Origin of the sequence: Eubacterium xylanophilum ATCC 35991, assembly GCF_000518685.1 — a bacterium.
Lineage (GTDB): Bacteria > Bacillota > Clostridia > Lachnospirales > Lachnospiraceae > Eubacterium_F > Eubacterium_F xylanophilum.
On sequence record NZ_JAEB01000001.1, the window covers coordinates 1 to 57,671 of the forward strand.

Annotated in this window: 61 protein-coding genes (1 of these 61 running past the window's edge); 49 read left to right on the top strand and 12 right to left on the bottom strand. The window is 41.3% G+C overall.

The window, feature by feature from the left end:
• The 5 genes from L877_RS14175 to fliS form a co-directional block, all read left to right on the top strand.
• The coding region (locus L877_RS14175) for a hypothetical protein (protein ID WP_034784693.1) at nt 1–680 on the top strand (680 nt) is incomplete at its 5' end.
• The gene (locus L877_RS0100010) at nt 677–1,954 is read left to right on the top strand and encodes a leucine-rich repeat domain-containing protein (RefSeq protein WP_026834327.1); all 1,278 of its coding nucleotides are present in this window, start codon (nt 677–679) and stop codon (nt 1,952–1,954) included. The genes L877_RS14175 and L877_RS0100010, both read left to right, overlap by 4 nt.
• Before the next feature lie 137 nt (nt 1,955–2,091).
• The gene (locus L877_RS0100015) at nt 2,092–4,824 is read left to right on the top strand and encodes a DUF6240 domain-containing protein (protein ID WP_026834328.1); all 2,733 of its coding nucleotides are present in this window, start codon (nt 2,092–2,094) and stop codon (nt 4,822–4,824) included.
• A 27-nt stretch (nt 4,825–4,851) separates the two neighbouring features.
• Nucleotides 4,852–6,267, top strand: coding sequence for a flagellin N-terminal helical domain-containing protein (locus tag L877_RS14445; RefSeq protein WP_026834329.1), 1,416 nt, complete (start codon nt 4,852–4,854; stop codon nt 6,265–6,267).
• A gap of 77 nt (nt 6,268–6,344) precedes the next feature.
• Nucleotides 6,345–6,824, top strand: a complete 480-nt coding sequence (fliS, locus tag L877_RS0100025; RefSeq protein WP_026834330.1) for a flagellar export chaperone FliS — start codon at nt 6,345–6,347, stop codon at nt 6,822–6,824.
• 67 nt (nt 6,825–6,891) lie between these two features.
• Here fliS and L877_RS0100030 read toward each other — a convergent pair whose 3' ends face one another.
• Nucleotides 6,892–7,659, bottom strand: a complete 768-nt coding sequence (locus L877_RS0100030) for a class II glutamine amidotransferase (RefSeq protein WP_026834331.1) — start codon at nt 7,657–7,659, stop codon at nt 6,892–6,894.
• Nucleotides 7,652–8,875, bottom strand: a complete 1,224-nt coding sequence (locus L877_RS0100035) for a glutamate-cysteine ligase family protein (protein WP_026834332.1) — start codon at nt 8,873–8,875, stop codon at nt 7,652–7,654. Before L877_RS0100035 ends, L877_RS0100030 begins: the two co-directional genes overlap by 8 nt.
• 325 nt (nt 8,876–9,200) lie before the next feature.
• Here L877_RS0100035 and L877_RS0100040 point away from each other — a divergent pair, with 325 nt between their 5' ends.
• The 12 genes from L877_RS0100040 (at nt 9,201) to L877_RS0100095 (ending at nt 18,825) form a co-directional block, all read left to right on the top strand.
• Nucleotides 9,201–9,737 (top strand): A24 family peptidase, encoded by a 537-nt coding sequence (locus L877_RS0100040; RefSeq protein ID WP_026834333.1) that lies wholly within the window; start codon nt 9,201–9,203, stop codon nt 9,735–9,737.
• A 28-nt stretch (nt 9,738–9,765) separates the two neighbouring features.
• Entirely contained in the window at nt 9,766–10,797 is a 1,032-nt protein-coding gene (locus L877_RS0100045; RefSeq protein ID WP_026834334.1) for a hypothetical protein, read from the top strand.
• Nucleotides 10,712–11,944: a TadA family conjugal transfer-associated ATPase gene (locus tag L877_RS0100050; RefSeq protein WP_479723592.1), complete on the top strand. Its 1,233-nt coding sequence runs from the start codon at nt 10,712–10,714 to the stop codon at nt 11,942–11,944. Before L877_RS0100045 ends, L877_RS0100050 begins: the two co-directional genes overlap by 86 nt.
• A 109-nt stretch (nt 11,945–12,053) precedes the next feature.
• Nucleotides 12,054–12,680: a type II secretion system F family protein gene (locus L877_RS0100055; RefSeq protein WP_207637203.1), complete on the top strand. Its 627-nt coding sequence runs from the start codon at nt 12,054–12,056 to the stop codon at nt 12,678–12,680.
• A gap of 18 nt (nt 12,681–12,698) precedes the next feature.
• On the top strand, nt 12,699–13,781 hold the full coding sequence (locus tag L877_RS13215; RefSeq protein WP_026834337.1) for a type II secretion system F family protein: 1,083 nt from the start codon (nt 12,699–12,701) through the stop codon (nt 13,779–13,781).
• Between the two features lie 53 nt (nt 13,782–13,834).
• Entirely contained in the window at nt 13,835–14,017 is a 183-nt protein-coding gene (locus tag L877_RS0100065) for a Flp1 family type IVb pilin (protein WP_207637204.1), read from the top strand.
• Nucleotide 14,018: 1 nt separating this feature from the next.
• Nucleotides 14,019–15,893, top strand: a complete 1,875-nt coding sequence (locus tag L877_RS0100070; RefSeq protein ID WP_026834339.1) for a DUF5702 domain-containing protein — start codon at nt 14,019–14,021, stop codon at nt 15,891–15,893.
• 118 nt (nt 15,894–16,011) lie between these two features.
• The gene (locus L877_RS0100075; protein WP_026834340.1) at nt 16,012–16,755 is read left to right on the top strand and encodes a pilus assembly protein; all 744 of its coding nucleotides are present in this window, start codon (nt 16,012–16,014) and stop codon (nt 16,753–16,755) included.
• An 18-nt stretch (nt 16,756–16,773) separates the two neighbouring features.
• Nucleotides 16,774–17,226, top strand: coding sequence for a prepilin peptidase (locus L877_RS0100080; protein ID WP_026834341.1), 453 nt, complete (start codon nt 16,774–16,776; stop codon nt 17,224–17,226).
• Nucleotides 17,202–17,651: a TadE/TadG family type IV pilus assembly protein gene (locus L877_RS0100085; protein WP_026834342.1), complete on the top strand. Its 450-nt coding sequence runs from the start codon at nt 17,202–17,204 to the stop codon at nt 17,649–17,651. The genes L877_RS0100080 and L877_RS0100085 overlap by 25 nt, the downstream gene beginning before the upstream one ends.
• Nucleotides 17,652–17,660: 9 nt before the next feature.
• Nucleotides 17,661–18,494 carry a DUF6382 domain-containing protein gene (locus tag L877_RS0100090; RefSeq protein ID WP_026834343.1) on the top strand — a complete coding sequence of 278 codons (834 nt, stop codon included), beginning with the start codon at nt 17,661–17,663 and terminating at the stop codon, nt 18,492–18,494.
• A 163-nt stretch (nt 18,495–18,657) separates the two neighbouring features.
• Nucleotides 18,658–18,825 carry a DUF362 domain-containing protein gene (locus L877_RS0100095; RefSeq protein ID WP_026834344.1) on the top strand — a complete coding sequence of 56 codons (168 nt, stop codon included), beginning with the start codon at nt 18,658–18,660 and terminating at the stop codon, nt 18,823–18,825.
• A 95-nt stretch (nt 18,826–18,920) separates the two neighbouring features.
• Here the strand turns inward: L877_RS0100095 and L877_RS0100100 are convergent, their stop codons facing one another.
• Genes L877_RS0100100 through L877_RS0100110 form a run of 3 tightly spaced genes read right to left on the bottom strand, consistent with a single transcriptional unit; the run spans nt 18,921 to nt 21,444 of the window.
• Complete coding sequence (locus L877_RS0100100; protein ID WP_026834345.1) at nt 18,921–19,985, bottom strand: undecaprenyldiphospho-muramoylpentapeptide beta-N-acetylglucosaminyltransferase; 1,065 nt, start codon at nt 19,983–19,985, stop codon at nt 18,921–18,923.
• A gap of 36 nt (nt 19,986–20,021) precedes the next feature.
• Nucleotides 20,022–20,426, bottom strand: coding sequence for an HIT family protein (locus L877_RS0100105; protein WP_026834346.1), 405 nt, complete (start codon nt 20,424–20,426; stop codon nt 20,022–20,024).
• A gap of 10 nt (nt 20,427–20,436) precedes the next feature.
• Nucleotides 20,437–21,444: an SCP2 sterol-binding domain-containing protein gene (locus L877_RS0100110; RefSeq protein ID WP_026834347.1), complete on the bottom strand. Its 1,008-nt coding sequence runs from the start codon at nt 21,442–21,444 to the stop codon at nt 20,437–20,439.
• Nucleotides 21,445–21,641: 197 nt separating this feature from the next.
• Here L877_RS0100110 and L877_RS0100115 point away from each other — a divergent pair, with 197 nt between their 5' ends.
• Nucleotides 21,642–21,851, top strand: coding sequence for a DUF1858 domain-containing protein (locus L877_RS0100115; protein ID WP_034784700.1), 210 nt, complete (start codon nt 21,642–21,644; stop codon nt 21,849–21,851).
• Between the two features lie 568 nt (nt 21,852–22,419).
• Here the strand turns inward: L877_RS0100115 and L877_RS13220 are convergent.
• Nucleotides 22,420–23,229, bottom strand: coding sequence for an adaptor protein MecA (locus L877_RS13220; protein ID WP_026834349.1), 810 nt, complete (start codon nt 23,227–23,229; stop codon nt 22,420–22,422).
• Nucleotides 23,230–23,458: 229 nt separating this feature from the next.
• Here L877_RS13220 and L877_RS0100125 point away from each other — a divergent pair, with 229 nt between their 5' ends.
• The 3 genes from L877_RS0100125 to coaBC are packed head-to-tail and all read left to right on the top strand — an operon-like array spanning nt 23,459 to nt 25,548.
• Complete coding sequence (locus L877_RS0100125; RefSeq protein WP_026834350.1) at nt 23,459–23,914, top strand: Lrp/AsnC family transcriptional regulator; 456 nt, start codon at nt 23,459–23,461, stop codon at nt 23,912–23,914.
• 25 nt (nt 23,915–23,939) lie between these two features.
• The gene (gene panD, locus L877_RS0100130) at nt 23,940–24,323 is read left to right on the top strand and encodes an aspartate 1-decarboxylase (RefSeq protein WP_026834351.1); all 384 of its coding nucleotides are present in this window, start codon (nt 23,940–23,942) and stop codon (nt 24,321–24,323) included.
• A 25-nt stretch (nt 24,324–24,348) separates the two neighbouring features.
• A complete protein-coding gene (gene coaBC, locus L877_RS0100135) occupies nt 24,349–25,548 on the top strand; it encodes a bifunctional phosphopantothenoylcysteine decarboxylase/phosphopantothenate--cysteine ligase CoaBC (protein ID WP_026834352.1) in 1,200 nt (399 codons plus the stop codon).
• A gap of 135 nt (nt 25,549–25,683) precedes the next feature.
• Here the strand turns inward: coaBC and L877_RS0100140 are convergent, their stop codons facing one another.
• Together L877_RS0100140 and L877_RS0100145 are read right to left on the bottom strand one after the other, a co-directional pair.
• Nucleotides 25,684–25,926 carry a Veg family protein gene (locus L877_RS0100140; protein ID WP_026834353.1) on the bottom strand — a complete coding sequence of 81 codons (243 nt, stop codon included), beginning with the start codon at nt 25,924–25,926 and terminating at the stop codon, nt 25,684–25,686.
• Nucleotides 25,927–26,206: 280 nt separating this feature from the next.
• Nucleotides 26,207–26,821 (bottom strand): Ig-like domain-containing protein, encoded by a 615-nt coding sequence (locus L877_RS0100145; protein WP_026834354.1) that lies wholly within the window; start codon nt 26,819–26,821, stop codon nt 26,207–26,209.
• Nucleotides 26,822–27,006: 185 nt separating this feature from the next.
• On the opposite strand from L877_RS0100145, the gene L877_RS0100150 reads away from it, so the two are divergent.
• Genes L877_RS0100150 through L877_RS0100160 form a run of 3 tightly spaced genes read left to right on the top strand, consistent with a single transcriptional unit; the run spans nt 27,007 to nt 31,048 of the window.
• Nucleotides 27,007–27,702, top strand: a complete 696-nt coding sequence (locus L877_RS0100150; protein WP_026834355.1) for a response regulator transcription factor — start codon at nt 27,007–27,009, stop codon at nt 27,700–27,702.
• 6 nt (nt 27,703–27,708) lie between these two features.
• A complete protein-coding gene (locus L877_RS0100155) occupies nt 27,709–29,166 on the top strand; it encodes a sensor histidine kinase (protein ID WP_026834356.1) in 1,458 nt (485 codons plus the stop codon).
• Between the two features lie 7 nt (nt 29,167–29,173).
• Nucleotides 29,174–31,048: an O-antigen ligase family protein gene (locus tag L877_RS0100160; protein ID WP_026834357.1), complete on the top strand. Its 1,875-nt coding sequence runs from the start codon at nt 29,174–29,176 to the stop codon at nt 31,046–31,048.
• Here L877_RS0100160 and L877_RS14015 read toward each other — a convergent pair.
• Nucleotides 30,986–31,498, bottom strand: a complete 513-nt coding sequence (locus tag L877_RS14015) for a hypothetical protein (protein WP_156922942.1) — start codon at nt 31,496–31,498, stop codon at nt 30,986–30,988. The two genes, L877_RS0100160 and L877_RS14015, sit on opposite strands and share 63 nt — an antisense overlap.
• Nucleotides 31,499–31,724: 226 nt before the next feature.
• Here L877_RS14015 and L877_RS11565 point away from each other — a divergent pair, with 226 nt between their 5' ends.
• The 6 genes from L877_RS11565 to L877_RS0100195 all read left to right on the top strand — a co-directional run bounded on the left by L877_RS11565 (nt 31,725) and on the right by L877_RS0100195 (nt 36,619).
• Nucleotides 31,725–33,311, top strand: coding sequence for a VanW family protein (locus L877_RS11565; RefSeq protein ID WP_051437581.1), 1,587 nt, complete (start codon nt 31,725–31,727; stop codon nt 33,309–33,311).
• A 1-nt stretch (nt 33,312) separates the two neighbouring features.
• Nucleotides 33,313–33,816, top strand: coding sequence for a hypothetical protein (locus L877_RS0100175; protein ID WP_026834358.1), 504 nt, complete (start codon nt 33,313–33,315; stop codon nt 33,814–33,816).
• Between the two features lie 24 nt (nt 33,817–33,840).
• Nucleotides 33,841–34,329: an Lrp/AsnC family transcriptional regulator gene (locus L877_RS0100180; RefSeq protein WP_026834359.1), complete on the top strand. Its 489-nt coding sequence runs from the start codon at nt 33,841–33,843 to the stop codon at nt 34,327–34,329.
• Between the two features lie 64 nt (nt 34,330–34,393).
• A complete protein-coding gene (locus tag L877_RS0100185; protein ID WP_026834360.1) occupies nt 34,394–35,548 on the top strand; it encodes an aminotransferase class I/II-fold pyridoxal phosphate-dependent enzyme in 1,155 nt (384 codons plus the stop codon).
• Nucleotides 35,549–35,619: 71 nt separating this feature from the next.
• Complete coding sequence (locus L877_RS0100190) at nt 35,620–36,090, top strand: chemotaxis protein CheX (RefSeq protein ID WP_026834361.1); 471 nt, start codon at nt 35,620–35,622, stop codon at nt 36,088–36,090.
• A 28-nt stretch (nt 36,091–36,118) separates the two neighbouring features.
• Nucleotides 36,119–36,619: a tRNA (cytidine(34)-2'-O)-methyltransferase gene (locus L877_RS0100195; protein ID WP_026834362.1), complete on the top strand. Its 501-nt coding sequence runs from the start codon at nt 36,119–36,121 to the stop codon at nt 36,617–36,619.
• Here the strand turns inward: L877_RS0100195 and L877_RS0100200 are convergent.
• Entirely contained in the window at nt 36,612–38,981 is a 2,370-nt protein-coding gene (locus L877_RS0100200) for an endonuclease MutS2 (RefSeq protein WP_026834363.1), read from the bottom strand. The genes L877_RS0100195 and L877_RS0100200 overlap by 8 nt on opposite strands.
• A 189-nt stretch (nt 38,982–39,170) precedes the next feature.
• Here L877_RS0100200 and L877_RS0100205 point away from each other — a divergent pair, with 189 nt between their 5' ends.
• The 11 genes from L877_RS0100205 (at nt 39,171) to L877_RS11575 (ending at nt 46,885) form a co-directional block, all read left to right on the top strand.
• Nucleotides 39,171–40,586, top strand: coding sequence for an O-antigen ligase family protein (locus tag L877_RS0100205; RefSeq protein ID WP_169729775.1), 1,416 nt, complete (start codon nt 39,171–39,173; stop codon nt 40,584–40,586).
• Complete coding sequence (locus tag L877_RS0100210; protein ID WP_026834365.1) at nt 40,540–41,526, top strand: glycosyltransferase; 987 nt, start codon at nt 40,540–40,542, stop codon at nt 41,524–41,526. Before L877_RS0100205 ends, L877_RS0100210 begins: the two co-directional genes overlap by 47 nt.
• Before the next feature lie 22 nt (nt 41,527–41,548).
• The gene (locus L877_RS0100215; RefSeq protein WP_026834366.1) at nt 41,549–42,679 is read left to right on the top strand and encodes a CDP-glycerol glycerophosphotransferase family protein; all 1,131 of its coding nucleotides are present in this window, start codon (nt 41,549–41,551) and stop codon (nt 42,677–42,679) included.
• 127 nt (nt 42,680–42,806) lie between these two features.
• The gene (gene rpmG, locus L877_RS0100220) at nt 42,807–42,956 is read left to right on the top strand and encodes a 50S ribosomal protein L33 (RefSeq protein ID WP_026834367.1); all 150 of its coding nucleotides are present in this window, start codon (nt 42,807–42,809) and stop codon (nt 42,954–42,956) included.
• A 35-nt stretch (nt 42,957–42,991) separates the two neighbouring features.
• On the top strand, nt 42,992–43,192 hold the full coding sequence (gene secE, locus L877_RS0100225; protein WP_026834368.1) for a preprotein translocase subunit SecE: 201 nt from the start codon (nt 42,992–42,994) through the stop codon (nt 43,190–43,192).
• A gap of 16 nt (nt 43,193–43,208) precedes the next feature.
• Nucleotides 43,209–43,727, top strand: coding sequence for a transcription termination/antitermination protein NusG (gene nusG / locus L877_RS0100230; RefSeq protein ID WP_026834369.1), 519 nt, complete (start codon nt 43,209–43,211; stop codon nt 43,725–43,727).
• A gap of 22 nt (nt 43,728–43,749) precedes the next feature.
• Nucleotides 43,750–44,175, top strand: a complete 426-nt coding sequence (gene rplK, locus L877_RS0100235; RefSeq protein WP_026834370.1) for a 50S ribosomal protein L11 — start codon at nt 43,750–43,752, stop codon at nt 44,173–44,175.
• A gap of 163 nt (nt 44,176–44,338) precedes the next feature.
• Nucleotides 44,339–45,031 carry a 50S ribosomal protein L1 gene (gene rplA / locus L877_RS0100240; protein WP_026834371.1) on the top strand — a complete coding sequence of 231 codons (693 nt, stop codon included), beginning with the start codon at nt 44,339–44,341 and terminating at the stop codon, nt 45,029–45,031.
• A 340-nt stretch (nt 45,032–45,371) separates the two neighbouring features.
• On the top strand, nt 45,372–45,578 hold the full coding sequence (locus tag L877_RS0100245) for a hypothetical protein (protein ID WP_026834372.1): 207 nt from the start codon (nt 45,372–45,374) through the stop codon (nt 45,576–45,578).
• A gap of 134 nt (nt 45,579–45,712) precedes the next feature.
• Nucleotides 45,713–46,498, top strand: coding sequence for an Rpn family recombination-promoting nuclease/putative transposase (locus L877_RS11570; RefSeq protein ID WP_034784708.1), 786 nt, complete (start codon nt 45,713–45,715; stop codon nt 46,496–46,498).
• A gap of 102 nt (nt 46,499–46,600) precedes the next feature.
• Nucleotides 46,601–46,885 carry a hypothetical protein gene (locus L877_RS11575; protein ID WP_026834373.1) on the top strand — a complete coding sequence of 95 codons (285 nt, stop codon included), beginning with the start codon at nt 46,601–46,603 and terminating at the stop codon, nt 46,883–46,885.
• 128 nt (nt 46,886–47,013) lie between these two features.
• Here the strand turns inward: L877_RS11575 and L877_RS0100265 are convergent, their stop codons facing one another.
• Nucleotides 47,014–47,814, bottom strand: a complete 801-nt coding sequence (locus L877_RS0100265) for a flagellin N-terminal helical domain-containing protein (RefSeq protein WP_026834374.1) — start codon at nt 47,812–47,814, stop codon at nt 47,014–47,016.
• Nucleotides 47,815–48,162: 348 nt separating this feature from the next.
• On the bottom strand, nt 48,163–48,738 hold the full coding sequence (locus L877_RS0100270; protein WP_026834375.1) for a site-specific integrase: 576 nt from the start codon (nt 48,736–48,738) through the stop codon (nt 48,163–48,165).
• 298 nt (nt 48,739–49,036) lie between these two features.
• Between L877_RS0100270 and L877_RS0100275 the strand changes: the two genes are divergently transcribed.
• From L877_RS0100275 to L877_RS0100310, 8 genes are all read left to right on the top strand, one after another.
• Nucleotides 49,037–49,840, top strand: a complete 804-nt coding sequence (locus tag L877_RS0100275) for a flagellin N-terminal helical domain-containing protein (protein ID WP_026834376.1) — start codon at nt 49,037–49,039, stop codon at nt 49,838–49,840.
• Between the two features lie 186 nt (nt 49,841–50,026).
• Nucleotides 50,027–52,297 carry a LicD family protein gene (locus L877_RS0100280; RefSeq protein ID WP_026834377.1) on the top strand — a complete coding sequence of 757 codons (2,271 nt, stop codon included), beginning with the start codon at nt 50,027–50,029 and terminating at the stop codon, nt 52,295–52,297.
• Nucleotides 52,298–52,301: 4 nt separating this feature from the next.
• Entirely contained in the window at nt 52,302–52,964 is a 663-nt protein-coding gene (locus L877_RS0100285; protein WP_026834378.1) for a ribulose-phosphate 3-epimerase, read from the top strand.
• Between the two features lie 22 nt (nt 52,965–52,986).
• Nucleotides 52,987–53,691 carry an IspD/TarI family cytidylyltransferase gene (locus L877_RS0100290; RefSeq protein WP_026834379.1) on the top strand — a complete coding sequence of 235 codons (705 nt, stop codon included), beginning with the start codon at nt 52,987–52,989 and terminating at the stop codon, nt 53,689–53,691.
• 16 nt (nt 53,692–53,707) lie between these two features.
• The gene (locus tag L877_RS0100295) at nt 53,708–54,763 is read left to right on the top strand and encodes a galactitol-1-phosphate 5-dehydrogenase (protein ID WP_026834380.1); all 1,056 of its coding nucleotides are present in this window, start codon (nt 53,708–53,710) and stop codon (nt 54,761–54,763) included.
• Between the two features lie 104 nt (nt 54,764–54,867).
• Nucleotides 54,868–56,391, top strand: coding sequence for a sensor histidine kinase (locus L877_RS11580; RefSeq protein ID WP_156922943.1), 1,524 nt, complete (start codon nt 54,868–54,870; stop codon nt 56,389–56,391).
• Nucleotides 56,391–57,089 carry a response regulator transcription factor gene (locus tag L877_RS0100305; protein WP_026834381.1) on the top strand — a complete coding sequence of 233 codons (699 nt, stop codon included), beginning with the start codon at nt 56,391–56,393 and terminating at the stop codon, nt 57,087–57,089. Before L877_RS11580 ends, L877_RS0100305 begins: the two co-directional genes overlap by 1 nt.
• A 17-nt stretch (nt 57,090–57,106) precedes the next feature.
• Nucleotides 57,107–57,671: the beginning of a PEGA domain-containing protein gene (locus L877_RS0100310; protein WP_026834382.1), read on the top strand. 809 nt of this gene lie beyond the right edge of the window; only the first 565 of its 1,374 coding nucleotides appear in the window; its start codon is at nt 57,107–57,109; its stop codon lies off the right edge, out of view.

A 57,671-nucleotide genomic window follows, 5' to 3' on the forward strand; every position in this document is an offset into this window, starting at 1 on the left:
AGAAGAGTATATTTGTTGATAATAGAGATGATATGTTTTTGTTAGTACGAGAAGACAAATCTAGCTATATAGTAAGTATAGAACATAATGCTCATAGTAATGCAATAAAAGGTTTCAAATTTGTTGCACCTTCAAAAAATTTGAAGCAAGATAAGATTGAGGCGCATATTAAGGGGCTCGGTTTCATGGATGATATCGCGATAGAGCATGATGGAGATATTGCCTTGTACTATAGAGATGATGAAAATAATGAAGATCACTATAGAGTAATCAAGGGAGATAAGATAATAAAGAAAAATGAAAAGAAAATAACAAGAGAATTATGTCGCTTTAAGATATATAACCGAGAAAAATCTTTAGTTGTGCATGATGATCAAACCAATAAATCGACATCTATATTCATGGATGAGATATGTGATGTTTGGAAAGAGTTTAATGCCAATGAAAGCTTTTATTCTTGCGCAAACGATGATAAAATATATATATTACAGGGAAATATCCTTGGATGTATTGACTACGATAAAAAACAGTTTTCTAGTTTCAAATTAGATAATATATATAATGACAATTCAAAATATAGAGTTAATCTAGTATGTGATAAAAACAATAACTTGTATATTGTAAAAATTCCTCTTGAAGTGGAGGAAGACGAAAGTAGTATTTGGAGGATTCGAATATGAAAATATATTCTATGGTTGTTGCACTTATATCTATATTTGCATTGCTCGCATGTGGCAAGGATAAGACGGACGTTTCACGATTAGTTGAACATCCAGAAGTAGAAACGCAAGATGTTTCAGCGGCTCCTAATGATAATTGGAGCAAAAATGAAGAAAAGTATACGGATAATGGAATTGAATACCACTACAAGAAATCAGAAGATGGAAAGCATTGCTGGATCTGTGGCATTGATAATACTACTGGCTCATCAAATCTAGATCAATTGGTTATTCCTAAAAAGATAGACAAACTAATTCCTACAAGGCTTGGTAGCATAACCAAGAAAAAAGAAGAGTTTGGCAAGAATATTTTTGGAGAGACGGTTGAGGAAGCTCATGGTGCTTCTGGTGTAACGGAAGAAATAAAAAACATTAAAAAACTGAGTATTCCTGAAAGTATTATCGAGATAGATTGGTATGCGTTTAGTGGAATGGAAAGTTTGGAGGAAGTCAGTTTCCCTGGAAATCTTGAAAAAATAGGTGATTATGTATTATATGGATGTAAGAAGCTATCAAAAGTTTCTATGTCTAAAAATGTCAAAACATTTTCACCAAGGACATTCGCGGGATGTGAAGGCTTAAGTGAAATTTCAATATCAGAGGATAATCCCAATTTTAAAGCTGAAGATGGTTTAGTTATAACTAAAGCAGATAATAAGCTATTTATGGTAGTTCCTGCGCTTAAAAGAGTAGTAGTTCCAGACGGAATTTCTGTTTTGGGAGAAGACTGTATGATAGATAGTAAGGCGATGAGCCTCTATATTCCCGAATCTGTGGAAACAATTGAAAAAAATGCTATTGCTGCGTCGAAGCTTTCCGAGATTGAGTTGGCAAAGAACAGCGGAACATTTTCTATGGATAGAGATTGCTTGTACAGAAAAGATGACAATACACTTGTAGCTGGAATTCTGAAAAAAGGAAAGTTAACAGTTTCTTCCGAGGTGAAGGAAATCAATTCATATGCAATGACTGCTAATAATCAGCAGGGGAATAGCGGGTTTAAGAGACTAGTTATTCCAAGTTCTGTAAAAGTGCTTAAGGGAGATTGGGCTGATTTTTGTATGAATGTCAAAGAGATAGAATTTGAAGGTGAAGTTCCACCTGTAATCTCAGATTTGCCTGAGGGTACATCAGCACTTATCGAGAATATAACGTATATTGTGCCTAGTAAGGCGAAGGATGAATACAAAAAATGGTTCAAAGCTAACGACCTAATGTATTACAAACTTGCATAATAGATATTGAAATATTTTATAGAGAGCACTCGTGAATACGGGTGCTCTTTTCTCACTAAACTAAGTGGCATTTTCCTCCGATATAGTTTTCAGATGGGATGTGAACAGTGATTATACAATGAAAGTGAGTGAAAGCTATGATAATAGATGCTAACAAGCTTTCCATTGACTACAAGAGTACAAGTCAGAGCGACGGTACAGGGATACCAGTTCAAGTTGCCAAGGATGGTAGCGTTTCCGGAGAGGGAATAAGATACACTAAGGACAGTGCGGTACAAAAGGATATGGGAAAGAGCACAGTATATAATGAAAATGCAGAGGCGGCTGGTGATAAAGACCGCCTTTTTGAGATGGAGATGAAGGGAGTTAAGTTTAACCCTGCTGATTTTATTAGAGAAAGTATAGACGGAGAAATAGCAGGAGAAATCGAAGCTAACGGAAAAAAAATAGAAGATTATGAACCCGGAGAACTCGAAGGAGAAATAGAGAGGATTAAAGCGGAGCGTGCTGACAGAGAAGAGGCGCTGGAGCGTCAGGTGGAGCGACAGCGGGAGGTGTCGGAACATTTTTCCGAGATGGAAGAGAGAATAGAGGCTGCATCGAGGATGGCATTCAATGTGAAGGGGCTTACAGAGTCGGCAATTCAGTATTTTCTGGACAATGATTTGCCAATTAATCCTACATCGATTCAAAGTGCAGTTGCGGTGTCCAATGCGAATTCTATGCCACGTTATGGCAATGATTTTTCTGATGTCATGAATTCAATCTCAGATAAATATTCCGATATGGATATGGAGGCAGCAAAGTGGCTCTATGAGAATAACGTACCGGTTACAGAAGAAACTGCAGAAAAATACATCGCACTCGGTGAGCTAAAAGACCTTCCAGAGGAGGTTATAAGGGATAGAATAGAAGATGAAGTTATAGATGGAGTGTTGCCGGAACAGGCAGACCTTACACATATTTCTAGAGGAGAGGCAGCGGAGATAATAGCTCAGAGAAAGCTCCAAGAGACAAGGCTTGCTATGACTGTGGAGTCTGTGAGAAATATGGAAAATAAGGGTATTCACGTTGATATTACTAACATCGAAGCTGTTGTGGAAGAACTAAGAAATATGGAACAACAAGCGGCGGCAAAGGCATTTGACGTGGTCGGCGTAGAGAATACGGAAGAAAATGTTGAGATTTACATTGGTACCATGAATGCAAGGGGACTTGTAAAGAACCAACCGGCCGCTGCCCTTGGAATGACGTATAATATACCTGAAATAGGACTTATGGAAGTGATTGAGCAAGGTGAAAAAGTTGGTAGTGTTGCGGACTTTGACATCTATGAAAAAGTTGGAACAGAAGTCAGACCGGATCTTGGGGATTCTATTAAGAAGGCATTTGGCTCCGTAGATGGGTTGCTTGAAGAGATAGATATGGAACCAACAGCGGCAAATCAGAGAGCTGCAAGGATACTCGGATATAATAGATTAGAGATTACAAGTGAAAATGTTCAGCAGATGAAGGAGTATGATCAGCTAGTAACTACAGTAGTAGACAAACTTAAACCTAATATGGTTGCTGAGCTTATTAAAAGGCAGATTAACCCGCTAGAGTACAGTCTTGAGAGATTATTGGGTGCTATTAATGAGATAGAAGCAGAGGTGACTCCTGAGGATGTGTCATTTCCGAAGTACCTCTGGAAACTCGATCATTCAGGTGAAATTTCTCCTGAAGAGAGAAAGAGTATGATCGGTATTTATAGGCTTTTGGATAAAGTAGATAAGAGCGATGGAGCGGTAATAGGAAAGGTTATTAATGATGGAAGAGTATTGTCATTTTCATCACTTCTCTCAGCGATTCGCTCGGATAAGGCAAAGGGAATTGATGCGGAGATAGATGATGATTTTGGCGGAATTGTTGCAGGCAAGACCGCCACGGAAAAGATAGATGTTCAGATAAGTGCGGCTTTTGCCGGTCGCGTAGTCAGAGATTTGAAGGAGGACTTGTCACCTGCAGTTTTGAAAAAAAGAGAAAGCGTGATGGATGACAATCTAGAGGATGTTCTGGAGGATTGTAAATTTAATCCGGAAGCAATTGCAGAGGAAGAAGCTTATTATTCTGCTAAAGCGACAGAAGTGAGGCAGATGGCTACTGCAGTTGAGGACGAGATTCTTGCCAATTTAGAGGAAGTCGGCATAGAAAAGACACTTTCAAATATCGAGATAATGAAAGATTATCTGAAGAATGGAAGTGGGAAGACAATGAAAAAACTTCTAGAGGGCGAGGAGAATCCAGATATTCTAGATAAACTTGATTCGCCAGAAGAATTAAATATGGCGATGGATGAATTTGAGAATAATATGATTGATCGAATTGCAAGGGAGCAAGAAACCATGGAGGAACCAACATATGAAAGCGTAAGGGATTTGGCACTTATGGCTTCCACAGTTTCCTTCTATCGTCAGATGCGCTCCTATCAAAGATATGAGATTCCTATTGTAAATAATCAAGGAATTGCATCTATGAGTATAACGTTCCAAGGTAAATCTGCCGATAAAAAAGGTGTAGCGGAAATTGACTATAGAGTGGACGAGGGAATTAATCTTAAGGCTACGCTTAAAGTCAGTGAGAATAGGGTTTCAGGTTTTGTGACGGGAGACAGGATAGAGGAAAGTTGGAAAAATGAGGTTTTAGCTGAATTCAAAAAGGATTTGGAGATGAATGGTTTTACGATGGAGCGTGTTGACTTTGCCATAGGGCAGAGACGTTCATTTCTCAGCGGAGACTTATATGATGGAAATGCAAGTAATAAGGCACTTTACCAGGTTGCAAAGTGTTTTGTTAACAGCATGATCAGCAGCGGAACATTTTTCTTATAAAATGTTCGGACAATGGAGGAATGAGTTATGAAGATAAGCACGAATGTAGCTGCTCTTATGGCGAGCAGAAGTCTAAATAAAACATCGGATAACCTTACAGCCAGCTTGGAGCGTTTGTCATCCGGATATAGAATTAATAAGGCGGCTGACGATGCTGCGGGAATGGCGATTTCTCAGAAAATGCATGCGCAGATACGTGGATTGCAGAGGGCTGCAAGAAATGGATCGGACGGAATATCATTTATCCAGACAGCCGAGGGTGCTCTTACAGAGATAGAAAATATTCTGCAGAGATGTCGTGAGTTATCGGTGCAGGCGGCAAATGATACGAATACTCTTGAGGACAGAGATGCAATCCAGACTGAGATTTCACAGCTTTTGGCGGAGATAGACAGATTGTCTTCCAGCACGGAGTTTAATACCAAATCTATCCTCGATGGTTCTTGTTGCAGACAGACATCATCTGATAATATCAGGGTGCGTACTTTGGAAATCAGTGACGATGTTCCGAAGAAGACATATTCACTCACAGTGACCGAGGCGGCATCTAAGACTAAGCTTACCACAGGAGCACTTGGAATGGGAACTTCTGATACTTTTACTGATGACGGAAGCGTGATGCTCAATGGTCAATCTATAGAGATAAAGGCTGGGGATAGCCTTGAAGACGTATACAAAAGGATTCGTGATATAGGGGAGAAAATGGATATTGATGTAAGGCCTGTAGATGGTGCCGGGGTGGAGGCACCTCTAGGTGCAAGTTCAGGGCTCGAGTTTGAGGCGAAAGTTGCAGGATCGTCACAGCAAATCGAGCTTAAGGCAAGTGATGATATTATTGCCGCTAAACTTGGCATAAGTGGAGCGTCTACGGTTCAGGGAATAGACGCTAAAGTGGAGCTTGATACTGCTTCTGGATTTTCAAATACGGCGACAGTATACTCAGACGGAGCTAGAGTTGAAGTTACAGATCGAAGCGGATTCCTCATGGTATTTGATGTGACCGGAGCAGAAGCTGGAAGTGAGGCTAACATCTCAGTGCTCGATGCGGGATATATTTCTCTGCAGATTGGAGCAAACGAAGGTCAGACCATGGCATTGTCAATTCCATCATCATCAAGTAAGGCTTTGAATGTTGATAAATGCAATGTTTGTTCATCAAAGGGCGCAACAAATGCAATTACACTATTTGATCAAGCAATTCAAAGAGTATCATCAATTCGAGCAAAGCTTGGAGCATATCAAAATCGATTGGATTCTGCCACATCGAGTCTTGACGCAACATCCTTGAATCTCACAGAATCATGCTCGAGAATAGAGGATATGGACATGGCAGAAGAAATGACAAATTATACACAGCTAAATGTATTATCCCAGGCGGGAACGTCGATGTTGTCGCAAGCCAATAATCGACCACAAACTGTAATGCAGTTGTTGCAGGGATAATTAAATATATATGAAAATGGCACGAAGCTCTAGAAAAAGTATGGATTATCGAAACTACACTACGAGGGGTGACAAATTTGGAAAAGGATAAATTGCAAGAGTACGCGACGAGAGTGTCGCAAGCTAATAAAAGTGAATTAGTTGTAATCATGATGGAGGCGATTCTTGACAGCTTGGAAGACGGAAAAAAGTGTCTTCAAGAGGAGAATATGGAGAAATGCCGCAGTGAGTTAAATCGGGCCAGGGGCCTGATTACAGAGCTGATGGGAAGCTTGGATTTTTCAATTGAAATATCTCATTACTTGCGTCAGCTATACATTTTTTCCTACCGCGAAATCTGCCAGGGAATAGCTACTAGGGATTCATCTAGATTCGACAATGCGGCGAAAGTTATTAGCGGACTCCTAGTTGGATTTAGGGAAGTTGCTCATGAAGATAACACGGGTCCAGTCATGGGCAATACTGAAGCAATTTATGCAGGCATGACATACGGAAGGTCAAGCCTTAATGAGATGGTTGACATCGATGTCAACAAAACTAGAGGGTACAAGGCGTAAGTGAGTAATGTAGTGACGATGGCCCCAGCGAGATGCTGGGGCCTTTTTTCTGTGGAAACGCATATTATTAAAGTCCGGAATAAGAAAAATAAAGTAATTTCATCTTACTTTCATCATGGACATATGTATTTTCATGTGGTTGACCAGCATAAATTATCTGGCCTTCTTTGTAAACCAACAGCTGGTTTTGAGCAACTTCCTCCCAATCTCCATCCAAAAGTGGATGAGTGGAGAATAGAACTGCATCGTCATCTTGTCGCTTGTAGAGCGTTTTGGCTTCATTTTTATGTACATAGAATAGTTCCCCATCATACAGGATGAAATTCACCTTATTTCCAGGAGAAATGTTCCGAGTAATTCGCTCAATTAATTCAATGCGAGTCTCTGAGTCCGGGGCTTTTCCGGTCTGTCGGAATATTTTATTTATCTCATCTATTATATGCAGCAAAATCCTCTCGCTGTCAGTGGTTCCTGTTTGTGTATACTGATATTTATCGATAATATCAGACTCAAAAATAGTCCCATTGTGAGCGAGAACCCAAAGTCTGCCGGATTCATCATGCCCTGTAAATGGATGGGTGTTGTCTGATGATTCATCACCGATGGTGGCTCTTCTGATGTGGGCGATACAGCTTTTGGATTCGATATTATGCTGCAGGCGATTTTTCAGCCACAAACTTTTGAGAGCCATGATAGGTGCTTTAATAACACTGGCATCTTCGAGAAAGGCCAGTCCCCACCCATTTCTATGCTCTTCACTGTGGCTAAAAAAGACTTCCAGAAGCTCGTTGAGATGGAGCTTTCTGCTGGATGTCACACCAAAAAGTTCACACATACTTTAGATACTCCTTTTCGTTCTCTGGTAGAACGTCTCGTGCTAAATCAACAAGTTTTGCAGCCCACTCTGAGGCTGTTTTTTTATTATAAATAATTGCATCTTTTCCCGCTTTTTCGATTTTCTCGATGACGCTCTGAATTTTACATAAACTATCTACGCAAGCCAGCTCCTTGTCAAGTAAATTCAGATTGAAATCCGAATAAACAAGTCCTTTTAGAAGAGCTGTATATCCAAGTGCTTTCTTGATTGGAACACTGTCTGCAACGCGTATTTCAATGTACTTTTTAATCCTAAAGTGGAAAAAGCCCATAGACATAAAATGTTCTACAAGTTGATTATTTCTTGTCTTGTCATTGTCGTCGATGGATATGGTTCCCGCTGCTTCGAGTTTTTCAGCACTATTATCACCAACACCGGTTGTCTCGCCCTTATCAGTGAGAAGGATTAGGGGTGTTTTGTAAATGACGTCGGCTATTTTTTCATAGCCAAAATCAGAACCTAGTGAGTCTGGATAAAAGCCGGTTCTTGATGGATCCAAATCATCCCACTCCTGTATTCTCAGAAGATGTGGTTTGTCTTTTGCACCCGGGAGCGTGGTTGATTCATCACTCTTATTTTCCATCATAATTGACAGGATAGGTGATATCTTTTGTAATACTTGAAGCTTTTTAACTAGATCTTGCTCGGACTTATAATCCACGGAAACCTGGGTAGATGCTGAAGCACGCATCATATATTTTCCATAATGACCGCTCTTTCTGAAATATTCATCCATATATTTGTATCTCTTTTTGGGAGATAAAGGAATATCATCCGGCGTAATTTTTTCATATTCTACAGAAGGGAGTACGCCCTTAGCTAAGATATTGTAGCCTTTTTCTGAAAAGAGTGGTTCCCATGTTGAGATAAAATCAGCATAAATCTTTTCTATTTTGGGAATGTCGGAATACGGATTAATACTGATTTCAAACTGGCATGAAGGCTCGAGAGTAACGCAGTATTCGTCTGTGAAATATCCGGATGGGAAGCCATCTATATAGTGAATATCTGCACCGAGCTTATTTGCCACATTTTCTATTAAGGCGGTAACTACATCAAATGGGATTTGCTCTCCATCGGAATTGATGATAAAGTGCTCAATCTCCAATCCCAGGTTCTCCTTGTTAGTCTCTCCGCTTTTCACATAATCAAGTATCTTCTGTCTAAATGCCATTATAAATCATCTCCTCGTTTGTTTGTTTGTTTAAATAATGGTATCACAGGGGTGATGAGTTGAAAATTATCTATGTTTTATCATCAATGATTAGTTTTGCTTATTACAAAAAAATAATCGGAATATTGGGGAGGAGCGATGTTTTTCTCGCACGAATGGTTAGTTTTTCGAATATAAATACTATTTTTTTGATTAAACTGCATTTTATCCGATTGAATGTTATGAAAATGTGTTCAAACGGTAGATTATTCGGTATAAACGACATTTGACGGAATAAAAAAAATAATGTAGAATGCACATATCAATTTCGAAGAGGGAGGTAGGAATGGTATTTTTTGAGGATATTGCATGGATTTTTGACATTGCATTGTTGATGGTATTGTTGTATGTATCGATCTGGGATCTGTCCAAGTATAGAGTTTCCAATATTGCGATTTTTATTGGATTTGTTATTGGTGTTGGAAGGTGGTACATGTGCGGCGGTATTGCTTCAATGTTGTATTCGTTAGGAGTCAGTGTAATTCCCATATTGGCGATGTTTCTATTGTTCAAGATTCGAGTATTTGGTGCGGGTGATATCAAGTTATTGTCGGTAATATTCTGTAATTATAGAATTGAAGCCGGGAGTAAGATATTTTTATTATCGATGATTTTGGGAGCTGTTTTTGGAGCAGCTAAGCTGATTTGGCGCGGACAATTGTTCTTGCGATTTTATAGGCTTGTTCGGTATATAGGTGATGTGATTCAAACCAAAAGAATTGAGAGATATTATGATATTGAGAGGGACGGAACTACATCTGCAGTGCCCTTTGCATTGTGTATATCAGTAGCCGATTTATGCTACTGGGGGCTCTGCTTGTGAGATATGTAGTTCCCTGAGGATTTTGCTTATGAGAAGTTTTAATTACCTTTTTCTGCTCACAAGAGTGCCAGGCTTTTCAGAAGGCCTGGCACATCAAATCAAGATTCTATCTGATGACAGATGTAAGGTAGACATATTTACAAACATCCCGGATGTCAAGGATATAGATAAGCCGGGAGTTTGGATAACGGATGATGAGATGTGGCTTAAGGCTCTGGAGGGAGAGAGAGTCATCTATCTCTCTGAGAGAAATGGAGAACAGGGAGATTCATCGGTGCGGAACATTTTTAAGTATCAAAAGTTATCTGATATTGCAAGGCAAATATTAGAGGAGGTTGAGGATGCTGAGGTGTTTGATTCGGGTAGTGGAGAGGCGTCCTATCCTTGGGAGCTTGATGACAAGGAAGGATGTTGCATGCTATCTGTGATGCCGGGTATGGCTCCGTATGACGCCACTACGCTAGGTATAGTGATATCGACAGGTTGTGCTGAGAAAGGAAAAGTTCTACTGGTGCCCGGCTCCGATGTTTCTTTGTATTGTGATGATATGTCTGAATCTCAGGAATGGGATTTTTCACGGTTGGTCATGTGCAGTGATGACGATGTGTTTGAATCCAGGCTTGCTGAACAAAAGGAAGTGATGGCAGGAGTTCATATTGTTAGGCAGGCATTGGTCAGTGAAGATTATATGGATTACGGCGAGGATGAGATAAAGTTATTTGTGGATAGACTCAGAAATCAGGATATATATCAGTATATCATTTTTGAATTCGGAAATTACTATCCTTGGATAAAAGAGGTTTTGAGGAGTTCAGATTATGTGGTAGGTAAGAGATATACATCTGCTATTGAGCGACGAGTGATGGATAGATTTGCCAGACAATACAGTTGTATGGAGATGAATAGAGAAGTTGAGATAGATATAACGGACTCCATGAGACATGAAGCAATAAATATATGGAATAGCAGGGGGGATGATGGTGGACGACGAATTAAAGGAGATTCAAGCAAGAGTTCGAGACAAGGTGTTATCAAGAATCTCAGTGGAAGAGCTAGATAACAGCGAACTGCGTTTGCTGATTGCTGATTGTATATATGAGGACCATGCAGGGCGGCAGATTAGATATAAGAAGAAAAGATTATTGATTAATCTATTGCTCAATTCTATGCGAAAGCTGGATGTTCTGCAGGAACTTCTGGAGGATGATGAAGTAACTGAAGTTATGGTGAATGGAAAGGATGATATATTTATCGAGCGAGCGGGTGTAATTAGTCAGACAAATCTCAAGTTTGAGTCGAGGGAGAGGTTGGCTGATATTGTTCAACAGATTGCCTCTGGGGGAAATAGAATTGTCAATGAATCCAATCCGATTCTGGATGTCAGGCTTGGAGATGGCTCAAGAATTAACATTGTACTCGATCCAATAGCAATAGATGGACCGGTGATAACAATCAGAAAGTTTCCCAAAGAACCTATGACTATGAACAAATTGATGGATATAGGTGCCATCACTGAGGAGGCAGCAGAATTTCTGTGTGCGCTGGTTAGATCAAAACACAATATATTTATATCCGGTGGAACAGGCGCAGGCAAGACAACTTTTTTAAATATATTATCTAATTATATCCCTGAGGATGAAAGGATAATAACTATCGAGGATTCTGCGGAATTACAGATTAGAAATATACCCAATATTGTCAGATTGGAGGCGAGAAATGCCAATGTAGAGGGGGATAATGCGATTTCCATCAGAGACTTGATCAAGAGTGCCTTGCGCATGCGCCCGGATAGGATTGTAGTTGGTGAGATTAGGGATGCCACGGCTATTGATATGTTGGCTGCAATGAATACAGGACATGATGGCTCTTTGTCTACCGGACATGCCAATAGCCCAGCGGACATGATCAGTCGTATGGAAACCTTGGTTCTCATGGGAATGGATATACCGATAGCCGCAGTGAGGCAGCAGATAAGTTCTGCCATTGACTATATCATACATCTTGGACGTCTGAGGGACAAATCACGAAAAGTTCTCGACATAAGTGAGGTAGGAGCTGTCGTAGACGGACGGGTATTGCTTAATACAATATATTCTTTCGAGGAAGAGGGCGAGAAGAATGGTAAGATTCTTGGCAGGCTTCAGAGAACAGATAATAATATAATAAACAGAGAAAAATTTTTAAGGAGTGGAATAAAAAATTATTAATTATGATGAATACAAATATACGACAAAAGAGAAAATATGTTTTTTCAGTGGGTTTTACTTAGCTGTATTTGGGATACTATATCTATTCTATAACAGTATAGCGGTATGTGTGATAGCTTCAGTTCCACTGAGTTTATTCCTGATGAACAAGAATAAATCAAGACTTATAGACAAGAGAAAGTGGGAACTAGACATCCAGTTTAGAGATGCTTTGGATGCTGTTGTTGCTGCATTGGTGGCCGGATATTCTCTAGAGAATTCCTTCGCAAGCGCGAGAGAGTCACTATCTCTTATGTATGATGATGATGCTCTTATAATCAGGGAGATGGATTATATAGTGAACAGAGTCGAGTACAATGTTCCGATTGAACAGGTTTTGCAAGAGTTTTCGGATAGAAGCAATGTTGAGGACATAAGGATGTTCTGTGACGTCGTGGGGATTGCTAAGAGAACAGGTGGAAACTTGGTAAAGATTATCCGTGGAACTAGTGGGAATATTGCCGAGAGACAAGAATCTAGACGGGAAATAGAGACAATGATTTCTGGCAAGAAGATGGAGGCTAATATAATGAGCATTATACCGATGTCTATGATTGTTTATATGAGAGTTTTTTCTCCCGGTTACCTGGATCCGATGTATCATAATTTGGCGGGCGTGGTGATGATGACTGTCTGTCTTGTTTTATATGGGTTGGGGGTTTTCGCTGCGCGAAGGATTATGACTATTGAGTGGTAAGGTGATCGGAGGAATGGAATGAGAGATATACTAGATAAATTTATAAGATATGGAATCGAGAATACAAGACTAAAAAAACTCCTGATGCGCGATAATAGGACAAAGTCGGCAGTTGAATTGCTTTATCCCAAGCAACAATACGAGGATATTCTAACGGAAATATGGGTGAAGCGAGTAAAGACAATCGGAATACTTTTATTTGTTGTTGTGATCGCCTTTATTTATTGTAAGGCGCAGACAAAGTACTTTGACTTTGTGGACGGGGAAAACAGCGTTGTTTTGGAAACGGATGAGAGTATAGGGTTTAACTTCTCGTTTAATATGGATGGGGAGGTTGTGTCGGATCATATGACAATTGAGCCCAGGACGGAGACTCATGGCACAGAAACTGGAAGCTCAGATGGAAATCAGAGAAAAGATGAAATTCTTTATGAAATGCGCGATGAGATAGAGAGTTCAGTCGAAAGTCAGAGAGGTAACAAAGTTGCGGTGCTCCCAAAAGAAGTATCCGGGAGAGACGTTAGATACTTTAATGATAAACCTGAGACGGATTATTCTCTATTTGCTCTGTCGTTAGTGATATTGATTCTTTGTCCGGTGATTTGGTACAAAAAGCAAAGGGAGAGAGTAGAGGAGAGGGAGAATCAGTTGATTCTTGACTATCCGACATTTGTAAACAAGATGAGTATATTTCTAGGCGCAGGGCTAACTGTGAGGGGGGCAGTGGAGCGCTTGTGTATGGAATATCGTGAACGCAAGGAGAAAGGAGGAAATAAGAGATATCTATATGAAGAATTACTTATTGTCAATTCAGAGATTAGTAATGGTATTTCCGAGGGGAGAGCCATAGAGAAATTTGGCAAGCGATGCAGGTTGGTGAGTTATATGAGATTTGCGTCGATATTGTCCCAATGTATCAAGAAGGGATCAGATAACGTGACGGAGATGTTAGATGAAGAAGTGAGAAATTCCATGGAGATTCGCAAGGAGAATGCTAAGGCAAGAGGTGAGCGAGCGAGCACTAAACTCTTACTTCCTTGTGTATTAATGCTTGGAATTGTAATGGCAATTATAATGATTCCTGCTTTTTTGACTATGTGATATATGATTATATATAAACACTGATATATGATTTTTGAGGAGGTTGTTTGAGTATGTTGATAGATGATTTTTCAGCTTTCTTATCTGAGGAAGATGGAATAGGTGTGGTTGAGATAATACTAATACTGGTAGTTTTAGTTGCACTCGTCCTGATTTTCAAGGATAGAATAACAAAAGTAGTCAATGATGCTTTCAAGCATTTTAACGACGACTCAAAAACGATTATAGGAGAATAAAATGCATTATGATAGGAATGATGGGAGTGTGACAGTTTTATTTTCGCTAGTTTTGCTAATAATTGTGGCACTTATCGGCACAGTGTTAGAGATTACCAGAACGAAAATGTGTGAGATTCACTCATATAGAACACTTGTGTCTTCGGCGGATTCATTGCTTACTGAGTATAGCCGTCCGCTTTATGATAGATATAATTTGTTCTTTATAGAGGACTGCGGCAAGAGCTTCGAGAGAAGCATAGCTGAGTATGCTGCCCCTGCAATGGGGCAGCGTGAAATCTCTCCTTTGATATTGTTGCCATATTGTTCTGGAATATTGACAGACGTAAGTGTCACAAATAAAAGATATATAGGTAATAATGACTGCGAATCACTGATGCATCAGATATCTGAGCTGTCGAAGAGAAAGCTTGTCGAGAGTTTTTTGACGAAGATAGCCGGGAAAAAGGAGGAGCTGATAAGAAGTGAAGAAGATTTGGATAATCTCAATTCAGAGGTGGAGGAGAACAAAAAACTTGTCAAGGATTATGAGAGGGCTGTAAAAGAGGTAATAATCAGTGATATTGATAAGTACATAGAAAAGATACATTTAGTGAGAGTGCGAAGAGATTTTGGGAAAAGGCTTGAAAAAGCCAGTGAAGGATGCAAAAAACTTCGCAAGGGGAGTTATAAGAAAATAGTGGAGGTCAATTTGTCGGTCATAAATGAAACAAGAGATATTCTTGGTAGTATGGAGACGGCGGGAGACCTAGAAAAAAATACTGAATATATCAAATCCGTGAGAGGGAGACTGAAGGAATTGTGGAAAAGATATAACTCTGACTTGTTGCCCGAGAGAGGAGAAGAACAGATGGATAATCCTATGGAGAATGTAAAAGAGGCAACCGACAAAGGATTGCTAAAGCTTGTTCTTCCGGAGGGAGAAGATGTTTCCAAGAAAAAAACTGAGGAAGCAGACAGGTATCACGACTTATATGTAGGACAGAGTCAGATCTTACATAGTCAGCAAAGGGCTACAGATAGGATAGAAGACTTTCTGGAAGAGAAGGACACTGACCTCAGTGAGAGAGTAGGAGAGAGTTTAAATGATGGCGCGGAGAGTTTGTATCTTCTTAATTATATTAATAAGTATTTTTCTTGCTTTGCTGGTAAGAAAACAGTAAAGAGGAAAGACCACACCAAGGAGAAAACTGCATTAGATTATGAGATGGAGTATCTGGTTGCCGGAGAGAAGTCGGATAAAGCAAATCTGGAGGAGGTTGTTGGGAAGATTCTTCTGATTCGAACAGCGGTTAACACCAGTGCTTTGATAGCATCTTCAGCAAAAAGGGAAACAGCTCATACAGCTGCTCTTGCAATAGTGGGTTTTACTGGAATAGAACCCCTTGTGATTGCAACGCAGTTTACTCTCCTTGCCCTTTGGGGCATGGTTGAGGGGATGGTTGATGTATGTGCAATCCTTCAAGGTAGAAGTGTTCCATTAATAAAGAGAGAGAATGATATAAAGGTAACATTTCCGGAGTTATTTACAGTATCAAGGGCAATGATAAATAATAAAGCCAGACAATTTGTTCAATCAAAGGGAGGAAATGCCGCTAGTGTAGTTGTAGATTATTCTCAATACTTGTCAATGCTTATGCTGATGAATGGTCAAACTAGGACACTACACAGAATGATGGATGTTATGGAGCAAAATATTCGAAAGAATGAGGTAAAAGATTTTAATCTGTCAATATGTGCGGATGCATTTGATGTGGATGGAATATTTTCCTATGAAACAAAATTTATCAGATTGCCAGGTGTGAGGAATGTGATTGATAGCAAGTTGAAGTTTTATTCTATAAAAAAGCATATAGGGGTGAGTTATGTAAAGTAGGTATTGTTACTTCTTTAAAGGGTACTTAAATATATACAAGAGAAACACCAAGTAATGGAGATTTATCCATTCTAAAAATCTAAGTACCCTTTGAAGGGGGAACAAAGGAGGGACCGCAATGAGAATCAGATGGAATGAAGGCTCGATTACAGTGGAGGCGGCACTGATTGTGCCAATCCTGGTCTTTTCGCTGTGCAGTATAGTATATTTTAATGTTATGCTCACACGAAATGAATGCGTCCAATGGGCATTGACTAAGACGGGACGCGAAATGTCAATCGAGTATGCTTTAAAGGAGGACAAGAAGAATCAGTCGCAGCTCATCTTTCAATTATTGTTTAATAAATATTACTATGATTCTTTCCGAATGACAAAGGCGCTTTTTTCTAATTATGATGATGAGACAGGTGTTCTTGACCTTGAAGTGAGAGACTCTATGCGGATTCCATTTCCCCTATATAACAATAAGGTCTTTGTATACTCCAATAAAATAAGGACAAGATCTTTTATAGGTGTAAAGACAAGACAAAACGAAGAAGATTCCAGTGAAATGGTCTATGTTACTAAGACAGGAAGGGTGTTTCACAGGGATTTGGGATGTAGCTATATCACGCCCAAGCTGAGTGAAATCAGTTTTGCTGATTTGAGTTTTGTTCGCAGCATTGGAGGGGCAAAGTACTATCCCTGTGAAGCTTGTTGCAAGAGTAGGGCGTTGGCTTCAAAAGATCATATCTTTATATGCAATTATGGCAACAGATATCATTGTGCAAGGGGATGCAGTAAGATTAGCAGATCTATTGAGAGAATCAAGCTCTCAGATGTAGGTGATCGAATTCCGTGTTCAAAATGTGGAAATAGGTAAAACATAGGAGGCGTATAATTGTTAACTATATTTGGAATGTCTGTTATGTGGTTGTATTTAGTTTATGCAGCTCTATATGATATTAGATATAAGAAAATAAATATGGAAATTGCTGGGCTGTTTGCCCTAGTGATTTTGATTAGTAGGATTGTTGTAATAGTGGTTTTGAATCAAGAATCCGCAACTAGCTTGCTTGGAGTCTTGGTCGGGTTTGGTGTTCTGGTTCTCAGCATCATATCTAGGAGACAGATTGGGATTGGAGATGCGGTAATCATAATAATGTGTGGATTGTCGCTTAATCTCTTGGAAAACATGATAATGTTTTTAATGGCCCTCTTGGGATCTGCGTGTGTCGGAATTTTGATTGTTATTTTCAGAGCTAGATCAAGGCGGTATAGAATAGCATTTATTCCTTTTGTTTGTATTAGTTATGGGGCGGTGTGTATATGGAAGGTTTTGGGTTCGATGTGAAGATGCAGGGAAGTTTTACGGTTGAGATGTCTCTGGTTTTGCCAATGATTATCTGTATTATATTTTTGATTATTTATGGCGGATTTTACACTCATGATATGGCTGTGATTGATTCATATGGAGAGTCAGTGCTGGAAGTGGTTTCTCAAGAGAAGTCATTAAATGATGTTGATTCTTATGAGAATAGGGCAGTTAGATGGTTGAATAGATCCCTGATTATCTCCAAAGTGGAGAAAGTTGACATCACAGACAAGGTAGTATACTGGAGCGAGAATCTTATATATAGATTTGAAGTTACTTTTCCATTTTCGAACTTTTTTGGATTTGGGAAGGAACAGAAACAGAATAGCTACTTCTGTCCCAAAGATCGTAGGTGTGAGCTTATGTGGGATAAGAGTATTGTGGATAACATCAAGCAGAGGTGATGAAACAAAGTGGATATCGAAATTGTCGAGGTTCGAGGCAAAAGAAGGATTGCGGTCCACAACGGAGATGTGAATAACTTCTTTGGATATAATATGATAAAGAATAATGATATGGGGGGAATAGTATCCCCGGAGATAAGCAAACTGGATGGAAGAGATGTTCAAATATATGAACTTGATGGATGTAGACCCCTTATAGACTATATTGGTGAAAAGACCGATTTAGAGCGCGTGAGGCATGTCCTAGATGAACTGTGGGAGCGAATTCTAAGATGCGAGGAATATGTATTAGATCCAGATAATCTAATATATGAAATCGACAATATATTTGTTGAGTTTGGAACAGATGAGATAAAAGTTCTTTACCTCGAGGAATATGATCGTCCGGTTATAAGAGGATTTTGTAAGATTGTTGAGAGAATTATTGAAAGCCTCGGGAAAGAAGAGAGAGAGCTGCTCTTATTCTTGTATTCAGTTCATCGGACATTATCTGCATCACCTTTTAATCCGAGTGATGTTGAGGCAGTTCTTAGAGGAGAGAAGGAATATCTTCAGGATAAGGGAAAAGTAGAAATAGAAAATGCTAGATTAGTAGAGGAGAATGCCACAGATGTTGACGAAAAAAATATGGAGGATAAGAGAGAAATAGCAAAAAAAGATGAGCAGCTGATAAATAATAGACAGATGGTAAGTGTTATGATAGCCCTATTGATTATTTTTTTCTTTGCAATTTCCCCTTATGCAAGAGGAGAGGTGAGCAATCAGATTGAATATATTAGAATTGGTATTGTGATATTTGTTGTTGGTTTTGCTGAGCTACTGGTAGCATCAAAGATAAAATAGAACATTTGTTAGCTAAAACTAATCAAAGTTTGACGTATTTAAACCCCTAAAAACCCCATAAATAGGTAGGTTATGAAATATAAAGAAATTCAAATTTGCACTTGAAATAAAATTTATCATGTGTTATAATTTATTCATAATTCAAAAAAAGGAGGACTGGAAAATGGCATATGTAATTACAGATAGTTGCATTAGTTGTGGATCATGTGCAGCTGATTGTCCAGCTGGAGCTATTTCAGAAGGCGATGCACATTATGAGATCAATGCAGATGCATGCTTGGATTGTGGCGCTTGTGCTGCTGGATGTCCAGTAGGTGCAATCGAGAACTAAGAGAGTGATTATCGGAGAGTGCGATAATTTTTTAAAGAAGATTAAAAAAACTACCAAAGAGATTTGGTAGTTTTTTTTCACCCATGGTGGGAGTTTTAATAAACAGAATCAATAATGTCAGCGATTTTGGTTACAGCATCCAATTGATTGCTGTCTTCCATTGTCTTGATATATTGATCTTTGTTTGTAAATACTTCTTCGATTGCTGCGAGGAGAGATGCACTGGTGAGTTCTTCTTCCCTTACAACTTTGCTGAAGCCCTGTTTCTCAAAAGATTCCGCATTGAGAATCTGGTCGCCACGGCTTGACTTAAGCGGAAGTGGGATGAGAACGTTTGGCTTGTGAAGTGCCAAAAGTTCACAGATTGCATTGGCTCCGGCTCTGGAGACAACGATATCTGCAGCTTTCAAAAGGTCGCAGAGTTCCTTCTGAATGTACTCAAACTGTCGATATCCCTTTGTGCCCTCTAGCTCTGTGTCGAGTTTCTCTTTTCCGCAAAGATGGATTATCTGGTATTTTTCCAAAAGTTTATCCAGTGAATTTCTGATGGCATTATTTACACTGACGGAGCCAAGACTTCCTCCAATTACGAGGAGAACCGGTTTGTCATCTGTGAAACCGCAGAATTCCAGTCCCTTAGACTTGTCGCCCTCAAATAGCTCTTTTCGAATAGGTGAGCCTGTGAGGTGAGCCTTGCTCTCCGGCAAATGCTGAATAGTTTCAGGGAAATTGGCGCAAATTGCTGTGGCAGATGGAATGCAAATCTTGTTTGCAAGTCCGGGTGAGATATCTGACTCATGGAGAACACAAGGAACCTTGTATTTCTTGGCTGCCAAACAAACTGGAACTGTGACGAATCCGCCCTTTGAGAATATAACGGCTGGGTTGATCTCCTTAATTATCTTTTTGGCTTCGCTGTAGCCTTTTAGTACTCTTCCTGTATCGGTAAAATTCTTGACATCGAAGTATCGGCGGAGTTTTCCCGATGAAATGCCGAAGTACTCAACATCAGGGATTTCGTTGATGAGCTTTCGTTCGATGCCCTCCTTGGATCCGATGTAGTAAATCTTATATCCCCTTCTTTTTAGTTCCGGGATTAATGCTATATTTGGGGTGACATGACCGGCAGTGCCACCACCGGTTAAAATTATCTTTTTCATTGACATGAGCTCCTATCTTTAAGAATATTTTCTATATTAGAGATTTGCCTTGATTTCATTGGCAACTTTTTCCATGTCAGGCATCTCGCCTGGAGTCCACTTGATGTTGATTGTGTCTCCGTTAAATCTTGGGATAACATGAACATGGAGATGAAAAACAGTCTGCCCTGCAGCTTCTCCATTGTTTTGGAGAATGTTGATTCCGTCGCAGTTATATGTCTTTTTTAGTGCAGCAGCGATTTTCTTGGCAACCGGCATAATCTTGCCTGCAATCTCGTCATCTAGTTCAAAGATGTTGGCTGCATGCTTTTTTGGCAATATGATAACGTGGCCGGTTGATGCCGGGCTTACGTCAAGGATTGCTCTAAAGTCATCATCTTCATATACGCTTGTTGAAGGGATCTCGCCCTTGAGAATTTTACAAAATATACAATTATCCATATTTTACCTCCTAGTATGCTTTATGTGTCCCACCTCGGAACACTGTATCGAATTTTCTAAGTACATTGAAGTCACCTTGAGCAGATAATTTTCCACTCATAAATGCGTTCTGGAAAGGCATGTCTCCAGCGAGAATGCTCTTAAATACTCTGCTGTTTACCCTTGCAGTCACATCCGGATTAGTTGCTTTGTCGAAAAAGCAGTTTAGATTGGTATTGTCAACTTCTATGGTCAAGCTCTTGCCCTCATCGGCTATGTCGATTTGGAAGACTGCCTTGAGGTCGTACATAGGAACGAAAATCTCCTCTAGGTCATCGATATAAGTTCTCGTGTCCCCTTCATCGTCAGTTTCAATCTTGCCCTTGTAGAAACTTGCCAAGTCTTCTATGTCTTTTTTCTGAGTTTTGACATAGCTGTCATTGGAAACATAAGCAGATAACTGTTCGCTTTCCTGAGGAGTTAAGGACAGTGTGCTGCTGCGAAGAAGTGTTTTCTTAATGCTAGAGCTGCTGTTAGGAAATGCAACCATCTTTTGTGAGATGGATCGGTAAAAATCTTCAGCACATTTTTCTATCATAAGTGCGTACTCAGGTGAGCTCACGAAATCTACGTGGTTTTCAACGTAGGCGCTGATTCCTCGGCTAGGAATACCACCGAGCATCTGCCATGCTTTTATGAGAGTTTGTTCTGCTTCCAGCTCTCCATAGGATGTCGCTGTGACTATCGGCATCATGTGCATGCGACTTATGCACTCCTTGTCGCCGTAGAGCCAGCAAGCGTCTAAAAACTGAAGGAGATTTCCGCCGATTCCAAGCCATTCCACAGAAGCTGCGAGAATGACCCCGTCTGCGTCCTTCAACGTTTTGGGCAGCATGGAGATGCTGCTTTTTTCCTCATACAAATTATATCTCTCAACCTTAACCCGAAGCTCTTCGAGAACTTCTGTGATTTTGTCGATTACAAAAATAGTCGTGTCGTCGATAAGTCCACGTCCACCATAATAAATATTTATCTTCATATTTCGGTGTGGCACCCGATGAGTGCGGGGCCTGCCTCCTTTCACACAGAATAATTGTATCACATTGTGGAGCTAATATCAATGATTGCAATGTCACTATTGACATTTTTCAGAAATACATATATAATCGTACATATCACAAGTTCGAAACCGTATTCGAGGTGGGAGCTTGGAAGATCGAAAGGAGGAAATATCTAATGATAACAAAGGATATGATTATTGGTGACGTTTTGAAGATTGACCCTACTATTGCAGCGGTACTTATGGCATCAGGTATGCATTGTGTTGGTTGTCCGGCTTCTCAGGGAGAGAGCTTGGAGGAAGCGGCCATGGTTCATGGAATTGATTGTGATGAGATGATTTCTAACATTAATGATTACATTGAGAAGAAGTCAGCTGAGGCATAATAGATAATTATAAAAATAAAGCCATGTAAGCAAAAGCGGTTACTTACATGGCTTTTTTACTTTTAACTCTGAAATATGTTCTGTGGACTAATTCTTCTATAATTATTATGCAATCTGGATCCACGTTAAGAGCGAAGCTAACATTTTGTGATTGACAAAAGGACGTACACGTCTGTGATGTAAAACCTCGTCTCACACAAGATGCGATAATCGTTAGTTATTGTCAATATAAAGCCTGACAAGGGCCAGTTTTATTCACGGACATGCGATAAAACTTCTTAAATCTCGAAAAATGAAATCTGCAAGAATTAACATTTTCATTAGAATAGAAATGTATAACTTCTGCTCCCCCGGCTTGAACTCAACCAAACCTATATATACGCTACCCTCCTTTTCTCAACTATAGCATCTATAATGTTATTATACCACTAATAACGGGAGGTATCAAGTGTTGTATATGCGTAAAACAGGGCGTTTGCGCGGGTTTCAGGTTGTTTGTACCATCGGAATATTTTACATTAAAAAAACGGATCCTGGTTGAACCAAGATCCGTGGTATGTTCAGTGTATCATAACATAGATAGATATTGAATTGCATTGTCCTTTATGAGCAACGTGAAGTGCTCGTTGAGATACTCCTCGGTGGCATAAGTCTGATTTTCGCGAGTGGCAAATTCTGCTACCACATTGGCAACTTCAACCAAAGGAGTCTTGCATTCATTGTGCTTTGAAGACATGAGGATGAAAAATATTCCGGCATCCTCGTCTTTCCACAAGCTGTTTTGCCCGTCGTAGATATACTTGACGGCGTTGGCAGCTTTGATGGAGTTGTTGAGCGACTTGAATGAGAAGAGATAGCTTGTGGCAGATTTGCGTTTGATTCTTCGGTTGCCATATGAGCGAGCTTCGCCCGTTGCCATCAACTCGTGTAGAGGGACGAATTCGCTGTCATCGCCCACCTTGGCCGGAAGATTCTTGTTTGAATCTTCTGGTGAGTTGCTTTCTTCGAGATCTTGCAAACTGGTACCATCTTCTTCAACCATCTCGTCAATTGTATCTTCATCAGTTGATTCGTTGACATAATCTGAGGCTATCTTCTGAAGGTTAGAGAACTTCTCTTCGAACTCCTCCTCATCATCAACTCTTGTGACCAAAAGGATTATAGAATCAGGGGATGTGGGAATTGCCTCTATAACAAGGGGAATATCCCCCACTTCAAATCCCAAATCCAGATTTGCCTTTTCCATTAGTTCTCTAAAAAACTCCTTTGCTTTTTCAGAACCATATGCCAACTCACCTATCTGTAACTCTCTCTCCTGGAGATCGTGACTGCTCAAAATACATCTTATCTGATTATCGCTTATTCTTTCTATTTTCATTGAATCACTTCCCTTTTCTCAAGCTTGATCGTATTCTAATCTCTGATCAAGAATTCTGCAAATGCTAAGTCGCCACTTTGTGGTTGTAGCGTTAGTATAAAATAATTATACCACATTGTCAAGGGAAAAGGCTAGACGAATCCAAAAAAAAATGATATACTTAAGTTTGTTGCATATAAATGATGCCAAAATGGTATGTTGCATATAGATACGGAGATGATGATTCCATATGAAAAATGATCAGCTTGACGCTATAGATAAAAAGATATTACAGATGTTGCAGGTCGATGCCAGAACTCCTGTTAAGGATATTGCGCAAGAAGTTTTTCTTACTGCGCCTGCGGTTTCTGCCAGAATCAATCACTTGATAGAAGAGGGATATATTACTGGATTTCATGCGACACTAAATCCGCAGTTGCTTGGATATCACATAAAGTCCTTTATCAATCTTGAAGTGGATCCCAAAGATAAAAAGGATTTCTATGCATTTATAAACGAGAGGGTCAATGTTGTGGAGTGCAATTGTGTAACTGGGGATTATTCCATGTTGTTGGAGGTAATGTTTAAAAGCACTAATGATTTGGATCAATTTATCGGAGAATTGCAAAGTTACGGTAGGACCAAGACACTTATAGTATTCTCGACACTAATAGAGCATCGCGAGATTATCGTCAATGAAGAATGATAAATTGTGAAGTTTGGAGGATGTTATGATTGTAACAATGTTAAAAGGTAAGATTCACCGCGCCACAGTAGTTCAGGCTGAGTTAAATTATGTCGGAAGTATTACTGTGGATCCGGAACTCATGGAAGCTGCGGGAATTCTTGAGTACGAGAAGGTACAGATTGTTGATGTGGAAAATGGCAACAGATTCGAGACTTATACTATAGAGGGCGAGAGAGGCTCCGGGATGATTTGTCTCAACGGTGCTGCGGCTAGACAAGTGCAAGTTGGGGATCATATTATTTTAATGGCATATTGTCAGATGACAGCTGAGGAAGCGGCGGATCATGCTCCAAAAGTTGTCTTTGTAGATGATGATAACAAGATAGTCAGAGCAACAAACTATGAAAAGCACGGAGAAATCAGATAGGATTCCAATATCTGGAGGGTAAGATATGCTTGAAGGCGTTAACGTTTTGCTGGGAATTACCGGCAGTATTGCGGCGTACAAGATGGCAGGAGTTGCCAGTGCGCTCAAGAAGATGAATTGCAATGTGGATGTTATCATGACAAAAAATGCAACGGAGTTTATCACTCCCATGACATTTGAGACACTGACTCATAACAGATGCGTTGTGGATACTTTCGATAGAAACTATAAGTTCGACGTTGAGCACATATCCCTTGCAAAGAAAGCGGATGTGGTTCTCGTTGCGCCTGCATCGGCCAATATAATAGGAAAGATGGCCTGTGGAATTGCGGATGACATGTTGTCAACTACCTTAATGGCATGTAAGGGGAAGATTTTAGTGGCACCTGCGATGAATACTGCCATGTATGAGAATCCGATTGTCCAGGAAAATATTCAGCGGTTGAAGAACCATGGAATAGAGATTATAGAGCCGGCTACCGGACTTCTTGCCTGCGAGGATGTGGGCAAAGGAAAACTCCCGGATGAGGAAGAGCTGATTGACCATATTATCAGTGCTTCGGTTTCCGAGAAAGACCTGCTTGGGAAGAGAGTTCTTGTTACAGCTGGAGGAACGAGAGAACCTGTAGATCCTGTAAGGGTAATTACCAATCATTCCACTGGGAAGATGGGATATGCAATTGCCAAAGTGGCGAGAGACAGAGGTGCGGAGGTGACCCTCGTGAGTGCACCGACAAATCTGAGGTGTCCGACGGGAGTTAAGAGAGTTGACGTTGTTACAGCGGAAGATATGTTTGACAGAGTAACTGAGATTTCGGACGATATGGATATAATTGTGAAAGCTGCAGCGGTGGCTGATTATACACCGAAATCAACTTCAGATCACAAGATAAAGAAGTCAGATGGTGAGATGAGCATCGAATTGATGCGAACTAAAGACATCTTAAAGTATTTGGGTGAGAATAAAAAGCCTGGGCAGATTTTGTGTGGATTTTCCATGGAGACGGAGAATCTCATAGAGAACTCCCAGAAAAAATTGGTTGGAAAGAATGTCGACTTGGTTGTGGCGAACAACCTTAATGTCAAGGGAGCCGGATTCGCCGGCGATACCAATGTGGTGACAATTGTGAAGAAAGATGGGATTGTAGAACTTCCATGTATGTCCAAGCGAGAGGTTGCCTCTAAAATATTCGATGTAATCAATGAGCTTAAAAAAGATAATTAAATATGATTTTGTAGAAGTTTGTTAATATTTCTCTTTAAAATTAAAAGGATAAAAGCTGCCACGTATGTGACAGCTTTTATCTTCATGAGAAAAGTAAAATATAGTAGTTGTGTTATAAACTTATAACCTAATTAATTAAGCTTTTGCCAGAGTCATCTTAACGTCCTCTGTCAAAAGATCTGTGTAACTGTAAGACACTATATGGTTCTTATCGGAATTGTCGTCAACCTTTACCAAAAAGATACTTGGATAAGTGTCTGTTATTACACCTTCAGTGACATCGACCTTGTGTCGACCTAAGTTACACCTTACAATAACTTTACTTCCAATGTGCTTTGAAATAGTAGAGCGAACTTGTCCTACATTTGTCTTAAGCATAATTGATCCGACCTTTCTCCTATCGCGTAAGATAGGTTTGATGCGCTTCTTACCTTACTTAATATAACCACGATATGTAGAAATACAATGTTAGTATACCACAGAATATTGTGCTTGTCAAATCAAAAAGCGCAAAAAATGGTGTAAATGGTCCGAAAAAGTTGTTCTACAATTGGAGAAAAAGTATGTACAACTTAAGAAAACAAGCACCTTAGACGAACCAAGGTGCTTTTAGTATTAGGAAAAAATTATTTAGGTGGAATAACCATTTTTACATTTTTTAATCTTCTTGGGACCGGACTTCCAAATTAAATCTTATGATCTTTTTCGCGTGGAGCAGTGTCGCCATAATGGTGACTTCCCCTGCATTTAGGCAGGTTATGACCCCCTTTGAATTGATTGTAGCAATATCTGAGTCAGAGCTACCATAGAGAGGCACCTCGTCTGAGATACTTGGCTTAACAATTGTAACTAATTTATATACATCCCCAACATTTAGTGTGTCGGGTGTTTCCGCAAATTTGAGGCTTATGGCCGTAGGCGTTACATTAACTCTGACTTTCAATCGCTTGATAGTCACTTTTCTTCGATTCTTGATTTTTACTTTAATTGTTGCTGATCCAACGCCATTAGCGCTGATATATGCTTTCTTTGTGTTCTTGGCAACTTTGGTGATCGCGACGACATCAGAGTTGGATGTAGAAAAATACGCTTTTTCTTTTTTGGAAAGATTGTAGACGCGAATTTTATAGTCATCGGTTTTGACAAGCTTAAGCTTGGTGACATTGAGCTTTGGAGCTCGACGTCTGGCCGAGACTTGTTTTGACGGAATCCAACACGTTGAGAAGCATAGAACTAGGATCAGGAACGCACTGATAATGCGAGAACATTTCATAATGATCCAACCTTCCGTATATCTATTGATTTTTTTGTTTGTATTATAGTCTACCAACTTGCTGTGGCATAAAAATGTCAAATTGATAAATATTTTCGACTGTGATATAATTTTGACATAATGAAGCGCGATAATACATATGGAAAGCTTTGCGCAAAACACGATTTTGTTTAGGAGGAAGAAAGATGCAGCATATTTTAATTGCAGACGATAATAAAGATATTTGTGAAGTATTGGGAAATTATGTGGTTCAGGAAGGCTATGAGCCCATAATGGTAAATGATGGCATAGAGGCCATCAACATGTTTAAAAAGTGTAATCCTGCGGTCGTTCTCTTGGATATTATGATGCCGGGGCTTGATGGCTATGGGGTTTGCAAGAAGATAAGAGAAGTTTCAGATGTGCCAATCATCCTGATAACTGCCAAGGGTGAAGACTATGAGCGCGTGATGGGGCTTGATATCGGTGCGGATGATTATGTCGTCAAACCATTTAGTCCTAGTGAGGTTATGGCCAGAATACGCGCCGTGCAGAGAAGAATAGGAAGAGCAGAGGATGACAGCCAGAAAAAGAGCATGACGGTTGACAATCTTACAATCAATATTGATTCATATAATGTATTTATAGGCACGGAAAAGATTCCGCTCACCAAAAAGGAAGTTGAGACGATGTGGATTCTTGCAAGCAACCCTAGCAAGGTATTTACGAGAGATAATTTGCTGGACAGTTTGTGGGGACAGGATTACTTCGGAGATAGTAGAACTGTGGATTCTCATATCAAGAGGCTGAGGTCCAAACTTGACAAAGTTGAGCATCCAAGCTGGGAGATTAAGACTATTTGGGGGCTCGGATATAAGTTCGAGATAAATTTAGAGGAGTAGTGATTAATGAAGAAAATATTCTGGCGAGTTGCCCTTCTGTTTGTCATTACTCTGATTACATTTACGGCGGTAGCCGGCCTCATCTACACGAGATTCAATCGTCACAATATCATGAATCTGTACAAGGATGAACTGAAGAGTTTGGCCAGCACGGTGTCCGAGCATGTCTACGATGCGTCGGAGGAATCAGATAATAAGGGATTAAACTCATACCTAAGTGCGCTAGAAGACTTTGGAGAAATCCGAAATGCTGATATATGGATTGTCTCGAACCCCAATTCCAAGACACCTCTCAAGGAAGAGCTGGCAAATGTGAAGATCAGTGATGTCGAGGATGCCGGAGAGAAGACCAAGGCGCTATTGTATATGGCATTTCAGGGGAAGACCAAGAGTTATAGCAGCAGAGATCAGATATATGAACTTGACATAATGCACGTGGCGACGCCTATTTTGGCCCAGGAGGGCGAGGTTGTCGGCGCGGTTTTGGTAAATGGTCAGATGGAGTACCGCGAGAGCTCTCTCTATCAATACCAGGGGTATATGACATTCAGTATTGTCATTGCCTTTTTGATTTCGTTGATTGTGGCAACATACTTTTCCAGGAGACTTGTCAAGCCGATCATCAAGCTCAAGGAGATGGCTATCGACTTGTCTGAGGGCGATTATAAGAAAAAATCAGAGGTCAACAGAAGAGATGAGCTCGGAATGTTGGCTCAAAGCATGGATATTCTGTCTGACAGGCTTTTGGAAGCTGAGGAGTTCAGAGACAACCTGGAGAGAAACAGAAGAGACTTCTTTTCTAACGTCTCACATGAGCTGAGAACGCCTATTACTGTTGTTAAAGGGTATTCAGAGTTGTTGGCTGACGGCATTGTCAAGGATGAAGATAAGAAAATGGAGTACTACGAGAGGATTCTCCACGAGTGCACAGGTATGGAGCGCTTGGTGTCAGACCTCTTGATTCTTTCCAAGATGCAGAATCCAGACTTTGAATTGGAGAAGGAGCCGATTAATGTAATTGCTGTTATGCAGGACTCGCTGAGGGCGCTGAGAGTGATTATGGACGAGCGGAACATTTTTCCGGAGCTTACGTATAACGATGAGCGGTCGTTTGTATTTGGTGATTACGACAGAATCAGGCAGCTTTTTGTGATTATACTTGAGAATGCGGCGAAGTATGCGGATTCTGACACGAAAGTCGACATATCGATTGTGCGTCAGGACAAGAAGATAAATATTACAATAGAGGACGAGGGGATACCGATTCCGGAGAGCGAATGGGATGCGGTATTTGAAAAATTCTATAGAGCTAATAATCACGGGGACAAGGATGGATCGGGATTGGGACTCATCGTTGCCAAGAATATTGTTGAGAGACACAGTGGTAGGATTTGGGTTGATGGAGATGGTGTGAAGAAGGTAGCATTTCATATAGAATTAGACGAGACTGAGATTGAGGAGTGACATTTTGATGGATAACAGTATCAAACAGAGAATAAACTACGGAGAGGCGGTATTGCTGGCTATTGTCATTGCAATCGTCCCTCTGTTGGTGTCGGTAAAAAGGGTTAAGCTAGATCTCTCCAAGTACAATTGGTTTGGCGAGGGAGAGACGAGGCTTGACTTTTTCCTGTATTGGAAGGGGATTGCCCTTTTGATAGTAGCTACTGCGTTGGTTCTTATCGTATTTTATCGAGTGATGATGGCGATTAGGCGAGACAGGGAAAAACTCTCTTTTGCAGCGGCTACCGGATATCGCATGTTTGATCTCAAGATATTTGGGTTGATTGGAGCATATACAATTATGGTGGCATTGTCGCTGGCTCTCTCGAATCATAAGCATGAGGCCATATGGGGAGGATATGATCAATGGGAGGGATCTCTTATCATCATGACTTATATCATCATATTTGTCATAGCTGCTTTGACTGTGAATGGGGAGAGAGAACTTGGAATCATAAAACATGCCATTCTCTGGGGAGTATTTGCTCTGGCGCTGCTAAGCGCTCCTCAAGCCTTTGGTCATGATTTTTTCAGGACTGAACTTGGAAACAAGGTACTCACATTTATGAGCAATGAGGAATTAAAGATTAGTTTTAACTTTGAAAATGGTCGCGTCTACTCGACTATGTTCAATCCCAATTATGTTGGATCCTATGTGGCGCTGATGTTTCCGATTATTGCTTCATTTATTTGGTTTAAGAAAAATATTTCTGACATAGTGAAAAGCGTCATTGCCATAGTTACTTGTGTGTTGTTGATAATTATGCTCGTAGGAAGCGAGTCTCTGACAGGCATGGTTGCCCTCGGTGGAGGGGCTGTAATTGCACTGATTGTAAATCTCATCAATCCAAGGAGAAACCTCCTTAAAATCTGTGGAGGGGCGGCAGCAGTGGCGATTCTTGTGATCGGAGTTTTGGTGAGTAATAGGGAAGTATTTAATTATGGAATAAATAAGATTTTTAATTCCAGCAAGGATAATTTCTTCATATCAAAGATTGAGGATGCCGAGGATGGAATTGTTTTGACGACACAGGACGGCGAATTGATGCTGACATATAATCCGGATGAAGAGGCCGGTGTGACGTGTGATGAAGGGGACATCGTGCCGGTATATGACAAGAGTAATACTTATACTATAGAGGGATTTGAGAAGATTCAGCTGACACGCGGAACATTTCCCTTGGATAATAGAATCTATATGAAACTTGGAATTGACACTCCCGGGGATGGGCATCACTATTCAGTCGTGATGGTAGATGATCACGACTGGAGCAAAAAAGGCGATGAAAAGAATGATTTTAGTGTTGTTCACTACAGATATTGCAATGCTTTTGGAAAGCTTGATGACATCAGAGATATAAAGACGAAGGGATTTAAGAATCATATGCACTTTGCCAGCAGGCGCGGTTATATATGGTCAAGAACATTGCCGCTTCTTGGGAAACATGCATTTGTTGGATGCGGATCGGGAACATTTGTCTATGAGTTTCCCAATTATGATTATGTGGGACTTGAAAATGTGGGCTACTCGGGATCAGTGGTGACGAAGCCGCACAATATGTACTTGCAGATTTTTGTGCAAAATGGTCTGCTAGGGCTTCTCGCTTTTGTGGGATTGTTCTTGGTTTATGTTTTTACAACTGTTGGAATATATAGAAAAGGATATGGAAAGCCCGCGGTTAGGAGGATGCAATCGGGAATTCTTGTCGGAACATTTTCCTATATGTTGACGGGGCTTGCCAATGATTCAGTGATTGCAGTGGCACCGCTGTTTTGGTGCTTAGTTGGCGTCGGTGTCGGGATCAATGTCTACTGCGCATCGGTTGGGAAGGTCGAGGAGTAATTTCTCAACAGTTTCGGCTTCCTTTGGCATATCAGCAGTTCGATAAGCCTTTGCAAGATTTTTGAGAGATTTTGTAAATGAAAAAAAATTTTCATCAAAATCGCATAAGGTCTTGAAATTTCCCACGCCATATGATAACTTTAAATCTGTGTTAGTATATTTTGACAAGTCCAACATGGGTCTGTCAATAAGTTTCATTACTAGCGCTTGATAGTGATTGATATTTGCATCTTCCGTCTGCGGCAGAGGAATCTCGGAGGAGTTTACCTTGAGTAGCGGAAGATCTGATATATCCTTGGATCGGGTGTGGTTTGCCTGTTCCTCGCGGTCCCAGAATCGCTCGGTTTCTCGGCGCTCCAGCTTGTCTGACTTGGTTCGTTGATATAGAATCCAAGCACCTGCAATAGCGAAGATTATGAGAAAAATTGGGACTGGTATATTAAAAATCATTTGTGGTACATCCTTTCTGTGTGCTGCAATGGTTCGAAACATTTCACAAGCTTTATTAAAAAGGGAGGAATAACAATGTTGAACAAGAAAAAGCAGCGTTTTGTCGCAGGTATTATCTGCGGTATATTGGTGATTGCCATGCTTGCAGGTATAGTTGCATCATTTGCACCATCAATATAATATATTTTATTACAGCATAGACAATTATGCAAGGGAGGACTTTTGATTGAGGATTAGAAGATTGTTTGCGAGCCTTCTCATCTTGTTTATGTTTATGGTGATTTTGCTTTACATGTATATTTCGTACAATAGCATTAAGCCGGCGGCAGACAGGATTACCAAAGGGGTTCGAATCGAGACGATTGACGTTGGCGGGATGACCGGAAGTGAGGCATCTGCGGCGGTTCAGTCATTATTGCTTGAGAAGAAGAGCAGAGCAATAGAAGTGGATATTAATGGAAAAAGTGTGGTCTCAAACTTGGGTGAGATTGGATATGCATATTCTGTTGATAAGGCAATTGGCGAGGCGCTGAAAGTCGGAAAGCGCGGAGGAATTGCAGAGAATTATGGTGAAATCAAAAAGGCAGCAGCCGGCGAGATTTCGTATGGTTTTGAAGTTGAGTTTGACAAGGACGTGCTGACAGATTTTGTCAAGACAGAATGCAGAAAGCTCTGTACAAAGGCTAAAAATGCATCGATCAAGAGAAAAAATGGTCAGTTTGTATATACTAATTCCCGCCCGGGAGTTAAGATGGAGATGGAGTCTACTGTAGAGTTGATTGCAACCAAGGTAAATGAGGAAAAGAGCGGAGATGGCCTGATTAAGGTAGTTGTTCCGGTCGAGGTTGCAGAGCCTAAGTATTCCAAGAAGTTGGTTAAGAGGTGTAAGGACAAGATCGGATCATTTTCTACGGAATACAATCCTGGCAATGTCAATAGAAGCAAGAATCTCGCTAATGCTGCGAAGTTGATAAATGGTTCGGTCATCTATCCGGGAAAAGTATTTTCTGTATACAAGACCATAGGGCCGATTACTAAGAAAAATGGTTACTTCGAGGCTGCGTCATACAACAATGGAAAGGTTGAGGAGACAGCTGGCGGAGGAGTTTGCCAAGTGTCTACAACTCTTTACAATGCAGTCCTCAGAGCGGAGCTTGAGATTGTATCAAGAAGCCCACATTCCATGGTTGTAAGCTATGTTCAGCCATCTATGGATGCGGCTATGGCCGGGGATTACAAAGATTTTAAGTTCAAGAATAATACCGATGTGCCACTCTACATAGAGGGTTCGGTCTACAATGGCACCATATACTTCAATATCTACGGAGAAGAGACAAGACCTGAGGGAAGAACCATTCGCTTTGAGTCAAAAGTTGAACAGGAGATAGAGCCGGGAGCGGACAAGGTGACTTATGACAATACAAAGTATAAGTCCTATGTTGCCGTGACTCAGGAGGCTCACAAGGGATGCAAAGCTTCGCTGTGGAAGATTGTAACGGAAAATGGAAAAGAGAGTAAGGTGCAGGTGAATTCAAGTAATTACGCTGCATCACCTAGATATATAGTTAAGGGTACTAAGGAAGCAGTGGTTGCAACTCAGCCACCTGCCACTAAGGCGCCTGAAATAAATGATGATGAGGATGACGACGAAAATGTCGGAAAGACAAGAGTTAAGAATTCTTCAAAAGTGAGTAATGGGGCAGGAAATGCGAATAATTCAAATGCCGGAGCAGGCAATGTCGGCAATAATGCCAATGTAGACAATGCCAGAAGTGAGGCGGCAGGTCAGGGAAATGACCAAGTAGGAGAATAGCATGGATGTTTTGATGGTATCGAGCATCGGGCTTGGAGCTGTCGATGTCGATATGGCAAGTGGATTTGACGAATTCGTGGTCCAAAGGGTGTTGAAGAATAGAAAACTCGCGGAATCGTGCTTGAAAGATGTGGCTGAGAGATTGCAGTCTCAGGGGCGGAATATTTTTCTGGCAAGCGAGGATGGAATCTTGCACAATTTTTGGCAATATGCAGAAGAAGAGGATTCGGGAATATGTATCCACTTCGAAAATGTTCCGATAATGCAGGAAGTAGTAGAAATCTTAGAATCTCGCGACTTGAATCCCTATGAGATAAGCGCGAGGGGAATAGGGTTTGCGGCGGTGACCAATGGCATGCAATTTGTGGATGAATTCTTGCGAGATTATCCGCAGTACTTTGGTTTGATCGGCGTTATTGGATATTTGACTAAGGGAACAGAGAGGGTTATGTTGCAGCGAGGCGAGAAGCGATATCTCGTGCCTCCGGGCAGATCCTGGTGTTGATATACTCTCGGAAAGGAGTTTTATATGAGACAAGAAGAAATACTTAATATTATATCTACCAATTCTAAAGTATCCAGTGAAGATTTGGCGGCGATGCTTAATACAACAAAAGAGGAAATAGAAAATTATATCTCAAGGATGGAAAGTGAAGGGATTATCTGTGGTTATCCGACACTTATCAACTGGGATAATGCAGATAATGATATGGTCACTGCGCTTATCGAAGTTAAGGTGACACCGCAGCGTGGAACAGGCTTTAACAAGATTGCGGAGAGGATATACAAATTCGACGAAGTAGAGAGCGTATATCTCATGAGTGGTGGATTTGATCTGACTGTCATGATTAAGGGAAGGACCATGAAGGAAGTCGCGATGTTCGTGGCGACCAAGCTTTCCCCGATGGAGTCGATTCTCAGCACATCGACACATTTTGTTCTCAAGAAATACAAGGAATACGGCTTGTCTCTTGTAGAACAGGGAAGCGAAGATGAGAGAATGCTTATTACCCCTTAATGATTGTTGGTCGCGATAGCGTGAGCATACAATTCAGTCATTTCATCAGAAAGGAAGATTCATTATGAGAGATCCATTATCAAAAATGGTACAGGAGATAGAACCATCAGGAATTAGAAGATTTTTTGACTTGGCAAGTAACATGGACGATGTTGTTTCCCTCGGTGTGGGAGAACCTGACTTTGACACCCCATGGCATATTAGAGAAGAGGGAATATATTCGTTGGAACAGGGAAGAACGTATTATACAGCTAATGCGGGACTCTTGCCTTTGAGAAAGTCGATTTGCAAGTATCTTAAGAAGAGAATAGATGTAAAATATTCCGCCGACGAGATTGTCGTTACGGTGGGGGGAAGCGAGGCGATTGACGGAACATTTCGCGCAATGCTGGATCCGGGCGATGAGGTGATTATACCGGAGCCTTGTTTTGTGTCATATTTGCCATGTGTACAGATGGCAGGAGGAAAACCGGTTAGGATTAGCCTTGAGGAGAAAGACAAGTTTAAACTCACTCCCGAGAAGCTGTTGGGCGGAATCACAGACAAGACTAAGATGGTGGTTCTTCCATTTCCAAACAATCCAACAGGTGCGGTTATGAGTCGTCAGGAGTTAGAGGCGATTGCTGAGGTGATTATCGAGAAAGATCTGTATGTTTTGTCAGATGAGATCTACTCAGAACTTACATATAGTGGAGACCACGTATCTATTGCCAGTCTTCCCGGCATGAGGGAAAGAACAGTGGTAATCAATGGATTTTCTAAGTCATTTGCCATGACAGGTTGGAGATTAGGCTATGCAGCGGGACCTCGTAAGATAATCGAGCAGATGATAAAGATTCATCAGTTTTTGATTATGAGTGCACCTACGACTAGTCAGTATGCAGCTATAGAGGCGCTTGAACACGGAATGAAAGACGTAGAGAGAATGAGGGTCGCATACAACCAGAGAAGGCAGTTTTTGATGGAGAAATTTAGCGAGATGGGAATTCCATGTTTTGAACCATTTGGAGCATTTTACGTATTTCCAAATATTCAGAAGTTCGGAATGTCAAGCGAGGAGTTTGCCACAAGACTCCTAGAGGAGAAGCATGTGGCTGTAGTTCCCGGAACTGCTTTCGGAGTATGTGGGGAAGGTTTCCTGCGAATTTCTTATGCATATTCTATAGAGGACTTAAAGGTTGCATTAGATAAGATACAAGAATTTATAGACAATTTATAGTCTTTATGATAAAATTATTATGTATGAGAAATAGTATGTTAGTAGGATTTCGCTGAGAAAGGAGTTAATAGATGGCTACATTAAAGGCAGAACACGTTAATCCTTTTCTTATGGCGGCTAAGAAAGTAATACAAGATGTGTGTTTCATTGATGTTGAAGTCAAGAGACCGATCATCAAAGAAACGACATTTGGCGATGATATATGGGTAATTATCATTGGCGTTACCGGAGAAATCAAAGGGCAAGTGCTACTTGCGATGGACGAGAAGAATGCATGTGGGGTTGCATCGAAGATGTGTATGATGGAAGTCTTGCAGATTGATGATTTTGCAGCGAGTGCATTGAGCGAGTTGGGGAATATGATTATGGGCAATGCAGCTACTGTATTTTCTGCAAAGGGAATAGGCATAGACATTACACCGCCAACTCTATCTCACGGTGAAGTGGAATTTAAAAGCACATATGTCAAGAGTTTGTGTGTACCTATGGGTGTTGGAGATATTCAAGTTGACCTTTTCTTGGCGCTGAAAGAAGATAATTGAATCATGATAGGGAGGTTTTTGTAAAGTTGTGATTAATATCGTTTTACTTGAGCCAGAGATTCCAGCCAATACGGGTAATATTGGGAGAACTTGCGTCGCAATCGGTGCGAAGTTACACCTAATTGAGCCGATGGGATTTAGAATTAATGAAAAGCAAGTTAAGCGAGCAGGGCTAGATTATTGGCCTAAGCTTAATTATGAAATATATGACAGTTACAGTGATTTCATGGAGAAAAATGCTGGAGCCAAGATATATATGGCAACCACAAAAGCAAAGAAGATATACTCGGAAGCTGAGTATGAGGATGGTTGTTTTATTATGTTTGGCAAGGAGAGTGCTGGTATTCCGGAAGAAATCCTTGTAGATAATGAAGAGAATTGCGTCCGAATTCCTATGTTTGAGGATACGAGGTCACTCAACCTAGGAAATTCAGTTGCAATATTTGCATATGAAGCTATGAGACAGCTTGATTTTAAGACCCTTAACACTGAGGGAGAGTTGCACAGGCTTCATTGGAAAACTACTTAAATTCAACGATTGTTACGCCGTAGCCACCTTCGCCGTACTCACCGAGACGGTAAGTGGCTATATTTTTTTGCTTTCTGCAATGGGCCTGAACGGCGTTTCTGAGGGCGCCTGTTCCCACACCGTGGATGATGGTGACCTGACTTAGTTTGGCAAGATATGCATCATCCAGGTATTTATCTAGGAGAGGTATTGCCTCATCGACCGTTTTTCCAATGAGATTAATGCTAGATGTGACGGACATGGATTTACTCATTCGAAGTTTGCCCATTTCACTTCTTTCTTTGTTCTTCTCCTTGGTTTTCATCTTGGTTTCATCCTCTAGGAACTCTAGGTCGCTTATATTAACTTCGGAGCGCATGATTCCCATCTGAACAAAGAGGTTACCCTTGCTGTTGGGGAGAGTGCTGACTGTTCCCTTGATTCCCATAGAATGAACCATAACTACGTCGCCGATTGCAAGATTTTCGGCGGCTTTTTTGGGCTTTTTGCCAGATGATATACCGGCGGACTTGGTCTCTGTTTTATCCAATTCTGCGCGAAGGGCAGCTCTCTCTGCTTCCATTACGCTCATGTCCGGACCTGCTGAATTCATCCACTTGTTGTATTTTCGAATGGATTCGTCTGCAAAATCCTTGGCTTTTTGCAAGATCTCATTGGCTTCATCGTTGGCTTTTTTGAGAATGCGCTCTCTTGCATTATCGATTCTCTCGTTTTTGGCCTCCAAATTCTTCTTTTGACGCTCTATGTTATCGCGATAATTTGCCGCCTTCTGTCTCTCGATTTCAAGTTCCTTGCGTGTTTTGTCAAGGTTTGCTATCACGTCCTCAAAGCTCCTTGCATCTTCATTTACAAGTCCCTTGGCATGATCTATGATATCCTTAGAAAGTCCCAATTTTCGAGAAATAGTAAAAGCGTTACTCTTTCCCGGGACACCTATAATGAGCTTATAAGTTGGCTGCATTTTTTCCACGTCAAACTCGCAAGAAGCATTTTCAACATTTTTGGTTCTCAGAGCATATTCCTTGAGTTCGCTGTAGTGCGTAGTTGACATGGCTGTGACGCCACGGTTTAGAAGATTGTCAAGGATTGATATGGCCAATGCGGCACCCTCTACGGGATCGGTTCCCGCCCCAAGTTCGTCAAACAGCGCCAAGGTTCGCTTGTTGGCCCTGTTGAGGATATAAACGGTATTTGACATATGGGATGAGAAGGTACTGAGACTCTGCTCGATACTCTGTTCATCGCCGATATCTGCGTAGACCTCTTCAAATACACAGAGGTGTGATCCGTCAAATGCCGGTATGTGGAGGCCCGCTTGCCCCATCAAGGTAAATAGTCCGACAGTCTTAAGTGACACGGTCTTACCGCCCGTGTTTGGACCGGTGACAATCAAAAGTTTATAATCTCGGCCGAGAGTGACGTCGATTGGAACCACTTTATCTCTTGGAATAAGTGGATGACGTCCCTTCTTAATCTCTATGTAATTCTCGGAAAAGTTCGGTTCGCTGGCTTGCATTTTCTTGGACAGCTTTCCCTTGGCAAAGATAAAATCAAGTTCAGCAAGCAATATCACATTCCTCTCAAGAGTCTCTGCTTCCGGGGCGCAAAGGGCGCTGATGGCAGCAAGAATCTTGTCAATTTCCTCTTTTTCTTTGATGGCTAGCTCTGCCAAATCGTTGTTGAGTTTTACAATTGCCATTGGCTCGATGAAGAAGGTGGATCCCGTAGAGCTTTGATCGTGAATCATGCCGGGAACAGCTGATTTGTACTCTTGCCTGACAGGCAGACAGTAGCGACCATTTCTCATGGTGATAATGCTGTCTCTGAGCTTATCTCCGGCGGCATTTACTTCCTTGGTGAGCTGCTCACGAATCTTGTCATTTGTTGTCTTTATCTGGCGTCTGATGGATTTGAGAGCGCCGCTGGCATCGTCGCTAATCTCATCTTCGGAGATTATGCAGCGGTTGATCTCTCTATAAATATCCGGAAGGGGATTGATGCCCTCGAATCGACCTGATAGAAAGTCCTTGCCCTCTTCCTTGGCATCATAATCTGTCGCTCTCTTGGCACAAGCCAGAAGGGCTGAGACGCGCAAAAGTTCGCTGATTCCAAGGGTTCCTCCTTTCTCGAGAGGAGTCAAAAATGGTCTGATATCCGTCAGACCGTTGAAGTAAAGGGCTCCATTGTGAAATATTCTATTTAACGCATGGCTTGTCTCGGCCTGCATCGCAGTGATTTCACCTATATCAGAAGAAGGGCGGAGTCTGGCAGCCTTGTCTTTGCCCAAGGGCGAATCTGCCTCTTCCACCAACATATTAATTATCTTATCGTATTCACATGTCTTAAGTACTTTTTTGTTCAAAAGGTTCACATCCTATCTGTTTAATAACCATATTATATTGATTTTGCGCGGGCATGTCAATATTTCCGTCGAATTTGACTTGCATTCTTCAATGTGCTATAATTGTCGACAGCATGAATTTTTTAATTAGAAAGGTTATAAGAAATGGAAGAAAAGGCAATTAGAGTGGGTTCTATGGAGGAAGAAAAAGTGAATAAAACATCGAGTGTGCTCGGTAAAAGGGCGCTTGTAGCTATAACTGCCTATATGGTTTTTTTGACAATATATATTCTCGGCAATAGAATATGTATTCTGATGACGGGATATGAGATTATATCCGATGTCATGCTGGCGACCACGAAAGTGTTGGAATTCTATCGCTTTATGTGGATTGGTGGCATTATCATGGCGGCCTACCTGGTATGGGTGTTGAGAAAAAAGCTGGTTTCAATTGACATTATATTCTTGGCGGGATATTTTCTATTTCTCGCATTGAGTGTTGTTGCCAATAGAGATTTGGGATTTGGCAGTAACCTTATGGAGTCAGTTAAGATAGGTCTGGTTATCGTTGATTTCTACCTATTGGGAAGAGCCATTGACAAGGCTCAGTTCGACTATATTCTCAAGCGCGTGGTTTTGTTCGGACTCTATGTATGGAACATAGGATGTGCCTTGTCTCTGTGGACGTATTTTATCAACTACAAGGGGTATTATTGGTTCTCAAGTTTTAACAGACCAAGCCGTCAGGGAATTATGTCGGGACGTCTCTTCGGCGTTTTTTCCGATCCAAACTATGCGGCATTTATCTCATTTTTGTTTATAGGGGCGATTGTCTATCTTTATAAAAAGGTAAATAGCAAAATCATCAAAGTTTTGTTCGTGATAAGTGTTGTGGTAAATGTGGTATATATCGTGCTTTCTGTGTCGAGATCATCATATGTAACGATTCTTTGCTCGCTTGTAGTGGCGTCAGTTTACTACACATATGTGAAAAATGGTACGATATTCAGTTTGAAATCCATAGGTTGGGCAGCTCTCAGGGCAGCAGTTGCTGTTGGAGGAGCGCTAGCTCTGTATTTTATAGTTCTCTTCGCTTTCCAGGGAGTTGGCTATGCAGTGACTCCTGAGCGCGATGTAGAAACAGAATTTGAGCGCGAGGATGTGACGGAAGAGAATATTTCCAACAGTCGATTCAGAATATGGATGGACTACACGGAGCTTCTCAAGGATCGTCCTCTTACGGGATTTTCTGCCAGAGGTGCTTTGGAGTATGCCAAGAAAAAAGATCCAAACTCATACCTTGCAGACAGACAGTACAATACTCACAATATGTACTTGTTGGCCTTTGTGCAGACGGGTATTCTTGGAGCGGGAATGATGATAATCTTCCTTGCGTACCTGTTGATTATGTCCTTGAAAAACATGAAGAAGTTTTGCACCAATACGGCGTTTGCCCTCTCTGTTTTCTGGGTGGTTTCGAGTTTTGTATTCTATTTCTTCAATGTGGGAGTGTTTACTTCATACAGATTTGAGACAATGCTCTTCTGGTGGGCGTTGGGTTATATAGGTGGTTGCATTTATGATGATAAAAAGAGCAAAAGTGTCGGTGATAGTGCCGGTATATAATTGTGAGAAATATTTGGATGCTTGCATAAAAAGCATAATTGCACAGACATATGAGAATATAGAGCTCTTGTTGATAGATGACGGGGCTACAGATAATAGCGGCGAAATCTGTGACAAGTACGTCAAGCCTTCCGGGGAAAATATTCCGACGGAGGGAAGAGAAGTCAAAGTCTTTCACCGAGATAATGTGGGAGTAAGTAGGACAAGAAATTATGGGATTTCTGAGGCCACCGGAGAGTATGTTGTATTTGTCGATAGTGATGATACTATCGAGCCCGACATGGTGGAGTTTTTGGTCGATAGCGTGGAAAATAATGACTGCGAGTCAGCGTTTTGTGGGACTATTTACGATTATCCCGACGGCAGAACGAGAAACTTCCCGGAAGAACGCGTCAAGGTGAATCTCAGCGGTCTTGGGGCAATTCGTGAGATATTGATTAACAAAATAGCATTTGCCGGGCCAGTGTGCAAGATTTTTCGACGAGATGCGATTCCGACGGAGTTTTTCCCAACGGACATCAGCATAGCAGAAGACGCAGTGGCTCTTGTGGGAGTTCTAAAGGGAATGAAGCGTGTTTTTGTTGATACCAAGCCACTATATCATTATAATCGTCGCGAGGGAAGTCTCACAACTGCTAACTTTTCTAAGCGCGACTATGATGTTATAATTGCCTACGAGAGAATAGAGGAGATGCTTGCTGGATGCGGCCTTGACAGAGAAGTGAGTTTCAGGCAGTTTATCGCTCATTTCCGCGTATATGATAAGTATGTTCTCAGCGAGAGGAAACTCCGAAAAGAAGAACAATACAAGTGGTTCAAAGAAAATTTTTCTTCTATAATCAAGAATCCATATATCGGAAGAAATCGCAAGATAGCTCTGAGAGCTATGATGATTAGCCCAAAACTATATAGAAGAATTATTAAGGCGACAGCCCGATAGAAAATACCTAGGAGGAGACCGGATGAGTATCAAGAGTTTATTGTTTAAAGTATTTTGTCTCCTACCTATAAAAGAGGGAATTGTTTTGGAGAGTCATCCCGACTTTTCGGACAATTCCTATGCTATTTATAGGGAATTGATAAAGAGGGGATACAACAAAAATCATCCCATATATTGGATGGTTCATGACATGACGACAGAAGATGATATGGACTTGCCGGAAAATGTGGAGAGGATTCCCCTGGATGGCGGAACATTTTCCATGAAGATAAAGCGACTTCTGGTGCTCTATAGAACCCGTTGCATATGTGATTGCAACCGCTATATCTACAAGAGGCGAGATGGGCAACTGAGAATTCACCTGGGTCACGGCATGCCGATTAAGTACGTGAAGAGCTATACAAACCTAGAACAAATAGGAGATGTAGATTACTATCTCATGTTTGGAAAGTACTGGATGGATTTCTATCATGGCACGATAGGAATTCCCGAGGAGAAGCTGTTGCCCATTGGGTATCCCAGAAATGACGAGTTGAAGGGCGATTCTGAGAGCGACGAGAGATACATCATCTGGATGCCAACTTACAGGCAACACAAGAAAAATGGTCCGGCCACCGAGACGAGATTTCCATATGGAATGCCCGAGGTGGAAAACGAGGGGGATTTGAAGGCCCTTAATGCCTGTTTAGAGAAGCTAGGAGTCAAGATGCTATTTAGACCCCACCCTGCACAAGATCTGGGCGTATTTGAGCGCGTAAAGCTGTCTAACGTGATTGTGGCAGATGACGAGTACCTTAAAGCGAGAGAAAAATCCCTCTACAGTATTGTTAGAGATTCTCTTGCTTTGATAACGGACTACTCTTCCATATACTTTGATTATTTGGTGACAGGCAAGCCGATCGGCCTTACGTTGGGAGATGCTAGAGAGTTCTTTGAGCACAATACATGCGTCTTTGAGGATGTCAGGGAGAGTTTGGCAGGCTGGAAGATCGATGGAATGAGAGATTTGTTGGACTTTATCCAAGCTGTGTCTGAGGGAGGGGAGAAAATTGATGCTGTTCTCAGAGATGTAGAGGATGCGCGGAATATTTTCCTGGATCAACAGGACAGACCGACGACGGAAATAGTCCTTGATTACTTGAATATCGACTAAAGAAAAATGAGAAATTTGAAAAAAAGACTTGACGTGCATAGTCAGACTGTGTTATTCTAGTATGGCGATGAATTAGGTCTTTTTTTTATGCCTAAATTTATGTTAGTAAAAATACGGAGGTGACGAGATGCGTACTAAGATAACTTTGGAATGCACAGAGTGCAAGCAGAGAAACTACAACTTGACCAAAGATAAGAAGAACCATCCGGACAGAATGGAAACAAAAAAATATTGCAGATTTTGCAGAAAGCACACATTACACAAGGAGACTAAATAATTTTGTGTAGTGTCTGAAGAAAGGATGTGTGTAGAATGAGCGAAGAAAAAGCTAAGAGCAATGGAAGTTTTTTCAAAAACATTAAAGCAGAATTCAAGAGATGTACATGGCCTAAGAAGGACGATCTCATCAAGCAATCTGCTTTGGTTATCGTTGTATCTATCGTCCTTGGCGCTGTTATTGCAGGTATTGATTGGATCATTCGTCTTGGCATTGACAAAGTGCTAGGTGTTTAATTAATTGGAGGTTACTATGGCAGAAGAAGCAAAATGGTATGTAGTACATACTTATTCTGGTTATGAGAATAAGGTTAAGGTTGATATTGAGAAAACAATTGAAAATCGCAATCTTCAGAATCAGATACTTGAGGTTATGGTACCTATGCAGACAGTTGTTGAGGAGAGGAATGGTGAGAAAAAGCAGGTGCAGAAGAAAATGTTCCCTGCATACGTAATTCTCAACATGGTAATGAATGATGAGACCTGGTATGTGGTGCGTAATACAAGAGGTGTTACGGGCTTCGTTGGACCAGGATCAAAACCGGTTCCGCTTACAGATGAGGAAATCGCCAACATGGGATTCCTTGAAAAAGCTGAGGAGGCTCCATATAGCATAGGCGACGAAGTAATGGTTACTACTGGTGTTTGGGAAAATACCAAAGGTGTTGTACAAGAAGTACATCCAGCTAAACATATGGCAGTTATCGTTATTGATATGTTTGGTCGTGGAACGCCGGTTGAGATTGATTTCTCAGAATTAGAAAAGATATAAATAATTTAGGAGGACAACTTAAATGGCTAAGAAAGTTGAAGGATATATTAAATTGCAAATCCCAGCTGGAAAAGCAACTCCAGCACCACCTGTTGGTCCTGCACTTGGACAGCATGGTGTAAATATTGTTCAGTTTACTAAGGAGTTCAACGCTAAGACTGCTGGACAGGAGGGAATGCTTATCCCTGTTGTTATTACAGTATACGCTGATAGAAGTTTTAGTTTTGTAACTAAGACTCCACCAGCTGCAGTTTTGATTAAGAAGGCTTGTAAGATTGAGTCAGGTTCAGGTGAGCCTAACAGAAAGAAAGTTGCAAGTATTTCAAAAGATGAACTTCAGAAGATCGCTGAACTCAAGATGCCTGACTTGAATGCAGGTAGCATTGAAGCTGCAATTAGTATGATTGCTGGAACAGCTCGTAGTATGGGTGTTACAGTAGAAGAGTAATAAGAACGAACATCTTGCAAGAAATTGCAAGCAAACCGCCGATTCGAGAGAATCAGGCAAACATAAATTTTCGCATCGCAAAAGAGAACTAATGTCATAAGGACGTTGTGGGAGACATTGAATCCTAAAAATGTTCGCTAATACCACTAGGAGGTTTTTATTTATGAAGAGAGGTAAGAAATACCAAGAGTCAGCAAAATTGATCGATCGCATGACTCAGTATGAACCAGAAGAGGCAATTGACCTTGTTAAGAAAACAGCAGTTGCAAAATTCGATGAAACAGTAGAAGCACATATCCGTCTCGGTGTAGATGGACGTCACGCAGACCAGCAGGTTCGTGGAGCGGTTGTTTTGCCACACGGTACAGGAAAGACTGTTCGTGTCCTCGTATTTGCTAAGGGAGATAAGTTGGCTGAGGCTGAAGCAGCTGGAGCTGATTTTGTAGGTGGAGAGGAACTCATCCCTAAGATTCAGAACGAGGGTTGGTTCGAGTTTGACGTAGTTGTTGCTACTCCTGACATGATGGGTGTTGTAGGTCGCCTTGGACGTGTCCTTGGACCTAAGGGCTTGATGCCAAACCCTAAGGCAGGTACTGTTACAATGGATGTTACAAAGGCTGTTAATGATATTAAAGCAGGTAAGATCGAGTACCGTCTTGACAAAGCTAACATTATTCATGTTCCAGTTGGAAAGGCTTCTTTCTCAGCTGAGCAGCTTCAGGACAACTTCAACACACTTATGGATGCCATCGTAAAGGCTAAGCCAGCAAGTGCTAAGGGACAGTACATGAAGAGCGTAACTCTTTCAAGTACAATGGGACCTGGAGTAAAGGTTAGCACAGCTAAGATTGGATAATTCTTAGAATATAGATTTAACCAAATATAAGATAATCAATCCCGCAGTGGCCAGTGGCTACTGCGGGATTTTTTCGGGAAACGCATATTGCTGGTCTTACTCACGTCGTTCGTAAGACAATTATCGGAAACGCATATTGCTGGTCTTACTCCCTATGGTCGTAAGACAATTATCGGAAACGCATATCGCTGGTCTTACTCCCTATGGTCGTAAGACAATAAACGCATATTGCTGGTCTTACTCCCTGCGGTCGTAAGACAATTAATTGTGTTGCGATGAAACTAAACATATGATACAATGAATCTTATCAATTAAATGAAAATAAGGAGGTCACACGGGTATGGATGATGAATATTGGGATGGATACTATACTGCAATGGAAGACGGATGCATTACACCTCAAATGGCAGGAGGGCTAGAAAAAAAGGATGTGGTTCATAAGCTCTTAGAGATTGGAAAATTAACAGATGAGGAGATAATGTATTGTACTGAGTTGAATATAAGAGAATATAATAAGATAAAGAAAAAATATAAAGGTAAAAATTGACATAAAAAGACAAAAAAATACCATCAAATGTCAAAATTAAAAATATGTGAAAAAAGGCTTGCAAAGGGCGTTTAAAGATGTTAGAATATGTGTAAATAGGGACCCTGTAAAAATTTAATAAAGGAGTAGAAAGCTTGAGAAAGAAATACGAAGAACTAAAGTTTACAGATGATTTTATGTTCCACAAGGTGATGGATAATCTAGAGATATGTAAGACATTGCTAGAGACAATTCTGGATGTGGAAATCGAGAGAGTGGAGCATGTATCGTATCAAAAAGTAATAGAAGTATCGGTAGGATCAAAGGGAGTAAGATTGGATGTATACCTAAAGGAAAATGTAAATAAGGTATATGACATAGAGATGCAGATTCTACAGAGAGGTGACCTGCCTAAAAGATCAAGGTATTATCAGGGAGCGATAGACATAGACTTGTTGGATAAAGGTTCCAAGTACGCAGATTTGCCGTCAAGTATGGTCATATTCTTATGTGGTTTTGACTTGTTTGAAGCAGGACTGCCGATCTATAGATTCACATATAAATGTGATGCGGATACGAGTATAGAACTAGGGGATGAAACAGCAAAGATATTTGTTAATGCCAAGGGGAGCTTAGAGGGCTTAAAACCAGGAACTACAAATTTCCTAAAGTATATGAAAGGAGAATCTCCTGGGGATGATTTTACGAGGAAACTCGAGGTGGCAGTAGATAGAGCCAGGAGAAACGAGGAATGGAGGGCTGAGTACATGACGTTGGATATGAAAATGCAAGAGAGTTATGAAGACGGCCTGAAAGATGGCAAGAAAGAAGCAGTGTATAGAATGATAGAGGGTGGGAAGTTGACAGATGAGGAAATCTCGGAGTATCAAGGAATGAGCCTAGAGGAGGTTAGGGAACTGAGGAAAGAGATGAAGAACTAAAGTTTACGGATGATTTTATGTTCCACAAGGTGATGGACAATCTAGAGATATGTAAGACATTGTTAGAGACAATTCTGGATGTGGAAATCGAGAGAGTGGAGCATGTATCGTAGAGATGAATTCATGAGGAAACTTGAAGTGGCAGTAGATAGAGCTAGAAGAAACAAGGAATGGAGGGCTGAGTACATGACGTTGGATATGAAAATGCAAGAGAGTTATGAAGATGGCTGGAAAGAAGGTTTTGAGGAAGGCCTGAAAGAAAGCAAGAAAGAAGTAGCGTATAGAATGATAGAGGGTGGGAAGTTGACAGATAAGGAAATCTCGGAGTATCAGGGAATGAGCCTAGAGGAGGTTAGGGAATTGAGAAAAGAGATGAAACGTGAATAGTTTGACAGAAAAAAATTATTTAGATAAACATACAAAAGAGTCGCGCCGATGGCGCGACTCTTTCTCACATTTGCGAAAATAAAACGATTTGTCTTATCAATAAACAGCCAATACTGTTTGAATACTCATTACTGAAGCAAGCTAAGAGCTCCCTGAGTTGACTGATTAGCATGTGCAAGCATTGATGTAGCAGCCTGCTGGATGATATTATTCTTAGAATATGTTGTCATCTCATCAGCCATATCTACATCGCGGATCTGACTTTCAGCTGCCTGCATGTTCTCTGCAGCGTTGTCATCGTTCTTGATTGTGTACTCAAGACGATTCTGCTGAGCACCGAGTGTAGCACGGTTTGTAGACAATGTCTTAATGTCATTATCCAAATTCGTGATTGCTGTCTGCGCACTTGCATTATCAGTAAGACTTGTTACGTCACTCATTGTGTTTGAAGCAAGAGAAATCTGAATTACGTTATCATTACCTGCATTGGCACCAACCTGAAGCTTCTTATTATTGAACTCAGAAATAGCCTTTCCATTAAATGTTGTTGAAGTTCCAATACGCTCAAATTCCGCCTTAAGCTGTGTAAGCTCTGTGTTAATAGCTCCAACGTCTTGAGTAGTATTGGTCTCATTACCAGCTTGAACAGCAAGTTCTCTTGCTCTCTGAAGGATAGCATGCTGCTGATCCATCATACCTTCAGCTGTCTGGATAAGTGAGATACCATCCTGAGCATTATCTGAAGCTCTCTTAAGGCCTCTAACCTGACTTCTCATCTTCTCAGAGATTGCAAGTCCAGCAGCATCGTCAGCTGCACGGTTAATTCTATAACCACTTGCCAGTTTCTCTGTTGATTTAGCTAGGGCATTTGTTCCAATTCCCAACTGTCTATTAGCGTTCATTGATTGAATATTGTGTTGTACTATCATAATAATTACCTCCTTGTTTATCCACCACAAATCCTTTTGTGGGGTCGTTTTATTAATTATAGTTTCATCCCTACCGGGATATATAATGAACCGTTCGATTCTCCATCCGAAGCCGGATCCTGTGCTCCATTAGGAAAATAGTCGGTCACTTTCAACCTTTGACGGTTTCATTATGCTGTTCAACTTTTTTGCAATACAACATTTTAACATAAAGTGTTGTGTTGCTTACAACATATATATCGACAGAGATTGTATTTACTTTACACCTTTTTTTAAATTTTTTTAAAAAATTTTCCGAAGGCGGTAATCTCTGCCTGCAATATAGTTATCGGAACATTTTTCTGGTTTCTAAAGACTTATTGTTCGAAAAACTTTATCTTTGTCATCTTGTTCAATTCCAAGATATCGTCTGGTAATGTTATAAGATGAGTGATTAAAAATGCTCATTAGCATGGCAGGCGGCACTCCATTTTGCCAGGCATGGTATCCAAAGGTTTTTCTTAGGGAATGGCAACTTATGTTTTTGCCAAGGCCACAAGCAACCGCCGCCTTCCTGATAATTCTATAAGCCTGATATCTGTCGATTGGCTTGTTGGCAACTTTGCGACTTTCGAAGATATAATCGCCGAGGCTTGGATGGTCAAGCGTCTGATAGTATGTAAACAAAGCTTCCGCCGCACTTCGGTTGATGGCAATTACATTTTCCTTTCCGGTTTTCTTTTCTACTATAATGATGTGCTTTCGAAAAGATTTGCCGTCACAGACATCTTGCCATTTTAGCGAGAGAAGATCGCTGATTCGAAGCGCAGAGTTCAAGCCCACGACTAAAAGCGCGTAATTTCGGGGTTTATATTCCGTATCAATATAGTAATTTCTAAATTTTTTGATTTGATCTAAGTCTTTTATTGGTCTCGTAGTACCCACAGTATCCCTCCTAGTGTTTATAGTACGCATAGAAATATTTATGCCTCTAATAAGTATACTATATAATAAGATGTATGTATATTTTTTTCCATTTTTCACAACACTTTATGTTAAAGTGTTGCTATAAACCTTTACAAGAATCTATGAAATAATAGACTATAGTGTTTACTGAAGGAGCACAGGGCCCGGCTGCTGCAGATGTAACCTATAGTTCATTATAACAACCCGAAAGGGTGAATCCCAAAATAAAACGACCCCGCAAAAGGATTTGCGGCGGATAAACAAGGAGGTAATTATTATGATAGTACAACACAATATTCAATCAATGAACGCTAATAGACAGTTAGGAATCGGTTCAACCGCCCTAGCTAAATCAACAGAGAAACTGGCAAGTGGTTATAGAATTAACCGTGCAGCTGATGATGCTGCTGGACTTGCTATCTCTGAGAAAATGAGAGGACAGGTTAGAGGTCTTAAGAGAGCTTCAGATAATGCTCAGGATGGTATCTCACTTATCCAGACAGCTGAAGGTATGATGGATCAGCAGCATGCTATCCTTCAGAGAGCTAGAGAACTTTCAGTTCAGGCTGCTAATGGAACTAATACATCTGATGATATCAAAGCAATTAATCTTGAAGTCAAGCAACTTAGCGATGAATTCACTAGAATTGGTGCTTCGACAACATTCAACGGAAAAGCAATCAATGGGGATAGCAGTTTTAGTGCTGGCACTACATTGCAGGTAGGCGCTAATAAAGGTGATACTATTACTATTAGTTGGACTGCAGGAGAAATGAGTGTTGACGGAATTGCTGATCAAGCAGCAGCACAGAATGCAATCAAATCATTGGATGATGATATAGTAAAACTTTCAGAGTCTCGTGCTACTCTCGGTGCTCAGCAGAATCGTCTTGAGTACACAATCAAGAACGATGACAACGCTGCAGAGAACATGCAGGCAGCTGAAAGTCAGATCCGCGATGTAGATATGGCTGATGAGATGACAACATATTCTAAGAATAACATCATCCAGCAGGCTGCAACATCAATGCTTGCACATGCTAATCAGTCAACTCAGGGAGCTCTTAGCTTGCTTCAGTAATGAGTATTTGAACAGTATTGGCTGTTTATTGATGATATCAAAATCGTTTTATTGGAGGGGCGGCCTTTGGGCCGTCTCTTTTTTAGTGCCTTTTTTTCATGGATGTGATATAATTGAATTGATGCGAGGTATTTGCCGGGAAAGGGCGGATACGGTAAAGTATGTCAGAGGAATAAGGGGTTAGTCATGAGACATAGACTGGAATATTTAAAAGACGAAGTCCGTTGTGGATTCTATATTCCCACGGCAATTAAGCAGGCATGGGCCAATTACCTAGATGTTCTAGATGTGATAGATAGGATTTGCACGAAACATGGAATTGTCTACTTTGCAGAGTGGGGTTCTTTGCTGGGAGCGGTGAGACATGGCGGGGTGATTCCCTGGGATGATGATGTGGACATCTGCATGAAGCGAGAGGATTATATCAAGTTCCGCCAGGTGGCAGATGAGGAGTTGCCGGAGGGATTTACAATTCATGATTACAATAGCTTGGATGATCACTGGATGTTTTTGTCCCGCGTGGTCAACTCGGAGAGAGTGAACTTCGATGAGGATTATCTTGCGGAGCATTATAATTTTCCATGGCTTGTTGGGATAGATATATTTTTAAAGGACTATTTGTATAAGGATAGGGCTGAGGAGAGGGCCAGGTGCAAGGAAGTGTTGCGTCTGATTGCCATGGCCGATACAATTCGCGAGAAAAAAGGGACTAGGGAGCTTATTGATAGATTAATAAGAGATATAGAAGAAAAATATTCCGTAAAGTTGGCGGAGAAGAGTCCGCTGCAGATATCTCGCGAGGTGTATGGGTTGGCGGAGCGACAGATGGCAAGAGTGAAGAGAGAGGATTCTGACCTCATGGAGCAAATGTTCCCGTGGGTTTTAAAAGATGTTGTTCCGGGTTATCCCAAGGAGTACTTTGATCATATTGTAAGACTCCCTTTTGAAGATACAACTATGCCTATGCCGGCATATTACACTAAAACCATGAGATATGGGGACTACTTGGCTATACACAAGAAGTGGGACGGACATGATTATCCGTTTTTTGAAACTTCCAAGCGAATCATGGAGGAAAATGCCGGAGAGAAACTTGGGGGATTTTCCTTTGACGAGGCCTTGATGGAGAGGAAAAGGCCGGAGCAAGAAAATTCGCTCAAGGTCATATGTGAGGAGTGTCTTGGGGAGATTGCCAAGATGTCCGAGGAGTTGGGGGATGCTGAGAAGCTCGCTGCTATGCAGCAGATGGCGATTGACCTGGGGACCCTGATAGAGCAGGTTCTGGGGGAGAAAAGTGATAGGGCGAAGGCTTGTGTGGCCGTGCTTCAAGAATTATGCGAGAAGATTTTTGGTATTTATACTGCGATAACTGAGGGTGTCGGTGGCGATATTCAGCAAGTTGGCGAACTGGAAAGTGTCATTAGGGCGCTTGAAAAAACAATAGAAGAGAATATTTTGCGGCGAAGAACAGTGGTCTTTTTGGCAAATGGTCCGACGGAGTGGGACGGATTGCGGAACATTTATCTTCGGGAGAAGGGACGACCTGACACGGATGTGTTTGTTGTGCCAATGCCTGTGTTTGCCAAAGATGCGTATGGGCAGGTTGTGGCTTCTGATGAGGAGATTGCGAAGAATGCCCATATTGAGGAGTATCCGGAGGAGTTAGAGTGCAGGGATTGGCGGGAGTTTGAGCTGGGGCTTGTGTTTGCGGATGTGATTTACAGTCAGTGTTCTTGGGATTACAACAATCCGTATCTCACTTGGCCACCGGGCTTTTATACCGGAAATTTGCAGAGATTTTCGCCGGAGATAGTATACTGCCCGTTGGCGGGAATAGGAGATTTTGGGCCGGAAGATGAACTTGACTGGTATGTTATGAATCATTATATAACAATGCCTGGGGCGATTGCGGCGGATAAGATATATGCGAGGTCGGAGTGCCTACGCCAGAGGTTTGTGGAAAAGCTCACAGATTTTTCCGGGGAGGAGTTTAGAGAAGAGTGGGAGAGAAGAGTTGTGGTTGAGCCGGGGCTTGTAAGAGCGACGGCAGAAAGCGAAGAGACTGGCGGACCTAAGAAAATGCTTGTGTGCATTGGGATTAACGAGATGTTCGAACATGAGAAGGTCTTTCTAGAGAGTGTTAGAAATAGGTTTGATATTCTCGGTGAAAATAGGGAAAATATTCAGCCGAGTATTTTTCTCTATCCTCCCGATAGAAGTGAGTGGGAGCGGGCCAACCCTGAGATGGCTGGAAAGCTGTGGGATTTGATAGAAGAGAGAGATTATTGGGGAGAGCCTCTCGAGTTTGATCCGAGATTCTGCACATTTTCCTCGTGGATAGAGCGGGCTGTCGGTGAGTTTGATGCGTATTATGGAAGTTCGACTCCCGTTATGACGGCATTTCGACAGGAGAAAAAGCCGGTAATGCTGGGAGATTTTGGTATGAAAATGGAGTGATTATATGAAGTATGAATTGATGGCATCTATGATGTGCGCGGATTATCGCAATTTGGAGCGCGAGGTGCGTGAATTAGAGGAGGCTGGGATAGATTCTTTTCATATCGACATCATGGATGGGCGCTATGTGAGGAATTTTGCCATGTCGCTAAATGATCTCAGGTGTATAAGGGCGTTGACAGACAAGCCACTGGATGTACATCTGATGGTGGAGCATCCCCTCAATACGATAAATTTGTTTACAAGCAGTTTGCGACCGGGGGATACGATATATATTCATCCCGAAGCGGAGTTTCACCCGTCTACGACTTTGCAGATGATCATAGATTCGGGAATAACGCCGGGAATAGCTATTAATCCGGGGACGAGTTTTGAAAATGTTCGAATGTTGATGAGAATTGTTAACAAGCTTCTCGTTATGTCGGTGAATCCTGGAAATGCCTCCCAGATGTTCTTGCCATATGTGAAGGAAAAGTATATTCAGCTTTTCAAGGAGCAGCCGGAGCTGGGGTTTGATATATACTGGGACGGAGCTTGTGGTGCGGATAAAATCAAGGAATATGCGCCACTTGGCGTGAAGGGATTTGTGCTTGGAACTACACTTCTTTTTGGAAAAGGTAGGCCGTATGGGGAGATAATTCCGGAGATACGAGGGTTATGCGATTAGAGTTAGCTATGGAGGAGTATAGATGAATTATGTGGTTTTACTGGCTGGAGGTGTCGGAAATAGAGTTCATGCCGACAAACCAAAGCAGTATATAAAGATTGGCGACAAGATGTTGATAACGCATACAGCGGAGGTGTTGTTAAAGTCAAGTGTTATAGATAAGATGATAATTGTGGCAGCAAGCCAGTGGGAGGATGTTGTGGGAGATGAGTTGATGGCGCTGTATCCCACTGAATTTGTGTCGAAGTTTGTAGGATTTGCAACTCCCGGGGAGACCAGACAGGAGTCAATTATAAGCGGAATGGAGAGAATTTTTAGGGATTGTGGGGGATCGGCAGATGACACTGTAATGATTCACGACGCCGCCAGACCATTTATCTCGGAGAGAATGATTGAGATATACTATTCGGAGATGCTGGGGCATGACGGTGTTATGCCGGTGTTGCCCATGAAGGACACGGTTTATATAAGCGAGGATGGGAGAAAAGTCAGCGGCCTTGTGGACAGAAGCAAGCTCTTTGCGGGACAATCACCGGAAATCTTTGTATTTGAGAAGTACTTTGTGGCATGTAAGACCATGGGCAAAGGACAGTCAAAAGGGATTCACGGTAGTACGGAACCAGCTATATTGGCGGGGCTTGACGTTGTGATGGTGACCGGAGATGAGGCGAATTTTAAGGTGACTACTGATAGCGACTTGCAGAAAGCGATATCGTTATTGAGATAAATTGAAGGAGGTAGAAATGAAGGCACTAGTGTTACATGATATTGGTGATATGAGATTTGAGGAAATTCCAATGCCCGAGGTGAGGGAAGGCGAAGTTTTGGTTCGTGTTAAGGCCTGTGGGATCTGTGGTTCAGATATTCCAAGAGCCTTTGACAACGGAGCACATGTTATGCCACTGGTTCTTGGGCATGAGTTTTCCGGCATTGTAGAGAGCGTAGGTCCCGGTGCAGATGAGGAGTGGGCAGGAAAGGCAGTTGGTGTTTATCCCCTCATCCCATGTGGAACATGCATGAATTGTTATATGGGATGGTATGAGATGTGCGAGAATTACAGTTATCTCGGATCAAGGCAAAATGGAGCGTTGGCTGAGTATGTAGCAGTACCTGAGAAGTGTCTCATAGAAATTCCGGCTAATGTTCCCTTTGAGGTTGCGGCTATGATTGAGCCATTGGCAGTAGCGGAACATGCAGTGAAAAGATTTTACAAGGCTGCATGGAGAAAACTATCCAAAGAAGGTTCTTCATTTATAGTCGAAGGACTGGGGACAATTGGTCTTTTGACAGTTATGGTTTTGAGAGAAATGGGCTGTCGGAATATTTTCGCGGTGGGTAATAAGGACTTTCAGCGGAAAAAGCTGGTGGAACTTGGAATCAGCGAAGAGTGTTATATTGATGCGTCGGATGCTAAAAAGCTCAGTGAGCTCAAGGGAGATGCGATATTTGAGTGCGTTGGGAAAGAAAATACTGTGAGACGCGCTCTGGAGTGGGCAAACCCCGAGGGGGCGGTGATGCTTATTGGGAATCCAGAGACGGACATGGATATTCCGAGAGATATTTACTGGGGAATTCTAAGAAAACAGCTGACAGTGCTTGGCACGTGGAATTCTGGTTTTGCAGTGGGGATGAAGGGTACTCAAAGTGACTGGACAAATGTGATCGAGAGATTGCAGAATAAGAGCTTTCAACCCGAAAAATTGATTACCCATCGCTATGAATTAAAGGATATATATCGCGGATTTGACCTGATGCGAAACAAGACTGAGGACTATTGTAAAGTTATGGCTGTCATGTAGGCTGTGGGGTGCGCCGTGGGCAAAAAAAACTGTATTTTTCAGCGAAAATGTGTTATAATTTTAACATAATTTTGTACTAATGATGGAAGAGAAGGCGTGATGTTTTGAATCGAAAAGTTAAACCCAAGATTAAGAGAGCGGGTAGAGGGTCGTACATTATTATGTCTCTTGGTCCGATTCTTGCCCTTATTGTGGCGGTGGCCATACTCCTCTTGATGGAAATTACGCAGATTAAGGCGACTTATAGCCTAAATGATTCGGGTTTTGAGTCTCCTTATGTTTTGTTTGATAAAGTATATTTGTTAGATAACTTGACAACTTCGGATTTTCAGGAGTTACAGGATATGTCCATACGCAACAGCAAGTTGTTTACCACCAAAACTTGGCAGGTCAGGGAAAATGCTCGGCTGAACAATAAGTATTCTTTTTTGGCAATCATACTTGACAACAAGATTGTATATACGGGTGATTCCGTAGTATATGACAAATTGTATCAGACTATAAGGGAGCAGTCGGACGGCCTTGCCAGTAAGAATGCTATGTATTATGGCAAGGATGCGAAGAATTATCTGATAAAAAAGATAGGATTCGTGACGCCGAAGGGAAAGCGAGGAAGTGCTTGTATAGTCACGAGGACGGATGTTACACTCCCTCACATAGTAATGTTTACAATTATGTTGGTTGCCCTGTTGATAATTGTGACAATTCTTGTGGTTGTGGCATTTGTGGGATATAATTATTACTTTATTCTCAGGCCGATTAGGCAGCTTCAAACTGCAGTTATGAATATTCGAAAGGGAGAACTCAGCGAGGGATTAGAGATTGTCAGAGAGAGTGAGTTTTCGGACCTTTATCAAGAGTTTGAAGACATGAGAATAGAGCTGAAGGAGTCCATCGAGGAGAGAAACAAGGTGGATTCATTTACCAAAGAGGTCATTGGAAATATTACTCATGACTTGAAGACGCCGTTGACCGCCATTACAGGATACTCCGAGGGAATTCTTGATGGAGTTGCCAGTACACCTGATAGACTCGAAAAGTACATCAAGACTATTCACTCTAAGTCGGTCGATATGGCACTGCTTGTAGATGAGTTATCTTACTTTACGAAGATTTATCAGAAGGAAGAGTCATTTAATTATTCCAAGGAAAATGTTCAGAGATTCTACTCGGATTGTGTAAGTGATTTGAGTCTCGATATGGAGACCAGAGATATTCAGTTAATTTACCAAAGTTTTATCGACGGCGATATAATTGTAAAGATTGACCGAGATAAGATAAAGCGAGTTATTAATAATATAGTGGGAAATGCACTAAAGTACATGGATAGCGATAATGGAATTATTAGATTTAGAATAACCAAAGAGGGAGATAAAGTTGTTATGGCCATTAGGGATAATGGTCGTGGAATTGAACAAGAGGAGTTACCTTATATATTCGAGAGGTTCTATAGAACGGATAGCTCGAGAAATTCCAAGACTGGTGGAAGTGGTCTGGGTCTTGCAATCGCCAAGAAGATTATAGACGAGCACGGCGGTGAGATTTGGGCAGAGAGCGAGTTTGGCAAGGGAACTACGGTATTGTTTTCAGTTCCGATTATTAACGAAGATCGAGAAGGTGAAAATTGATGAGTAATATTTTGATTATTGAAGACGAATTGCAGATTGCTGAGTTGGAAAAGGACTACTTGGAACTCAGTGGATTTAATGTTTTTATCGAGAAGGACGGAAAGTCTGGATATGCCAGAGCTTTGAGAGGGGATATAAGTTTGGTAATCCTTGATCTCATGTTACCTGAGATGGATGGCTTTGAAGTGTGCCAGAAGTTGCGTGAGGCAACGGAGATTCCTATTATCATGGTTTCTGCCAAGCAATCCGACAGCGATAAGGTCAGAGGACTTGGAAGAGGAGCCAATGATTACATGACCAAGCCGTTTAGCCCAAGTGAGTTGGTTGCTAGAGTTAAGGCCCAGATAGAGCGATACGAGCGACTTGTGGGAACATCAGGCAAGGTGAATAATGATTTCATAATTGTGGGTGGTCTCAAGATTGATATCACTGCAAGACGTGTATTTGTAGAAGGCGAGGAGAAGAGCTTCACTTCCAGAGAGTTTGATTTGCTGAGATTCTTGGCTCAGAATCCCAACAGAGCATTTTCCAAGGAGGAGATTCTCCGCGAAGTATGGGGATTAGACCCAGTGGGTGCGGACCTTGCAACTGTAGTTGTACATATTAAGAAGATAAGAGAAAAGATTGAGAAGGACGTATCTACTCCAAAGTATATTGAGACAGTTTGGGCAGTAGGATACAGATTTGTAATTGAGTAAATAATACGGAGAAGTTTATGAATGGCAGACTATTTTTCTTGGAAAAAATAGCATATGTGGCATTGCTGGTGGGTATTGTTTGTCTTGGAAGCGGATGTGAGACACAGAAGCTTAAGAGCATAGGCGGAGAACAGACGGTGGCTTCCGAGCCATCTGAGAGCCCGTTTGTCAGGACTAAAACCTATACGGGAGTCATCAAGCACATGAAAGACGGCCAGCTGGTGATATACAATCCCAGCGAGGAGAGCGAGGAGATTAGAACAATCGAGGGATATACTTCGATTGTCTCGCAAAATGGCGTGGAAATGTCGCCGGATTCTCTTCAGCTTGGAGATGTGGTTGACGTTTTTGTTGGCAGTGATGGCCGAAGTCTGGAAAAGCTGGCGAAGTCAAGGGATATCATAAGTGATTTTGATTGTTCGGGACTGGTGATCGATGATGATGAGAAGTTCATCGAGGTAAATGGTGTCAGATATAAGTACGGAAGTGGGTTCAATGCTTTTGCCGACAATCAGATTATCGAATTATCGGACATAACAAAGTTAGATGAGTTTAGTTTCTATGGTGTTAAGGGAAAGGCGT

What these genes read in the sequence shown, in the direction of transcription:
- L877_RS0100010 (WP_026834327.1), top strand. Translation starts at nt 677, where the DNA reads ATGAAAATATATTCTATGGTTGTTGCACTTATATCTATATTTGCATTG.
- L877_RS0100015 (WP_026834328.1), top strand. Translation starts at nt 2,092, where the DNA reads ATGATAATAGATGCTAACAAGCTTTCCATTGACTACAAGAGTACAAGT.
- L877_RS14445 (WP_026834329.1), top strand. Translation starts at nt 4,852, where the DNA reads ATGAAGATAAGCACGAATGTAGCTGCTCTTATGGCGAGCAGAAGTCTA.
- L877_RS0100030 (WP_026834331.1), bottom strand. Translation starts at nt 7,659, where the DNA reads ATGTGTGAACTTTTTGGTGTGACATCCAGCAGAAAGCTCCATCTCAAC.
- L877_RS0100035 (WP_026834332.1), bottom strand. Translation starts at nt 8,875, where the DNA reads ATGGCATTTAGACAGAAGATACTTGATTATGTGAAAAGCGGAGAGACT.
- L877_RS0100040 (WP_026834333.1), top strand. Translation starts at nt 9,201, where the DNA reads ATGGTATTTTTTGAGGATATTGCATGGATTTTTGACATTGCATTGTTG.
- L877_RS0100045 (WP_026834334.1), top strand. Translation starts at nt 9,766, where the DNA reads ATGAGAAGTTTTAATTACCTTTTTCTGCTCACAAGAGTGCCAGGCTTT.
- L877_RS0100050 (WP_479723592.1), top strand. Translation starts at nt 10,712, where the DNA reads ATGATGGTGGACGACGAATTAAAGGAGATTCAAGCAAGAGTTCGAGAC.
- L877_RS13215 (WP_026834337.1), top strand. Translation starts at nt 12,699, where the DNA reads ATGAGAGATATACTAGATAAATTTATAAGATATGGAATCGAGAATACA.
- L877_RS0100065 (WP_207637204.1), top strand. Translation starts at nt 13,835, where the DNA reads ATGTTGATAGATGATTTTTCAGCTTTCTTATCTGAGGAAGATGGAATA.
- L877_RS0100070 (WP_026834339.1), top strand. Translation starts at nt 14,019, where the DNA reads ATGCATTATGATAGGAATGATGGGAGTGTGACAGTTTTATTTTCGCTA.
- L877_RS0100075 (WP_026834340.1), top strand. Translation starts at nt 16,012, where the DNA reads ATGAGAATCAGATGGAATGAAGGCTCGATTACAGTGGAGGCGGCACTG.
- L877_RS0100085 (WP_026834342.1), top strand. Translation starts at nt 17,202, where the DNA reads ATGGAAGGTTTTGGGTTCGATGTGAAGATGCAGGGAAGTTTTACGGTT.
- L877_RS0100095 (WP_026834344.1), top strand. Translation starts at nt 18,658, where the DNA reads ATGGCATATGTAATTACAGATAGTTGCATTAGTTGTGGATCATGTGCA.
- L877_RS0100100 (WP_026834345.1), bottom strand. Translation starts at nt 19,985, where the DNA reads ATGAAAAAGATAATTTTAACCGGTGGTGGCACTGCCGGTCATGTCACC.
- L877_RS0100105 (WP_026834346.1), bottom strand. Translation starts at nt 20,426, where the DNA reads ATGGATAATTGTATATTTTGTAAAATTCTCAAGGGCGAGATCCCTTCA.
- L877_RS0100110 (WP_026834347.1), bottom strand. Translation starts at nt 21,444, where the DNA reads ATGAAGATAAATATTTATTATGGTGGACGTGGACTTATCGACGACACG.
- L877_RS0100115 (WP_034784700.1), top strand. Translation starts at nt 21,642, where the DNA reads ATGATAACAAAGGATATGATTATTGGTGACGTTTTGAAGATTGACCCT.
- L877_RS13220 (WP_026834349.1), bottom strand. Translation starts at nt 23,229, where the DNA reads ATGAAAATAGAAAGAATAAGCGATAATCAGATAAGATGTATTTTGAGC.
- L877_RS0100125 (WP_026834350.1), top strand. Translation starts at nt 23,459, where the DNA reads ATGAAAAATGATCAGCTTGACGCTATAGATAAAAAGATATTACAGATG.
- panD (WP_026834351.1), top strand. Translation starts at nt 23,940, where the DNA reads ATGATTGTAACAATGTTAAAAGGTAAGATTCACCGCGCCACAGTAGTT.
- coaBC (WP_026834352.1), top strand. Translation starts at nt 24,349, where the DNA reads ATGCTTGAAGGCGTTAACGTTTTGCTGGGAATTACCGGCAGTATTGCG.
- L877_RS0100140 (WP_026834353.1), bottom strand. Translation starts at nt 25,926, where the DNA reads ATGCTTAAGACAAATGTAGGACAAGTTCGCTCTACTATTTCAAAGCAC.
- L877_RS0100145 (WP_026834354.1), bottom strand. Translation starts at nt 26,821, where the DNA reads ATGAAATGTTCTCGCATTATCAGTGCGTTCCTGATCCTAGTTCTATGC.
- L877_RS0100150 (WP_026834355.1), top strand. Translation starts at nt 27,007, where the DNA reads ATGCAGCATATTTTAATTGCAGACGATAATAAAGATATTTGTGAAGTA.
- L877_RS0100155 (WP_026834356.1), top strand. Translation starts at nt 27,709, where the DNA reads ATGAAGAAAATATTCTGGCGAGTTGCCCTTCTGTTTGTCATTACTCTG.
- L877_RS0100160 (WP_026834357.1), top strand. Translation starts at nt 29,174, where the DNA reads ATGGATAACAGTATCAAACAGAGAATAAACTACGGAGAGGCGGTATTG.
- L877_RS14015 (WP_156922942.1), bottom strand. Translation starts at nt 31,498, where the DNA reads ATGATTTTTAATATACCAGTCCCAATTTTTCTCATAATCTTCGCTATT.
- L877_RS0100175 (WP_026834358.1), top strand. Translation starts at nt 33,313, where the DNA reads ATGGATGTTTTGATGGTATCGAGCATCGGGCTTGGAGCTGTCGATGTC.
- L877_RS0100180 (WP_026834359.1), top strand. Translation starts at nt 33,841, where the DNA reads ATGAGACAAGAAGAAATACTTAATATTATATCTACCAATTCTAAAGTA.
- L877_RS0100185 (WP_026834360.1), top strand. Translation starts at nt 34,394, where the DNA reads ATGAGAGATCCATTATCAAAAATGGTACAGGAGATAGAACCATCAGGA.
- L877_RS0100190 (WP_026834361.1), top strand. Translation starts at nt 35,620, where the DNA reads ATGGCTACATTAAAGGCAGAACACGTTAATCCTTTTCTTATGGCGGCT.
- L877_RS0100210 (WP_026834365.1), top strand. Translation starts at nt 40,540, where the DNA reads ATGATGATAAAAAGAGCAAAAGTGTCGGTGATAGTGCCGGTATATAAT.
- L877_RS0100215 (WP_026834366.1), top strand. Translation starts at nt 41,549, where the DNA reads ATGAGTATCAAGAGTTTATTGTTTAAAGTATTTTGTCTCCTACCTATA.
- rpmG (WP_026834367.1), top strand. Translation starts at nt 42,807, where the DNA reads ATGCGTACTAAGATAACTTTGGAATGCACAGAGTGCAAGCAGAGAAAC.
- secE (WP_026834368.1), top strand. Translation starts at nt 42,992, where the DNA reads ATGAGCGAAGAAAAAGCTAAGAGCAATGGAAGTTTTTTCAAAAACATT.
- nusG (WP_026834369.1), top strand. Translation starts at nt 43,209, where the DNA reads ATGGCAGAAGAAGCAAAATGGTATGTAGTACATACTTATTCTGGTTAT.
- rplK (WP_026834370.1), top strand. Translation starts at nt 43,750, where the DNA reads ATGGCTAAGAAAGTTGAAGGATATATTAAATTGCAAATCCCAGCTGGA.
- rplA (WP_026834371.1), top strand. Translation starts at nt 44,339, where the DNA reads ATGAAGAGAGGTAAGAAATACCAAGAGTCAGCAAAATTGATCGATCGC.
- L877_RS0100245 (WP_026834372.1), top strand. Translation starts at nt 45,372, where the DNA reads ATGGATGATGAATATTGGGATGGATACTATACTGCAATGGAAGACGGA.
- L877_RS11575 (WP_026834373.1), top strand. Translation starts at nt 46,601, where the DNA reads ATGTATCGTAGAGATGAATTCATGAGGAAACTTGAAGTGGCAGTAGAT.
- L877_RS0100265 (WP_026834374.1), bottom strand. Translation starts at nt 47,814, where the DNA reads ATGATAGTACAACACAATATTCAATCAATGAACGCTAATAGACAGTTG.
- L877_RS0100275 (WP_026834376.1), top strand. Translation starts at nt 49,037, where the DNA reads ATGATAGTACAACACAATATTCAATCAATGAACGCTAATAGACAGTTA.
- L877_RS0100280 (WP_026834377.1), top strand. Translation starts at nt 50,027, where the DNA reads ATGAGACATAGACTGGAATATTTAAAAGACGAAGTCCGTTGTGGATTC.
- L877_RS0100285 (WP_026834378.1), top strand. Translation starts at nt 52,302, where the DNA reads ATGAAGTATGAATTGATGGCATCTATGATGTGCGCGGATTATCGCAAT.
- L877_RS0100290 (WP_026834379.1), top strand. Translation starts at nt 52,987, where the DNA reads ATGAATTATGTGGTTTTACTGGCTGGAGGTGTCGGAAATAGAGTTCAT.
- L877_RS0100295 (WP_026834380.1), top strand. Translation starts at nt 53,708, where the DNA reads ATGAAGGCACTAGTGTTACATGATATTGGTGATATGAGATTTGAGGAA.
- L877_RS0100305 (WP_026834381.1), top strand. Translation starts at nt 56,391, where the DNA reads ATGAGTAATATTTTGATTATTGAAGACGAATTGCAGATTGCTGAGTTG.